This window comes from Streptomyces lydicus, from assembly GCF_000717345.1.
Classification (GTDB): domain Bacteria; phylum Actinomycetota; class Actinomycetes; order Streptomycetales; family Streptomycetaceae; genus Streptomyces; species Streptomyces lydicus.
Window position 1 is genome coordinate 55,574 of the sequence record NZ_JNZA01000023.1, and the last position, 55,331, is coordinate 110,904.

The 55,331-nt window shown below is 72.7% G+C and carries 56 protein-coding genes (2 of these 56 running past the window's edge); 18 read left to right on the forward strand and 38 right to left on the reverse strand.

The window, feature by feature from the left end; all coding sequences use genetic code 11:
• The 3 genes from OO62_RS22145 to OO62_RS41570 all read left to right on the forward strand — a co-directional run.
• Positions 1-91 carry the end of a GNAT family N-acetyltransferase gene (locus tag OO62_RS22145; RefSeq protein ID WP_033269272.1) on the forward strand. Its footprint begins 1,310 nt before the window's first position, so 91 of the gene's 1,401 nt are visible here — the last part of the coding sequence; its start codon lies beyond the left edge, outside the window; it ends in the stop codon at positions 89-91.
• A 174-nt stretch (positions 92-265) separates the two neighbouring features.
• Positions 266-1,960 carry a DUF885 domain-containing protein gene (locus OO62_RS22150; RefSeq protein ID WP_206738445.1) on the forward strand — a complete coding sequence of 565 codons (1,695 nt, stop codon included), beginning with the start codon at positions 266-268 and terminating at the stop codon, positions 1,958-1,960.
• Positions 1,961-2,038: 78 nt separating this feature from the next.
• A complete protein-coding gene (locus OO62_RS41570; protein ID WP_033269273.1) occupies positions 2,039-3,487 on the forward strand; it encodes a GNAT family N-acetyltransferase in 1,449 nt (482 codons plus the stop codon).
• Here OO62_RS41570 and OO62_RS22160 read toward each other — a convergent pair.
• Together OO62_RS22160 and OO62_RS22165 are read right to left on the reverse strand one after the other, a co-directional pair.
• Positions 3,459-4,301, reverse strand: a complete 843-nt coding sequence (locus tag OO62_RS22160) for an SDR family oxidoreductase (RefSeq protein ID WP_033269274.1) — start codon at positions 4,299-4,301, stop codon at positions 3,459-3,461. The genes OO62_RS41570 and OO62_RS22160 overlap by 29 nt on opposite strands.
• A 99-nt stretch (positions 4,302-4,400) precedes the next feature.
• Positions 4,401-4,898 carry a rhodanese-like domain-containing protein gene (locus OO62_RS22165; protein WP_033269275.1) on the reverse strand — a complete coding sequence of 166 codons (498 nt, stop codon included), beginning with the start codon at positions 4,896-4,898 and terminating at the stop codon, positions 4,401-4,403.
• A 94-nt stretch (positions 4,899-4,992) separates the two neighbouring features.
• Between OO62_RS22165 and OO62_RS22170 the strand changes: the two genes are divergently transcribed.
• Positions 4,993-5,439, forward strand: a complete 447-nt coding sequence (locus OO62_RS22170; RefSeq protein WP_033269276.1) for an Lrp/AsnC family transcriptional regulator — start codon at positions 4,993-4,995, stop codon at positions 5,437-5,439.
• 32 nt (positions 5,440-5,471) lie between these two features.
• Here OO62_RS22170 and OO62_RS22175 read toward each other — a convergent pair whose 3' ends face one another.
• The 19 genes from OO62_RS22175 to OO62_RS22265 form a co-directional block, all read right to left on the reverse strand.
• Positions 5,472-8,696 (reverse strand): AAA family ATPase, encoded by a 3,225-nt coding sequence (locus OO62_RS22175; protein WP_033269277.1) that lies wholly within the window; start codon positions 8,694-8,696, stop codon positions 5,472-5,474.
• Entirely contained in the window at positions 8,693-9,859 is a 1,167-nt protein-coding gene (locus OO62_RS22180; protein ID WP_033269278.1) for an exonuclease SbcCD subunit D, read from the reverse strand. Before OO62_RS22180 ends, OO62_RS22175 begins: the two co-directional genes overlap by 4 nt.
• A gap of 260 nt (positions 9,860-10,119) precedes the next feature.
• Positions 10,120-12,288 carry an ABC transporter permease gene (locus OO62_RS22185; RefSeq protein WP_033269279.1) on the reverse strand — a complete coding sequence of 723 codons (2,169 nt, stop codon included), beginning with the start codon at positions 12,286-12,288 and terminating at the stop codon, positions 10,120-10,122.
• Positions 12,285-12,980: an ABC transporter ATP-binding protein gene (locus tag OO62_RS22190; protein WP_033269280.1), complete on the reverse strand. Its 696-nt coding sequence runs from the start codon at positions 12,978-12,980 to the stop codon at positions 12,285-12,287. The genes OO62_RS22185 and OO62_RS22190 overlap by 4 nt, the downstream gene beginning before the upstream one ends.
• A 106-nt stretch (positions 12,981-13,086) precedes the next feature.
• Entirely contained in the window at positions 13,087-13,428 is a 342-nt protein-coding gene (locus tag OO62_RS22195; protein WP_129322900.1) for a hypothetical protein, read from the reverse strand.
• A gap of 277 nt (positions 13,429-13,705) precedes the next feature.
• Positions 13,706-14,104: a gas vesicle protein K gene (locus OO62_RS22200; RefSeq protein WP_033269282.1), complete on the reverse strand. Its 399-nt coding sequence runs from the start codon at positions 14,102-14,104 to the stop codon at positions 13,706-13,708.
• Between the two features lie 61 nt (positions 14,105-14,165).
• Positions 14,166-14,423, reverse strand: coding sequence for a gas vesicle protein (locus OO62_RS22205; protein WP_228332605.1), 258 nt, complete (start codon positions 14,421-14,423; stop codon positions 14,166-14,168).
• A 38-nt stretch (positions 14,424-14,461) separates the two neighbouring features.
• Positions 14,462-15,340 carry a GvpL/GvpF family gas vesicle protein gene (locus tag OO62_RS22210; RefSeq protein WP_228332604.1) on the reverse strand — a complete coding sequence of 293 codons (879 nt, stop codon included), beginning with the start codon at positions 15,338-15,340 and terminating at the stop codon, positions 14,462-14,464.
• Positions 15,337-15,777 carry a gas vesicle protein gene (locus OO62_RS22215; protein WP_381566777.1) on the reverse strand — a complete coding sequence of 147 codons (441 nt, stop codon included), beginning with the start codon at positions 15,775-15,777 and terminating at the stop codon, positions 15,337-15,339. Before OO62_RS22215 ends, OO62_RS22210 begins: the two co-directional genes overlap by 4 nt.
• A gap of 32 nt (positions 15,778-15,809) precedes the next feature.
• A complete protein-coding gene (locus OO62_RS22220) occupies positions 15,810-17,021 on the reverse strand; it encodes an SRPBCC family protein (protein WP_033269335.1) in 1,212 nt (403 codons plus the stop codon).
• On the reverse strand, positions 17,014-17,652 hold the full coding sequence (locus OO62_RS22225; protein WP_206738444.1) for a hypothetical protein: 639 nt from the start codon (positions 17,650-17,652) through the stop codon (positions 17,014-17,016). Before OO62_RS22225 ends, OO62_RS22220 begins: the two co-directional genes overlap by 8 nt.
• 30 nt (positions 17,653-17,682) lie before the next feature.
• A complete protein-coding gene (locus OO62_RS22230; RefSeq protein ID WP_033269284.1) occupies positions 17,683-17,940 on the reverse strand; it encodes a gas vesicle protein GvpG in 258 nt (85 codons plus the stop codon).
• A 35-nt stretch (positions 17,941-17,975) separates the two neighbouring features.
• Positions 17,976-18,689 carry a GvpL/GvpF family gas vesicle protein gene (locus OO62_RS22235; protein WP_033269285.1) on the reverse strand — a complete coding sequence of 238 codons (714 nt, stop codon included), beginning with the start codon at positions 18,687-18,689 and terminating at the stop codon, positions 17,976-17,978.
• Between the two features lie 3 nt (positions 18,690-18,692).
• A complete protein-coding gene (locus tag OO62_RS22240) occupies positions 18,693-19,133 on the reverse strand; it encodes a gas vesicle structural protein GvpA (RefSeq protein ID WP_033269286.1) in 441 nt (146 codons plus the stop codon).
• Positions 19,134-19,199: 66 nt separating this feature from the next.
• Positions 19,200-19,679 (reverse strand): gas vesicle protein GvpO, encoded by a 480-nt coding sequence (locus tag OO62_RS41575; RefSeq protein ID WP_323135820.1) that lies wholly within the window; start codon positions 19,677-19,679, stop codon positions 19,200-19,202.
• 183 nt (positions 19,680-19,862) lie between these two features.
• The gene (locus OO62_RS22250) at positions 19,863-21,320 is read right to left on the reverse strand and encodes an MFS transporter (protein ID WP_051733521.1); all 1,458 of its coding nucleotides are present in this window, start codon (positions 21,318-21,320) and stop codon (positions 19,863-19,865) included.
• Between the two features lie 124 nt (positions 21,321-21,444).
• Positions 21,445-23,907, reverse strand: a complete 2,463-nt coding sequence (locus tag OO62_RS22255; RefSeq protein WP_051733513.1) for a SpoIIE family protein phosphatase — start codon at positions 23,905-23,907, stop codon at positions 21,445-21,447.
• A 269-nt stretch (positions 23,908-24,176) separates the two neighbouring features.
• The gene (locus OO62_RS22260; protein ID WP_033269288.1) at positions 24,177-25,679 is read right to left on the reverse strand and encodes an APC family permease; all 1,503 of its coding nucleotides are present in this window, start codon (positions 25,677-25,679) and stop codon (positions 24,177-24,179) included.
• Positions 25,680-25,816: 137 nt separating this feature from the next.
• Positions 25,817-26,443, reverse strand: coding sequence for a YigZ family protein (locus tag OO62_RS22265; protein ID WP_033269289.1), 627 nt, complete (start codon positions 26,441-26,443; stop codon positions 25,817-25,819).
• Positions 26,444-26,708: 265 nt separating this feature from the next.
• Here OO62_RS22265 and OO62_RS22270 point away from each other — a divergent pair, with 265 nt between their 5' ends.
• From OO62_RS22270 to OO62_RS22280, 3 genes are all read left to right on the forward strand, one after another.
• Complete coding sequence (locus OO62_RS22270) at positions 26,709-27,494, forward strand: type VII secretion system-associated protein (protein ID WP_033269290.1); 786 nt, start codon at positions 26,709-26,711, stop codon at positions 27,492-27,494.
• Positions 27,495-27,668: 174 nt separating this feature from the next.
• The gene (locus tag OO62_RS22275) at positions 27,669-28,076 is read left to right on the forward strand and encodes a CoA-binding protein (protein WP_033269291.1); all 408 of its coding nucleotides are present in this window, start codon (positions 27,669-27,671) and stop codon (positions 28,074-28,076) included.
• 25 nt (positions 28,077-28,101) lie between these two features.
• Positions 28,102-28,593 (forward strand): GNAT family N-acetyltransferase, encoded by a 492-nt coding sequence (locus OO62_RS22280; RefSeq protein WP_033269292.1) that lies wholly within the window; start codon positions 28,102-28,104, stop codon positions 28,591-28,593.
• A gap of 54 nt (positions 28,594-28,647) precedes the next feature.
• On the opposite strand, the gene OO62_RS22285 is transcribed toward OO62_RS22280, so the two are convergent.
• Positions 28,648-29,205 carry a YbaK/EbsC family protein gene (locus OO62_RS22285; protein WP_033269293.1) on the reverse strand — a complete coding sequence of 186 codons (558 nt, stop codon included), beginning with the start codon at positions 29,203-29,205 and terminating at the stop codon, positions 28,648-28,650.
• Positions 29,206-29,248: 43 nt separating this feature from the next.
• Positions 29,249-29,821 (reverse strand): helix-turn-helix domain-containing protein, encoded by a 573-nt coding sequence (locus tag OO62_RS22290; protein WP_033269294.1) that lies wholly within the window; start codon positions 29,819-29,821, stop codon positions 29,249-29,251.
• Positions 29,822-29,926: 105 nt separating this feature from the next.
• On the opposite strand from OO62_RS22290, the gene OO62_RS22295 reads away from it, so the two are divergent.
• The gene (locus OO62_RS22295) at positions 29,927-30,796 is read left to right on the forward strand and encodes a DMT family transporter (RefSeq protein ID WP_033269338.1); all 870 of its coding nucleotides are present in this window, start codon (positions 29,927-29,929) and stop codon (positions 30,794-30,796) included.
• 87 nt (positions 30,797-30,883) lie between these two features.
• On the opposite strand, the gene OO62_RS22300 is transcribed toward OO62_RS22295, so the two are convergent.
• A complete protein-coding gene (locus OO62_RS22300; protein WP_078617313.1) occupies positions 30,884-31,654 on the reverse strand; it encodes an acyltransferase in 771 nt (256 codons plus the stop codon).
• 138 nt (positions 31,655-31,792) lie between these two features.
• Here OO62_RS22300 and OO62_RS22305 point away from each other — a divergent pair, with 138 nt between their 5' ends.
• A complete protein-coding gene (locus OO62_RS22305; RefSeq protein WP_033269295.1) occupies positions 31,793-32,332 on the forward strand; it encodes a gamma carbonic anhydrase family protein in 540 nt (179 codons plus the stop codon).
• A gap of 77 nt (positions 32,333-32,409) precedes the next feature.
• Here the strand turns inward: OO62_RS22305 and OO62_RS22310 are convergent, their stop codons facing one another.
• Together OO62_RS22310 and OO62_RS22315 are read right to left on the reverse strand one after the other, a co-directional pair.
• Positions 32,410-32,766, reverse strand: coding sequence for a DUF4333 domain-containing protein (locus tag OO62_RS22310; RefSeq protein ID WP_033269296.1), 357 nt, complete (start codon positions 32,764-32,766; stop codon positions 32,410-32,412).
• A gap of 133 nt (positions 32,767-32,899) precedes the next feature.
• Positions 32,900-33,892 carry an alpha/beta hydrolase gene (locus OO62_RS22315; RefSeq protein WP_033269297.1) on the reverse strand — a complete coding sequence of 331 codons (993 nt, stop codon included), beginning with the start codon at positions 33,890-33,892 and terminating at the stop codon, positions 32,900-32,902.
• Positions 33,893-34,196: 304 nt separating this feature from the next.
• Between OO62_RS22315 and OO62_RS22320 the strand changes: the two genes are divergently transcribed.
• Both OO62_RS22320 and OO62_RS22325 read left to right on the forward strand, forming a co-directional pair.
• On the forward strand, positions 34,197-36,266 hold the full coding sequence (locus OO62_RS22320) for an ATP-binding protein (RefSeq protein ID WP_037685345.1): 2,070 nt from the start codon (positions 34,197-34,199) through the stop codon (positions 36,264-36,266).
• A gap of 189 nt (positions 36,267-36,455) precedes the next feature.
• Entirely contained in the window at positions 36,456-36,665 is a 210-nt protein-coding gene (locus OO62_RS22325) for a hypothetical protein (protein WP_033269299.1), read from the forward strand.
• A gap of 154 nt (positions 36,666-36,819) precedes the next feature.
• Here the strand turns inward: OO62_RS22325 and OO62_RS22330 are convergent, their stop codons facing one another.
• Both OO62_RS22330 and OO62_RS22335 read right to left on the reverse strand, forming a co-directional pair.
• Positions 36,820-37,470 (reverse strand): DedA family protein, encoded by a 651-nt coding sequence (locus tag OO62_RS22330; protein WP_033269300.1) that lies wholly within the window; start codon positions 37,468-37,470, stop codon positions 36,820-36,822.
• 245 nt (positions 37,471-37,715) lie between these two features.
• Positions 37,716-38,171: a DUF4442 domain-containing protein gene (locus OO62_RS22335; RefSeq protein WP_033269301.1), complete on the reverse strand. Its 456-nt coding sequence runs from the start codon at positions 38,169-38,171 to the stop codon at positions 37,716-37,718.
• A gap of 94 nt (positions 38,172-38,265) precedes the next feature.
• On the opposite strand from OO62_RS22335, the gene OO62_RS22340 reads away from it, so the two are divergent.
• Positions 38,266-39,591: an MFS transporter gene (locus tag OO62_RS22340; RefSeq protein WP_051733514.1), complete on the forward strand. Its 1,326-nt coding sequence runs from the start codon at positions 38,266-38,268 to the stop codon at positions 39,589-39,591.
• A 74-nt stretch (positions 39,592-39,665) separates the two neighbouring features.
• Positions 39,666-39,842, forward strand: a complete 177-nt coding sequence (locus OO62_RS39675; RefSeq protein WP_157850162.1) for a hypothetical protein — start codon at positions 39,666-39,668, stop codon at positions 39,840-39,842.
• On the opposite strand, the gene OO62_RS22345 is transcribed toward OO62_RS39675, so the two are convergent.
• The 3 genes from OO62_RS22345 to tuf form a co-directional block, all read right to left on the reverse strand.
• Complete coding sequence (locus tag OO62_RS22345) at positions 39,829-40,683, reverse strand: spermidine synthase (RefSeq protein ID WP_033269302.1); 855 nt, start codon at positions 40,681-40,683, stop codon at positions 39,829-39,831. The genes OO62_RS39675 and OO62_RS22345 overlap by 14 nt on opposite strands.
• Positions 40,684-40,846: 163 nt before the next feature.
• Entirely contained in the window at positions 40,847-41,701 is an 855-nt protein-coding gene (locus OO62_RS22350; RefSeq protein WP_033269303.1) for a patatin-like phospholipase family protein, read from the reverse strand.
• 257 nt (positions 41,702-41,958) lie between these two features.
• Positions 41,959-43,131: an elongation factor Tu gene (tuf, locus tag OO62_RS22355; protein WP_033269304.1), complete on the reverse strand. Its 1,173-nt coding sequence runs from the start codon at positions 43,129-43,131 to the stop codon at positions 41,959-41,961.
• A gap of 348 nt (positions 43,132-43,479) precedes the next feature.
• On the opposite strand from tuf, the gene OO62_RS22360 reads away from it, so the two are divergent.
• Together OO62_RS22360 and OO62_RS22365 are read left to right on the forward strand one after the other, a co-directional pair.
• Entirely contained in the window at positions 43,480-44,178 is a 699-nt protein-coding gene (locus tag OO62_RS22360) for a TVP38/TMEM64 family protein (RefSeq protein ID WP_033269341.1), read from the forward strand.
• 219 nt (positions 44,179-44,397) lie between these two features.
• A complete protein-coding gene (locus OO62_RS22365) occupies positions 44,398-45,270 on the forward strand; it encodes an undecaprenyl-diphosphate phosphatase (protein ID WP_033269305.1) in 873 nt (290 codons plus the stop codon).
• Between the two features lie 34 nt (positions 45,271-45,304).
• Here OO62_RS22365 and OO62_RS22370 read toward each other — a convergent pair whose 3' ends face one another.
• The 6 genes from OO62_RS22370 to OO62_RS22395 form a co-directional block, all read right to left on the reverse strand.
• Positions 45,305-46,153 (reverse strand): hypothetical protein, encoded by an 849-nt coding sequence (locus tag OO62_RS22370; RefSeq protein WP_033269306.1) that lies wholly within the window; start codon positions 46,151-46,153, stop codon positions 45,305-45,307.
• A gap of 300 nt (positions 46,154-46,453) precedes the next feature.
• Entirely contained in the window at positions 46,454-47,368 is a 915-nt protein-coding gene (locus OO62_RS22375; RefSeq protein WP_051733516.1) for an SCO6745 family protein, read from the reverse strand.
• 86 nt (positions 47,369-47,454) lie between these two features.
• Positions 47,455-47,685 (reverse strand): hypothetical protein, encoded by a 231-nt coding sequence (locus tag OO62_RS22380; protein ID WP_033269307.1) that lies wholly within the window; start codon positions 47,683-47,685, stop codon positions 47,455-47,457.
• A gap of 2 nt (positions 47,686-47,687) precedes the next feature.
• Positions 47,688-47,924 (reverse strand): DUF6400 family protein, encoded by a 237-nt coding sequence (locus tag OO62_RS22385; protein WP_051733517.1) that lies wholly within the window; start codon positions 47,922-47,924, stop codon positions 47,688-47,690.
• A gap of 271 nt (positions 47,925-48,195) precedes the next feature.
• Positions 48,196-49,524, reverse strand: coding sequence for a PP2C family protein-serine/threonine phosphatase (locus OO62_RS22390; protein WP_228332603.1), 1,329 nt, complete (start codon positions 49,522-49,524; stop codon positions 48,196-48,198).
• Between the two features lie 37 nt (positions 49,525-49,561).
• Positions 49,562-50,257, reverse strand: coding sequence for a TetR/AcrR family transcriptional regulator (locus OO62_RS22395; RefSeq protein WP_033269309.1), 696 nt, complete (start codon positions 50,255-50,257; stop codon positions 49,562-49,564).
• A gap of 172 nt (positions 50,258-50,429) precedes the next feature.
• On the opposite strand from OO62_RS22395, the gene OO62_RS22400 reads away from it, so the two are divergent.
• Positions 50,430-51,968 carry an APC family permease gene (locus OO62_RS22400; RefSeq protein WP_051733518.1) on the forward strand — a complete coding sequence of 513 codons (1,539 nt, stop codon included), beginning with the start codon at positions 50,430-50,432 and terminating at the stop codon, positions 51,966-51,968.
• 79 nt (positions 51,969-52,047) lie between these two features.
• The gene (locus OO62_RS22405) at positions 52,048-53,760 is read left to right on the forward strand and encodes an amidohydrolase (protein WP_033269310.1); all 1,713 of its coding nucleotides are present in this window, start codon (positions 52,048-52,050) and stop codon (positions 53,758-53,760) included.
• A gap of 96 nt (positions 53,761-53,856) precedes the next feature.
• Here OO62_RS22405 and OO62_RS22410 read toward each other — a convergent pair whose 3' ends face one another.
• On the reverse strand, positions 53,857-54,315 hold the full coding sequence (locus tag OO62_RS22410) for an SRPBCC family protein (protein ID WP_033269311.1): 459 nt from the start codon (positions 54,313-54,315) through the stop codon (positions 53,857-53,859).
• A gap of 202 nt (positions 54,316-54,517) precedes the next feature.
• Here OO62_RS22410 and OO62_RS39680 point away from each other — a divergent pair, with 202 nt between their 5' ends.
• Positions 54,518-55,331 carry the 5' portion of an MFS transporter gene (locus tag OO62_RS39680; protein WP_063739044.1) on the forward strand. 452 nt of this gene lie beyond the right edge of the window, so the window shows 814 of its 1,266 coding nt (coding positions 1-814); it begins with the start codon at positions 54,518-54,520; its stop codon lies off the right edge, out of view.

The following is a 55,331-nucleotide window of genomic DNA, read 5'->3' on the forward strand; positions in this document are numbered from 1 at the left end:
CGTGATCACGGCCCGCCCGGCGGGTGTGCCCGCCGCCCGGCCGGAGTCCCGTGAGAGCGTCCGCGTCCAGGACGGCACCGGCCGCCGCTGACGGCCGGGGCGCGGGCCACCCGCGCAGTACGGGGACCGCCACCGTGACCACGGCCGGCCGGGCGCGGCACCGCGGCCCGGCCGGCCGCGCCGCGGGCAACGGACCGTAAAGCGACAGGAACGTACGGGCTGTTGATGGTGACGCGGCGGGGTGATCCGTACGAGGATGGCCGGCATGTCCAACACCACTACTCCCGCCGGCGGCCCGCTGCCCCGCCAGGTCGCCGACGCCTATGTCGACGCCCTCGTCGACCTGGACCCGATCACCGGAACCTTCCTCGGCATCCCCGAGAGTTCCGACAAGCTCCCCGACTTCTCGCCGACGGGCCAGGAGGCGGTGGCCCAGCTCGCCCGTACGACGCTGGACCGGCTCGCCGAGGCCGAGGCCCGGCCGGGCGCGGACAGCCCCGCCGAGCAGGTCTGCGCCCGGCTGCTGCGCGAACGGCTGACCGCCGAGCTGGCGGTGCACGAGGCCGGCGAGCGCCTGCGCACGGTCAGCAACCTCAGCTCCCCGCTGCACCACGTCCGTGAGGTCTTCACGGTCACCCCGGCGGAGACCGAGGAGGACTGGGCGGCCATCGCCCGGCGGCTGCGGGCCGTACCGGCCGCGCTGGAGGGCTACCGCGCCGCGCTCGACGCCGGCCTCAAGCGCGATCTGCCCGCCGGACCGCTCCAAGTTCGCACCGTCATCGGCCAGTTGGACGAGTGGATCGGCACCGACCGCAGCTGGTTCACGGAGTTCACCGCGGCCGGCCCCGACGCGCTGCGCGCCGAGCTGACCGAGGCCGCCGAGGTGGCGACCGGCGCCCTGGTGGAGCTGCGCGACTGGTTCCGGGACAGCTACGCCCCGGCCGTCGAGGGCGCGCCGGACGTGGTGGGCCGGGAGCGCTACGCCCGCCTCGCCCGCTACTACAACGGTGCCGACGTCGACGCCGACGAGGCGTACGCGTACGGCTGGTCGGAGTTCCACCGGCTGCTGGCCGAGATGGAGACCGAGGCGGAGAAGGTCCTGCCCGGCGCGAAGACCCCGTGGGAGGCGCTGGCCTGGTGCGATGAGCACGGTGAGGCGGTCGAGGGCGTCGAGGAGACCCGGCAGTGGCTGCAGTCGCTCATGGACGAGGCCATCGAGTCGCTGGACGGCACCCACTTCGAGCTGGCCGAGCGGGTCCGCCGGGTCGAGTCGCGGATCGCCCCGGCCGGCAGCGCCGCCGCCCCGTACTACACCCCGCCGACGCTGGACTTCTCCCGGCCCGGCCGCACCTGGCTGCCGACCATGGGCGAGACCCGCTTCCCGGCGTACGACCTGGTCTCCACCTGGTACCACGAGGGCGTGCCCGGCCATCACCTCCAGCTCGCGCAGTGGGTCCACGTCGCCGACCGGCTCTCGCGCTACCAGACCACGGTGGGCATCGTCAGCGCCAACGCCGAGGGCTGGGCGCTGTACGCCGAGCGCCTCATGGACGAGCTGGGCTTCCTGACGAGCGCCGAGCGGCGGCTCGGCTATCTGGACGCGCAGATGATGCGCGCGGTGCGGGTCATCATCGACATCGGGATGCACCTGGAGCTGGAGATCCCCGCGGACTCGCCCTTCCACCCGGGTGAGCGCTGGACGCCGCAGCTGGCGCACGAGTTCTTCGCGCAGCACAGCAGCCGCCCGGCCGACTTCGTCGAGAGCGAGATCATCCGCTACCAGGGCATGGCCGGGCAGGCCATCGGCTACAAGCTCGGTGAGCGGGTCTGGCTCAAGGGCCGGGAGGCGGCCCGCGCCCGGCACGGCGCGGACTTCGACCTCAAGGCGTGGCACATGGCCGCGCTGTCGCAGGGCTCGCTGGGCCTGGACGCTCTGCTGAGCGAGCTGTCGGCGCTCTGAGCGGGGCTCACGGGGCGGCGGCCGGCCACGGCGAAAGGGTGTTGTGGCCGGCCGCCGCCGTCCGTAGGGTCCATTGGCATGACCGTGGACCCCGCGCCGGACCGGCCGCTCTTCCTCTTCTCCGGAGATCCGCTGCACCCCCGGCGTACCGATCCACAGTTCGCCCCGGAGGCCGCCGCGGCGCGGTCGGCCGGTGCGGCGACCGCGGTGCTCGACCACGAGGCGCTGCTTGCCGGGCACGCCGCGGACGCGGTGTCGCGGGTGCCGCGCGGCGCCGGTCCGCTCTGGTACCGCGGCTGGATGCTGCCCGCCGACCGCTACGCCGCCCTCGCCGAAGCGCTCGCCGCGCGCGGCGGCCGGCTGCTGACCTCCCCCGCCGCCTACCGCACCGCGCACGAACTCCCCGGCTGGTACGAGGCGTTCCGCCCGCTGACGCCGCAGAGCGTCTGGCTGCCCTGCGCGCCCGGTGTGGCGCCCGCGCCCGCGGCGCTGGCCCGGCTCGCCGGTCCGCTCACCGTGCCGGGCCGGCGCTGCCCGCTGGTCGTCAAGGACTGGGTGAAGTCGCGTAAGCACGAGTGGGAGGAGGCGGCGTACGTCCCGGACGCCGCCGACACCGAGCGCCTCGCCGCGGTCGTCGGCCGGTTCGTCGCCCTCCAGGAGGAGTCCCTGACCGGCGGGGTGGTGCTGCGCGCCTTCGAGGAGTACGACCGGGCGGTGGGCGAGGCGCGGGTGTGGTGGGTGGACGGCGAGCCGGTGCTGACCGGCCCGCACCCCGACACCCCCGGACTGTGCCCCGACCCCGACCTGACCCATGTGGCGTCGCTGGTACGGCAGTTGGGGCTGCGTTTCTGCACCACGGATCTGGCGTTGCGCGCCGACGGCGTCTGGCGGGTGGTGGAGGTCGGTGACGGGCAGGTCAGCGGACTGCCGGCGGGTGCCGACCCCCACCCGCTGTTCGAGGCACTGGTCACCGCGGGCGCCGGCTACCCGCTGACGCTCACCTCCGGGCGGGTGGCGCTGCGCGCCCTGCTGCCGGCCGTGGCGGCCCGGGTCGCGGACGGGGACCCGGCCGGGTTCGACTGGGTCGACGGGGTGCCGCCGGAGACCACCTCGGGTGGTGCCGGGATCGCCGTGCGCGCCGCGGCGGCCGGCAGTTACCGTCCCGGCTGGGGCGTCTTCGTGCTGACCGACGCGGCCGCCGGCACGGCGCTGGGCAGCATCGGCTTCCACGGCCCGCCGGACGACGCCGGCTTCGTGGAGATGGGCTACGACCTCTCGCCGTCCGCCCGCGGCGCCGGCTGGGCGACCGAGGCGGCACGGCTGCTGGCCGGCTGGGCGGCCGCCCAGCCCGGTGTGCGGACGGTGGGCGCGCTCACCGAGCCGGAGAACGTCCCCTCGCAGCGGGTCCTGGAACGGGCCGGTTTCCGGTTCGCCGGGGAACGCGACGGGCTGCGCGCCTACGAGATCGACGGCACCGCCGGAGCCCCCGCCGCCGGGGTCAATGCCGGAATCCCCCTTCGGAGTTGATGACCTCACCGGTGATCCAGGCGGCCTCGTCGGTCGCGAGCCAGGCGATCAGCCGGGCCGGGTCGTCGGGCGTGCCCCACCGTCCGCCGGGGAAGCGGCCGGCGACCCGCGCGCGCAGCGCACCGACCGCGTAACCGGTGTCCACGGGGCCGGGGTTGACGGTGTTCACGGTCACGCCGAGGCCGGCCAGGGCGGTGGCGAGGGTGCGGGTCGCCGAGGCCAGCGCGCCCTCGGCGAGGCCGTAGGCGACCTCGTCGGGCATGCCGCCGCCCTGGTCCTGGCCCGAGGTCATCAGCACGATCCGCCCGCCCGGCAGTCCCGGGGCGCGGCGGCGGGCGTACGCCTGGGCGAGGAGGATCACCGAGCGGGTGTCGGTCGCCCAGTGGGCGTCGAGCATCGCCGCGTCGACGGCGTCGAGGGGGCCGTCGCGGCCGCTGAGCGCGTGGTTGGCGACGAGGATGTCGAGCGGGCCGCCGAGCGCCTCGGCGGCGGTGTCGATGAGGCGGGCGGGTGTGTCGGGCCGGGCCAGGTCGGCCGGCCCGTGGGCCACCACCGCTCCGGGTGCGGCGAGTTCGCGCACCCCGTCGGCGACCGCCTCCGGGCCGCCCGGGTCGGCTCCCCAGGGCTGACCGGCGTCGTGCGGCACGTGGTGGTGCAGATAGACGCTCGCGCCGTACGCGGCCAGCCGCCGCGCGACGGCGTATCCGATGCCGCGACGCCGGCTGGCACCGGTGACCAGGGCGGTACGCCCGCGCAGCGGCAGCGGGTCGCGCCGCAGGGCGTCGGCGGGCGGGGTGCCGTCGTCGTGTGTCATGACACCTCAGCATGGCGGCCGCGGGACCGGGCGGCACCCGGTTTTCGGGCTGTGCGCGCGGGGCCGCCGGGTGGCGCGTAGGCCGGGCCGCGGGCTGCCTCAGCAGCCGCAGTCCTCGGCTCCCACGGGTGCCGTCAGCGGGTCGGCGGGCCGGCGCCGGGGGCCCTGCCAGGTCTCGACCTCGTATCCCTCGCGGATCCAGTACTCGATGCCGCCGAGCATCTCCTTGACGCGGTAGCCGAGCCGGGCGAGCGCGAGGGCGGCGCGGGTGGCGCCGTCGCAGCCGGGGCCCCAGCAGTACACGACGACCGGGACCGCCCGGTCCAGCAGGCCCGCCGCGTCCGCTGCGATCCGGGCGGTGGGCAGATGCCGGGCGCCCGGGACGTGTCCCTGGTCCCAGGCCGCGGTGCTGCGGGAGTCGACGACGACGAAGTCGGTGGCACCGGCCGCCAGCGCGGTGTGCACATCGGCGACATCGGTGTGGAAGGCGAGGCGGGCGGCGAAGTACGCGGCGGCGTCGGCGGGCGCGGCGGGCGGAGTGGCGAGGACGGCGCTGGGGGCGGCGTCGGCTGCGGTCTGCGGCGTCGGTGTGATCATGGCCGATAATTTACGGTCCGCCCGCACGGCCCAGAAGTGAAGATCACCGGCAAAACCCTTGATCTGCCGGTGATTCCACTGCTAGACAGCGCAGATGACCGGTTATTCCCCCGACGCCACCGACTGGCGCATCCTCGACGTCCTTCAGCACAACGGCCGGGCCGGCTACGCCGAGCTGGCCCGCGCGGTGAACATGTCCGCCAGCGCGGTCACCGAACGCGTCCGGCGGCTGGAGGAGGCGGGGGTGATCTCGGGCTACGCCGCGGTCGTCGACCCCGAGCGGGTCGGCCTGCCGGTCCTGGCCTTCGTCCGGCTGCGGTACCCCAACGGCAACTACAAGCCGTTCCACGATCTGCTGGAGACCACCCCGGAGATCCTGGAGGCGCACCACGTCACCGGCGACGACTGCTTCGTGATCAAGGTCGCCGCCCGCTCGATGCGGCATCTGGAGGAGGTGTCCGGCCGGATCGGCGCCCTCGGCTCGGTGACGACCAGCGTCGTCTACTCCTCACCGCTCCCCCGCCGCCCCGTCGGCCGGTGAGCTGCGGCCCGCCGCCCCGCTGACGGCCCGGCTCAGCCGCGTACGCGATGCCGGACCGTCGAGCCCGACCGGTCCTTGACGACCTCCAGCTGGGCGGGGATCCGCGCCTTGAGGTCGGCGACGTGGCTGACGATCCCGACGCTGCGGTCGCGTTCGCGCAGCGAGTCCAGGACGTCCAGCACCTCGTCCAGGGTCTGCTCGTCCAGGCTGCCGAACCCCTCGTCGATGAAGAGGGTGTCCAGCCGGGTGCCGCCGGCCTCGTCCGTGACGACGTCGGCGAGGCCGAGCGCCAGCGCCAGCGAGGCGAAGAAGGTCTCGCCGCCGGAGAGGCTGGCGGTGTCCCGCTCGTGGCCGGTCCAGGCGTCGATGACGTGCAGCCCGAGGCCCGAGCGCCGGGCGCCGCCGGCCCGCTCGTCGGAGTGCACGAGGGTGTAGCGGCCGGCCGACATCCGCTGCAGCCGGGCCCCGGCGGCGGCCGCGACCTGCTCCAGCCGGGCCGCGAGGACGTAGGACTCCAGCCGCATCCGGCGCTCGTTCTCGCTGGAGGTGCCGGCGGCCAGCGCGGCGAGCCCGGCGATCCGGTCGTGGTCGGCGCGCAGCGGGGCCAGCCGGCGGACGTCGTCCTCGGCCCGGGCGGAGAGCCGGTCGAGGGCGGCGCAGCGCTCCTCGGCCGCCGCCTGGACCGCCGCGGCGGTCCGCAGCCGCTCGGCAGCGGCCTGGTCGGCGGCGTACGCGGCGTCCGGGTCGGCGGGCGGCAGCTGGGCCGCGGCGAGCGCCTCGGGGTCGGCGAGCTCCGCCTCCACCGCGGCCGACTCGCTCTGCCAGTCGTCGAGCCGCTGCTGCAGCGCACGCCACTCGTCGTCCTTCAGCAGCGCCTCGGCGGCGGCCCGTGGCGTGTCGAAGCCGGCCCCGTAGGCGGCGTCGGACGCCCGGGCGTCGGCCTCCTTGAGCCGCTGGGCGCAGGAGGCCGCCGTACGGGACGCCTCGGCCGCCGCGGCGAGCAGCGCCACCTGCCGCTCCAGCCGGGCGGCCCGCTCCGCGACGCTCGCACTGTCGCCCCGCGCACGGGTCAACTCCTCGTCCAGCGCAGCCTGTTCGCGGTCCAGGGCCTCGCGGTGCGAGGTCCGGGCGGCGGACCGGCGTTCGGCCTGCTGCTGCTCGGCGCGGCGCCGTTCGTACTCCCGCTCGGCGCGGTCCAGCGCCTCGCGCGCCGCGTGCAGATCCGCGCCGAGCGCACGGCTGCGGGTCAGCGCGGCGCCCAACTCCTCGACCTCTGCGGCGAGTTCGCCGGTGGCCGCGTCACCGGCCGCCGCCGTCGCCGCGGCGAGTGCCTCGCCGAGGGTCCGGCAGTGGACCTCCGCCTGCTGCCGGGCCTCCTCGGCTCGGTGGTGCGCGGCGAGCGCGTCCTCCTCGGTGGCCCGGTCGACGTGCCCGGCGCCGGCCCGGGCCGGGTCGGGGTGCGCGGTGGCACCGCACACCGCGCACGCCTCCCCGTCGCGCAGTCCGTCGGCGAGTTCGGCGGCGATGCCCCGCAGCCGCCGCTCCTTGAGGTCGAGCCAGTGTTCGTGGGCGGCCGCGGCCCGCTCCCTGGCGGCGAGCAGTGCGCCTTCCGCGGAGCGCGCTTCGTCGTCGAGCCGGTCGCGTCGGCGGGCCGCGGCGAGCCGGTCCTCGGCCGGTCCGATCCGCGCGCCGAGCTGCTCGGCCCGGACCGCGGCTTCCTGCGCGGCTTCGATGCGCTGCTGGTGGGCGCGGCGGACACCGTCCCAGGCGGCGAGCCAGTCCGCGGCGTCCACCAGCGTCTGCTCGTCGGCGCGCGCCTCGCGGTCGAGGGCGGCGCGCTCCAGGCCGAGGTCCGCGGCCCGCCGTTCGGCCCGCCGGGCGGCCGCGAGGGACCCCAGGTCCTCCCGCGCCTTCCGCTCTTCCGCCGCCAGTCGGTCGCCGTCGGCGTCCGCGAGCGCGGGCGGCAGCGGGCCACGGTGCGTGCGCTCGGCGCGCTGTGCTGCGTCCAGCTCGCGCCAGGCGGCGTCGCGCAGGGCGAGCGCGGGCGCGACCTCGGCGGCCGCGCGGGCCCGCGCCAGCCGGTCGCGGGTACGGGCCCGCTCCTCGGCGTCCGTGTCGAGCAGGTCGGCGCGGCGCCGGGCGTCCGCGTACCGCTGCTGGAGCCGGTGCCGCTCACGGGCCTCGGCCAGCTCCCCGGCCGCGGTCCGCTCGGCCTCCTCGGCGGCGCGCACCGCGGCGCGGGCGACCGCCAGCCGCTCGCGTGCGCTCACCCGGGCGACGGCGGCCCTGGCCAGCACCGCGTCGGCGAATCCCGGCTCGCCCACCGCGGGTGCGGCGGGGGCGTCGGCACCGGCCGGTCCCACGGAGGGGACCGCCGCGCCCCGCCGGGCGGCTCCCGCCTGGCCCGGCACGGTCGCGGTCACCGTCGCGATACCCGACCCGCCGGCCTCCGCACGGCCGCGCCGGCCGGTCGCGGCGCGCCCGGCCGCGCCCTGCGCCGCCCGCCCGGCCCGGCCCGCCGCGGGGGCCGACGTACCGGTGAAGTCGTCGAGGCCGTCGAAGTCGGCGCTCTCCCCGGCCGCCTGCGCCATCCGGTGCGCGAGCGCCAGCAGCCGCTCGTCGCCGGCCGCGACCTGGTCGGCGGCCGCCCGACGCCGGGTGTTGAGCCGCTCTTCGAGCGCGGCGAACCGGCGGGTGTCGAAGAGCCTGCCCAGCAGCCGGGCACGGGCCTCCGCGTCGGCCCGCAGGAAGCGCGCGAAGTCGCCCTGCGGCAGCAGCACGACCTGGCAGAACTGCTCCTTGCTCATGCCGAGCAGCTGCCCGATCTCCTCACCGATCTCCTGGTGCGACCGGCTCAGCGCCTTCCAGCTGCCGTCCGCCCCGGCCTCGCCCGGTACGAACTCCCGCAGCCTGCTCTGCGCCTTCTCCCTCGTCGTACCGCTGCCGCGCTTCTTGGGGCGCGGCTGCTCGGGCAGCCTGGTGATCTCCAACCGCCGCCCGGCCACGGTCAGTTCGAGGACGATCTCGGTGAGGGTCTGCGGATCGGCCAGGTCGCTGCGCAGCGCCTGGCCGCTGTGCCGCGCCCCGGGTACCGACCCGTACAGCGCGAAGCACACCGCGTCCAGCACCGAGGTCTTGCCCGCACCCGTCGGCCCGTGCAGCAGGAACAGCCCGTCGCGGGCGAGCCGGTCGAAGTCGACGGTCTGGGTGCCGCGGAACGGGCCGAAGGCGGTCAGGGTGAGCCGGTGCAGCCTCATCGCGCCACCTCCGCCGTCATGTCCTCGGCGCGCACCTCGTCGATCGCCGAGCGCAGTTCGGCCCGCTCCCGCTCATCGGCGGCCCGGCCGGACCGTACGTGTTCCACGAAGTCCTCGGCGATCTCCTGGTCGCTGCGCCCGCGCAGCCGCTGGGCGTACGAGGCCAGCGAGCGGGCCGGCCCCTCGTCGGGGTCGAAGACCAGGCTGAGGATGTGCGGGTAGCGCTTGACGAGCCGGGCCATCGGTTCGTGCGGGCGGGCCGCGTCGGTGAGCGTGGCCTCCACCCAGGATTCCTCGTGCCGGGCCAGTGCCGGATCGTCGAGCAGCCGTTCCAGCGGCCCCCGGATGCGGGCCAGCGCCCGCGGCACCGGCGCGTCCACCCGCTCCGCGTGCACCGCTCCGGTCCCGTCCAGCTCCACCAGCCACGACGTCTTGCGGTGGTCGGCCTCGGAGAAGGAGTAGGCGAGCGGCGATCCGGAGTAGCGGACCCGCTCGGTGAGGGTCTGGCAGCCGTGCAGGTGGCCGAGGGCGGCGTAGTCCACCCCGTCGAAGACGCCCGCGGGGACCGAGGCGACCCCGCCGACGGTGATGTCGCGCTCGCTGTCGCTGGCCGTGCCGCCGGTGACGAAGGCGTGCGCGAGCACCACCGAGCGCGTCCCGGCGGGCCGCTCCGCCAGGTCGGCCCGTACCCGGTCCATCGCCGCGCCGAGCACCGCCGCATGATCGGCCCGCTGCGCGCCGAGGGTGTCGCGCACCATGGCGGGCTCCAGGTACGGCAGCCCGTAGAGCGCGACCGGCCCGTGCGCGTCACTGAGCAGCACGGGGGTGCCGCAGCCGGCCGGGTCGGTCCGCAGGTGGATGCCGGCCCGCTCCATCAGCCCGGCGCCGACGCCGAGGCGGCGGGCGGAGTCGTGGTTGCCGGAGATCATGACGGTGGGAACACCGAGCTCCGCGAGCCGGTGCAGCGCCTCGTCGAAGAGCTCGACGGCGGCGAGCGGGGGGACGGCCCGGTCGTAGACGTCGCCGGCGACCAGCACCGCGTCGACCTCCCGGGCCCGCACCGTCTCGACCAGGTGATCGAGGAAAGTCCGCTGGGCGGTGAGCAGGTTCACGCGGTGGAACGACCGCCCGAGATGCCAGTCGGAGGTGTGCAGAAATCTCAACTGTCCGCTCCGACCTGCACTGCTTCCCCTCCAGAACACCCCGGCCCGGCCCCGGGCCGCCACCTGACCGCCCCCAGGCTAGCTGCCGCCGGCCCTCCACCGGGCACGCCCCTCATCCTCGCGGCCGTGTCGGGCTCCCACTGATCGTAGAGGTCGGCCGTGATCAAAACCGTGCGGTGACCCAGCCCACGAGAGAACGGTGATCCAGCCCACGAGAGAAGAAGAAAACTGAGCATTCTGGAAGAAATTAGGCAGATGGGTCAGTCGCCGGTGGGGCGCCAGCGGGCGGCGATCCGGGCGGCGCTTGTCCCTCCGCACCCCCACAGCACAAGGCCCAGGACGCCACTCACCCCGAGGCCGGCGAGCATCAGGGTCGGCGAAGTGTTTGCGGCTCCGTCCGCGACCAGGGGCCGGGCAAGCCAGGAATAGACGAAAACTCCTGCCACTCCCGCGGCGAGGATCGGAGCCAGCAAGCTCCACGCGCTGAGCCCGTAGAAGACCGTTCGGCGACCGCAGAGCACCGCCACCGGCGCGGCGGCACGTCCTTGACGCAGGAACTCCGCCTGGGTGTTGAGCGCGAATCCCACGGCGAGAACGCAGGTTCCCAGCAGACCGAAGAACAGCAGCCAGCCCGCCTGGTCGCTGAGGACCTTTCCGCCGCTGATCCAGCCGACGCCGAGTGTGCTGACGCTGCTTCCGGGGGCGAGGCTGCGGTTCGCGGTGCGCTTGATCCGGGCGACGTCGAGAGCGGATCCATGACGAGAGAGCAGCAGGGCCGCATCGCTCGTACCGGCGGGCGCATGGGTGGTGACGGTGGTAGCGAGGTCGGAGCCGTTCCCCAGGGCGTAGCGCAGGCGCTCATCAGCCTGCGTCACCGGAGTGACCGTGCCCGCACGGCACGGAAGGTGAAGGGCCGTAAGGTCTTGGCACCTGCCGGTGAGACGTGTGCCTCCCTTGACGTGGTCAACCGCGACAAGCATCGCTTGCGGAGGCAGCGACCTCGCGAACTCCGCGGTGAGGCCCTTGGGGCTGGTCACCGTCAGCACGCTGTCCCCGACCGCCTCGTGCACGGCTGTCGCTTGCCGCACCGGCTCGGCCATGCGGGACATCCACAGCTGCGCCTCTCCGGTCAGGCCGATCGCGATCACGACCGAACACACCAGCCGTGCGGTAGTGGCGGCGGAAGCCGCCATCCACCGTCCCGAGATCAGGGCGGAAGGGCCGGCCCACCGGCGGGAGAGTTCCGCCAGGGCGGAGCCGAATGCTCTGCATGCTGCCGCAATGAGCGACGGCAGGGTGGCAAAGCCTCCGAGCGTGCCCAAGACCTGTAGCAGGACGCGCAGTGTGGGAGAGGGGGCGAGTCCGGGCCCGTAGGAGGCGGCCAGCAGGAACAACGGGCAAGCCCAGCAGGCGAATCCGGTGAGGGCGGCACGGCCCGCACGGGGGCGGGTGGCTGCGGCCGCGGGCCGGTGGCGGTGCATCACCGTGACTACGGCGAGCGTCAGCACCAGCGACAGCACTGCCGCAGCGACCAGCCACGGGGCATGGGCGCGCAGGTCCGGGGCGTAGAGAGTGAACTGCGCAAAGGGCACCGGCACATTGATCAGACAGCCCACCACGGCGGGTACCACTCCGACCAGCGCTCCCAGAGCCGCAGGCAGGATCGCTTCGCCGATGACGATGAGCCGGCGGTGAGCCGGCAGGGCGCCCAGGGCGGCGACGAGGGCGGTACGCCGGTCTCGTTCGTCAGCGCCCATGCGGGCGGCCAGCACCAGGCAGGCGCCCGCGGGGAGGAGCAGAAATCCGCAGACGGTGAGCAGGAACTCCCAGATGGGACGCTGGTTGGTGAAGTCCCCGCTGCCCCACTCCGGCACGGTACCGAATCCGTGGATGGGGCGTGCCTCCGCCATCCCGCGCATGCTGTGCACGGGCCGGACGTAGGCGAAGCGCTCACCGGGTGAAGCCAGTCCCTCCGGGGCGATCGTCCCTGCGGGTCTGCCATAGCGCTCGCTGATGTGCTCGTGCGCCCCCGCCTGGAGCAAGGCGGGTGAGAGCACCGCCTCGCCGGGCGAAGGCCATGAGGTCAGGCCGGGCGGCGGGGCCGCGGCAGAGCTCACCGGTTCCACATAGACAACGGTGTACCCGCGTGCGTCACTCAGCGTGTCCTGTTTGAGCAAATAGCGGGCGAGCGTGGTGCCGTGACCGGCTGCCACCCGCTGCGGGCTGCGGGCCGCCGTACGCTCCTCGGTCCCGGCGTAGCCGGCGCAGACCGCCACCAGGGAGGTGAGGGCCAGGCACAGTGCCGCGGTGGCGAACGACAGCGCGACGAAGCGAGTGCCACTCCCCGCGCGGCCCTGCCGGGCGGCCCGGCCGATCCGCAGCATCTGCCACCGCGTCCCGAACCCGATGTCACGCAGCACTCTGGTCATGTCGCCACCCGTTCGGTGTGCAGGAGCCCGTCGTGCAGGCTCAGGTGCCGGTGGGCACGAGCCGCCACGCTCGGATCGTGCGTGGCCACCAGCAGCCCGCACCCCCATCGCTCCGGCAGCGAGAACAGCAGATCGGCCACCACGCTGCGCGCGGCGGGATCCAGCGAACCGGTCGGCTCATCGGCCAGGATCAACGAGGGCTTGTTCATCAACGCGCGGGCCACAGCTGTCCGTTGGCGCTCACCGCCGGACAGTTCACCCGTGGTGGCCGAGGTTCCGGTAACGCCCACCTCGCGCAGGAGGCCGGCCGCCCGCTCGTAAGCATCCTGCCGGGACTCACCGGCCAGCAGGGCCGGGAGTGCCACATTCTCCACGGGGGTCAGTTCCGGGAGGAGCTCCCCGAACTGAAACACCATGCTGAGGTGCCGCGCCCGATGCCGAGCCAGACGCTTGCCCCGCAGCTCTGACATGTCGCGGCCGGCCACCGAAACCTGCCCCTTGCCTGCGGTCACAAGACCCAGGACCAGCGACAGCAAGGTGCTCTTCCCGCTGCCGCTCGGTCCGGTCACCGCCACGGACTCGCCAGGCGCGAGATCCAAGGTGAGCCCTCTGAGCAGCTGACGCTCGCCGATGCGGTATCTCAGGTCTTTGAGACCAAGTATCGGGTGAGCGGCGGGGATCGGATCAACCATGCTGATATGCCTCGCTAGATGCTGCTGTGGCCCGGCAGCTTTGCTGGGCTGCCGGGCCGTCAGGAAAGGGAGCCCTCACCGGTGGATCAGGCGGTACATCGGGAAGTTAGTCCGACCAGGCGCAGGTGTCGGGTTCCCAGTCCAGCGAGACGCAGCTTCGCAGCGTGTAGATATACGCTCCCGCGCCGCTCGTCGCGGTGGTGCCGTTGCCACTCTTGTTGTGCAGAGTGTACGTTTCGCCGGCTCCGACTTCCCGGCCGTAACGGCTGTAGACGGGATCACCGTCCGCCTTCTTGTCCTTTGCGTAGGCATAAGCATGCTGCGGGCTCACCCAGCCGGAAGAACCATAGGTGGCAGCGTAGAGCTCGGTCGCCTCTGCAGGAGCTACCCCCAGCACGAAAGCTCCGCCAATGGCTATGACAGCGAGACGCCGCACATTATTTCGCATTCCCCGAATCCCCCATTCATATCGGCGCAGAGACCTTTTACCTCTGCGTCACGCCACGAAGGGGCGAGAATGCAACAGCTCCAACTGCCAACCTTGCACGTCAGCCCCCGTAGCTGCCCGGAGCACAGTATGGACAAAATCCATGTCGTGCAAATCGGAGACGACGTCCACTTGCCACATCGAGCGTGTCTCGCACGGGAACTGGCGCGCTGTCAGGTCGGTTATTGCGTGAATCGAGGCGGTGGAATGTGACGCACGACGCCTGATTTCCGAGCCGTCACCCGGCTTCGTTGCGGGGCAGCAGTGAGCCCAAGGGGCCGAGGTCCAGGTTCAGGTCGTCCAGGGTGAGTCCGTACCGGTCGCAGAGTTCGGACATCCGGTCCTGCAGGATCATCAGGGTCATCCCGATGCGCTCTTCCTGCGCCTCACTCAGGTCGCCCTGATCGACGCGGTGGAGTGCGGTGCGTTCCATGAGCTGCCGCAGGAGCTCGACGATGGTCAGCACCAATTTGATGAGATCGCGTTCGACGGTCTCCGGGTCGGTCTTGAGGCGCTGGGCCAGCTCGCTTCCGGACCGCTGCTCCTCGGGTCCGGCCGGCACGAGTCCGAACGCCCGCGCCGCCGCCTGCGCGGCCTCCCCGAAGGCGCGGTCCGGCGCTGCCTGGTGGTCCTGCATGAGGTCGCTCCTCAACGTTGCGGCGCATTACGGTCGTCGGCAGCGGCGTACGGTCCGCTCCTCACCACGGTGCGGGGTCGTCGGGGGTGATCGAGTGGATCACGGCCCGCAGATTGATCCGCACCAGGTCCACGTCGGCCACCGACAGCACGAGGTCACCGGTGAGGACGGCCCCGCCGTTCAGAAGGCGGTCGAGGAGGTCGATCAGGGCGACCTGCCGCCCCGCGAGCGACTCCTCCTCGGTGAGATCGGTGATACGGGAGACGTCGGCGGTATCGGAGACGTGGGCGATATCGGGGACCCCGGAGGTCCCGGGCACCCCGGGGGCGCCTGGGACCTCCGGAGCCCGGTCCTCCCTCATGCGCGACCGCCCGCCGCCGGCACCGTGGCGAACGAGTAGGGGGCCCACGGGCCGGTGATCTCGACACGGACGCCGGGGAGCCCGTCGGCCAGCCCCGTCAGGGCCCGGTGGAAGTCCTCCACGCCCTCGACGGGCACCAGATATGCCTCGTTGGCGATGTTCTCGCCGGCGGCCGACGCCAGTTCCCCCTGCTGCGGCCGGTGCGCGACCCTGGCCCGGACGAGCCCGGCCACCCGGTCCGGTACGGCGCCGGCGACGGCCCCCGCGGCGCGGTACGCGTCGCGGTGGTGGCGCCGCTCCTGCCGGCGCTGCCGCAGATACGCCCGGCCGGGGCTGAGCGTTTCCGGTGCGGGAGCGGACCCCTCGGCGGCGGGCGGGTCCGCGGCCGGAGGCGGGGCGGCGGCCGCTTCCCGCGGATCCGCGTACACCTTCACCCCCAGCTCGACATGTCCCTCCAGCCACCCGAGCGCGTCCGCGAAGTCCGTGCCGCGCTCTTCGAGCATCGCCCGGACCCGGGCGTCGTCCAGGTACACCGTGGCCAGCCGCATGGGCAGCACCGTCGTGCCGGCGTACGCGGCTTCGACCACCGCGTGGTGCGTACGGGCCAGGGCCGCCAGCTCGGTCAGGTCCTCCAGCCGCGCCCTGATGCCCGCTTCCCCGTACGCACCGGCCGGCACGGACGAGACCAGCGCCGCCAGGCCCTTGGCGGTGACCGTGCGCAGCGGGCCGTCCTCCAGCCCGGCGAGCCGGGACGCCGCCGTGTCGAGCGCGGTGCCCGCACGGCTGACGGCGTACACGTAGGACATCGTGGCGGCGGGGTCCGGCCGGTCGTCCGGCGCGACGGCCGCTTCCGGCGCCTCTGCCTCGGTGTTCACCGCTCCTCCTCACGTGCCGTCTTCGACGCGTCCCCGTCGGCCCGCGCGGAGCCCTTCGGCAGGCCCACGGCGGCCCGCAGTTCGGCGAGTTCCGCCCGCAACTGTGCGTTCTCGGCGGCCAGTTGCTCGCCGTCCGCCGTGGGGGCGGGCGCGGCGGAGACCTGCTGGGGCGGGCGGGCCCGGGAGGAGAGCGACGGGTCGTGTTCCCACCAGTCGATGCCCATCTCCTTGGCCTTGTCGACGGACGCGACGAGCAGCCGGAGCTTGATCGTGAGCAGCTCGATGTCGAGCAGGTTGATCTGGATGTCGCCCGCGATGACGACACCCTTGTCGAGCACGCGTTCCAGGATGTCGGCCAGGTTGGCGGAGGAACCCTGCCCGCCGTACGGGGACGCCGTGGCGGCGGGCCCCATCCGGCCGGCCAGTGAATCGGACACGAGATCAGCCCTGTCTGTACGGTCGGAAAGGGTCAGCTACGGGCGACGGCCGGACGGCGCCGGGAGCGACGGCCCGTGCCGGCGTCCTCGTCGGGCTCGTCGTCCTCGTCCTCGTCCTCGTCTTCGTAGCGCTCGTCGCGCTCGTCGCGCTCGTCGTCGAATTCCTCAGCGCCGGCCTCACCGTCGCCCTCGTCCGCCACGTCGTCGCCGTCGTCCGCGAGTTCGGCGTCGGGGTCCCGGCTCTCGTCCTCGTCGTCGCCCTCGTCGTCGCCCTCGTCCTCGTACGCGTCGTCGTCCTCGTACGTGGCCTCGTCGTCCTCGTCCTCGTAGCCGTCCTCGGCAGGGTCGCTCTCGGCGTCGTCCGCGGGCTCCCGCTCGTCGTCCGCCTCGTCCGCGGCCTCCCGCTCGTCCTCGACGGCGTCCGCGTGCTCGACGACGACCTTGCCGTCCTGGATCTCACCGCGCCACCCGTCGGTGGCCTCGCCGCGCATCATGATGAATTTGCGGTACTGCTTGAGGTCGAGGCGGGCGCGGCGGCCCTGGGCGCGCCAGATGTTGCCCGTCTTCTCGAAGAGGCCCTTGGGGAAGTACTCGAGCACCAGCAGCACCCGCGTCAGGTTGTCGGTGAGGCGGTGGAAGGTCACCACCCCCTTGACCGTGCCCTTCGCGCCCTCGGTGGTCCAGGTGATGCGCTCGTCGGGCACCTGCTCGGTGACGTTCGCCCGCCAACTGCGCGTGGACTTGGCGACCTTCACCTTCCAGTTGCTGGTCGTGTCGTCGGCCTTTTCGACGCTGACGACGCCCTTGGCGAAGGTGCTGAACTCCTGGAACTGGGTCCACTGGTCGTACGCCTCGCGCACGGGCACGCCGACGTCGATGTCCTCGACGATCGTCACACTCTTGGACTTGCCGCCACCGCTCTTGCGGCCCTTGCCGAACAGGCTCTTGACCTTGTCCTTGACGGCGTCCTTGACGTGCGAGGTTCCGGCGGTCAGCGCGGCCTGGGCCGGTGAGCTGCCCTCGGCGAGGGCCTTGCCGCCCTTCGCCAGGCTGCCGGCCAGCCCGCTCCCGCCCTGGCCCGGCTGGCCCAGCTTGGTGACGCTCTGGCCCAGCTTGTGCCCGAGGTTGGTGACGGCGTGCTGCGCACGGGCCTGGAGGTACCGCTGGAACTCCTCCTTGAGGTCTTCGGCGGCGGGGCTCTTCGTCACCTCGTCCTTCACCTTGCTGAACGTGGACTCACTCATCGCTGCCCCCACGGTCGGAGGTCTTGCGCGAGGCGGGCTTCCTGCGCGCCGTCCCGGACGCGGTCTTCCGGGCGCCCGAGGCGGTCTTACGCGCCGACGAGGCGGTCTTGCGTGCCCCGGAAGACGCCTTGCCCGCGGCGGACTTGGCGGACCTGGACGACGGGGACGTCTTGGCGGACGCCGACGCCTTGGCGGACGCCGACGCCTTGGCGGACTTGGCCGGCCTCTTGCTGCGCGTCGCCGACGCGGACTCCTTGGCCCGGCCGGCGTCGTCCGCCTTCTCGGGCCCGTCCGACGCGTCCGGCGCGTCCGGCTCTTCCGCCTCCGCGTCGCCGCCCGCGTCCCGGAGGTCCAGGGTCCGCTCGTGCAGGGAGTCGGCGAGTCCGGACATGCGCTGGGTGAGCGCGCTGGTGGCCGCGGACTTCGTGGCGTCCACCAGCTCCCTGCGCACCTGGTCGTTGAGCGGCCCGAGGACCGGTGAATTGGCGACCAGCTTCCCCAGCTGCTTCGGATCCAGGTTCAGTTTCTTGCCGGCGAGGTACATGCCCAGGCCGATGGCCAGCTTGGCCTTCTTCGTGCGTCCCAGCACGTAGCCCCCTGCGAGGGCCACGCCTATCTTGGCGTTGGTCATCATCTTGCGTACACCTCGTTCTCCTCGTGCTCAGGAGTCGGTACGGAGCCGCTGCTGGTTGGCCTCCAGCCATTCGAGGCGGTCCAGCAGTTCGTCCTCACGCCGGTCGAATTCCTCGTCCTCGATGCGCCCTTCCACCAACTCCCGTTCCAGTTGCGCCAGTTCCGCGCGTACCGGCTCCGGGTCGTAGTACTCGCGCTCCGCGGTGAGCAGCACCTGGTCGAGCACCCAGACCGTGCCCCGCACGGGGGCCAGCGGAAAGGTCAGCAGGTCGGTGATGAGGCCCATGGGGCAGTCCTCCGCTCGGCGGGGTTCGGGCGGATTCAGACGAAGCTGTACGGCGGCAGCGGGCCGTGCAGGCTGAACGCGTAGGCGTCACCGCGCCGAGCCGCCTCCTCGTGGACGGCCTGGGAGAGGGCCGCGGCCCGCTCCCGGGTGACGAGGAACGACACGTTCAGGAAGTGGGTCTTGGTCGGCTCGGCGACCGCGGTGCGCTCCGCCTCCGCGGCGAGCCGGGCGACCAGCTCGGAGCCCGTGCGCTCCTGGCGGGCCTGGACCTCGCGGGCGACCCGCTCACCGAGCGCCATCCGGTCCTGGTGCGCCCCGGGATTCTGGCGGGTGCGCTCGTTGAGCCGCCGTATCTCGTCGGAGTCGGTCATGATCTCCCGCAGCAGGTCATCCTCGTCGCGGGCGACCTTGAGGTTGTACTCCAGGCGGCCACCGATCTCCTTGAGGCGCTCGGTGTAGGCGTCGCGCTGCTCCTCCATCACCGCCGCGACCTGGTCGTCGTCCCGGCCGACGAGTCCGAAGCGCATCGGCAGTACGGCGCCGTCGGCCATCAGCCGGTCCTGCACGCCCTGGTGGGCGACCAGATCCCGGCGCTTGGCCCGCAGGTTCGGCGGCGCGTCGCTGACCACCGCGCTCAGGTCCTTGGTCCGGACGGTGCGCAGCTCGGCTGCCGGGTCACCGATGCCGTGGACGCCGTCGAGGTTCAGCGGGTGGCCGGCCTCGGTGATGGCGTAGACGTAGGTCCCCATGGGTCACTCCTCTCGGCGGCGGGCGGTACGGCGGCTGCTGGACGAGGAGGACTTGCGCGCCGGCCGCTCCTCCTCTTCCTCGGATTCGTCGCGCCCCTTCTGGAAGGACTCGCTGAATGCCTCGACCGCGCCGGTCAGTGCGCCTTTCGACTTTCCTTTGGCGCCGCTCTCGGTCGCCTCCCCGACCAGATCGGTGAGCTGGCTCGGCGCCTTTCGGCCCGATTCCAGATCGAGCCGGTTGCACGCCTCGGCGAAACGCAGATAGGTGTCCACGCTCGCGACGACGACACGTACGTCGATCTTGAGGATTTCGATACCGACGAGGGAGACCCGGACGAAGGCGTCGATGACGAGCCCCCTGTCGAGTATCAGCTCAAGGACGTCGTAGAGATTTCCCGAGCCGCTCCCGCTGTTCGGTGCGTTGGATTGCTGAACGACACTCATGTTCTTCCCTTCCTGTCGGCTGGGCGAGCTCATGGTCGGTACGGAGGGTGGCGGGCGTTCGCCGGCTCAGCGGTCGATCTGGCCCCTCGCATAGCGGCGGATACGCTCGTATCCGAGGAGCTCGCCCTGTGCGTCGAGCTGCACGCGGTACGAGGCCATCACGCTCGCGGTGTCCGGAATGCGTTCGATCTCGACGACTTCCACGTCCGCGGACCAGCCCTCGTCGGTGGCCTTGAGCGCGGATACCGCGCCGAGTTCGCATCCGAGCAGCTGAGCAAGTTGCCCGGCCGCGTGGCGCATTGCCGCCGGGGCGCCGATGCGCTGCGGTCCTCTCTTGCCTTCCGTGCTCTCGGTTGTCGCCATGATCCCGTCCATTGGGCGTCGTAGTGATGCCGGTACGCCGGTTCGGTGTACCGGGTCCGGTTGTCCGTTCCGGCGATAGAACACCGCGTGCCCCAGGAGTTCGAACGTATGCATGGCGCGCAGCGCAGCGATTTTCCGCGTCTTTCCGCCGCACGGAAGGCAATCGCCGTTGACGACGCGCACAAAGGCATGGTCGACTCCCGGCCATTGCCCGGCATTTCTGACCGCGGGCCAGCGTGAACGCTATTCGCGGCAGGCGGCATTCCCCGGTCGGATTTCCCGGCCGGCCGGGCCTCTTGAGACTCATGCGCGACGCGGCAGCACCGGCCGCGCGGCGGCGCCGTCCGCGTCCCGTCCCTCCGCGGGTCAGGCGTGCTGCGACTCCACGAGGTCGATCGCCTCGTCCTTCGTCGCGACCGACGGCGGGGATCCCTTGAGCGGCTTGCGCGCGCTCTCCTTCATGGCCGCGGTGGCCACCACTCCGACGACCGCGGCGGCCATCGTGTAGTAGGCCGGCACCAGGTCGTCGTGGAAGCCGCCGATCAGCGCCTCGATGACGAGCGGGGTGGTACCGCCGAAGAGCGAGACCGAGATGTTGAAGGCGATCGACAGGGAGCCGTAGCGCACCTGGGTCGGGAAGAGCGCCGGCAGGGACGCCGACATGACGCTCACATAGGGCAGCAGGCACAGCCCGAGCAGCAGCAGGCCGGCGAAGACGGTGGCCGTGGTGCCGTGCCGGATGAGCAGGAAGCTCGGCACGGCCAGCACCAGGAAGCCGAGCGAGCCGGCCATGAGGACCGGCTTGCGCCCGATCCGGTCGGAGAACCGGCCCACGAAGGTGATGGCCGCCATGAGCACCAGCATCACGACGATGATGGAGACGAGTGCGCTGGTGGTGCCGTAGCCCAGGGTGTTCGACAAATAGGTGGGCATGTAGGACAGCAGCATGTAGTCGGTGATATTGAAGGCGGCGACGAGTGCGACGCACAGCACCATGGCGCGCCACTGACCCCGCATCCGTTGCAGGAAACCGGCGTGCGACGCGGTATCGGCCGCGGATCCGTCGTCGTCGGCGAGCTTCTGGAATGCGGGCGTCTCGTCCAGCTTGAGCCGCAGATAGAGGCCGATCAGCCCGATGGGCGCGGCGACCAGGAACGGTACCCGCCATCCCCAGGACTGCATGGCGGAATGCGGCAGTGCGACGGTCAGTACGGTCACCAGACCGGCCGCGGTGGTGTAACCGATGAGCGTGCCGAATTCCAGGAAGCTGCCGAAGAATCCGCGCCGTTTGTCGGGCGAGTATTCGGCGATGAAGGTGGAGGCGCCGCCGTATTCGCCACCGGTGGAGAAGCCCTGGAGCATGCGGGAGGCGATGAGCAGCACCGGCGCCCAGAAGCCGATGGACGCGTAACCCGGTACCAGGCCGATGGCGAGGGTGCTCGACGCCATCATGATCATGGTGAGCGAGAGCACTTTCTTACGGCCGATGCGGTCGCCCAGTGGTCCGAAGAACATGCCGCCCAGCGGACGGACCAGGAACGCGGCGGCGAACGTGGCGAAGGAGGAGAGAATCTGCGCGTTGTCGTTGCCCGGCGGGAAGAAAACCTTGCCGATGGTGACCGCGAGATAGCTGTAGATCCCGAAGTCGAACCATTCCATGGCGTTGCCCAACGCGGCTGCTTTCACCGCTCTCTTGACGGACTTCTCATCCGTCACCGTGATGTCGGTGCGCCGCAGCGGGGGATGCTTCCGCCGGCGTATCGCGCGCAGCAGAAACGGGTGCCGCGTCCGAACGGGGCTGTCGTGCACGGGCTGGAGGGGCATGAGCACCTCTTTTCAGTGGAGCTGGTCGCCTTTGCCCGTACCCTGAAGAACTTCTTCAATCCCTCAACATCTCTTCCCCGCCCCGGACCGGCGCGCGGCTCCGCGCTCCCCTGGCACGCCGAGGTCAGGACGCGTCCTGGCCGGGGAGGGCCTGTTCGGTCCAGATGACCTTCCCCGTGGTGGTGTAGCGGGTCCCCCAGCGGTCGGCGAACTGCGAGATGATGAAGAGACCGCGGCCGCTCTCGTCGGTGGTACGGGGATGGCGCAGGTACGGCGAGGTGCTGCTGCCGTCGGCCACCTCGCAGATGAGGGTCCGCCCCAGGATGAGCCGCAGCTGGATCGGTTCGGTGGCGTGCCGGAGGGCGTTGGTGACCAGCTCGCTGACCACCAGTTCGGTGGTGAAGACCAGCTCGTGCAGATCCCAGCGCTCCAGCTGCCCGGTGGCGGCGGCGCGGGCCTCGGCGACGATCGCCGGGTCGGCGGGCAGGTCCCAGAGGGCGCGGCGCTCCGGGTCCAGGACGCGGGTCCGGGCCAGCAGGAGGGCCACGTCGTCCTGCGGCCGGACGGACACCAGCTCGTCGATGACGTGGGAGCAGAGCGCGTCGAGGGTCGGGGCCGGCGCCGCGAGGGTCTGCCGCAGCCGTTCCTTGCCGGGGGGCTCGCCGCGCCCGGTGGGGGCCCCGGACAGCAGGCCGTCGGTGTACAGCGCGAGCACGCTGCCCTCGGGCACCTCGAACTCGTGGGATTCGAAGGGCAGACCGCCGACGCCCAGCCGCGGCCCCACCGGCAGGTCGACGAAGGTGACCGTGTGGTCGGGGGCGATCACGGCGGGGACGGGGTGGCCCGCGCTGGCCATGGTGCACCGCCGGTCGATGGGGTCGTAGACCGCGTACAGGCAGCTGCTGCCGAGCGCGCCCGGCCTCGCCCGGCGGCTCTTCTCCTCGCGCACCACCCGCCCGACCACGTCGTCGAGGTGCCCGAGCAGCTCCTCGGGGCGCAGATCGAGGGCGGCGAGGGTCTGTACGGCGGTCCGCAGGCGGCCCATGGTGGCCACGGCGTCGAGGCCGTGCCCGGTCACATCGCCGACCACCAGGGCGACCCGGGCGCCGGACAGCGCGAGCACGTCGAACCAGTCGCCCCCGACGTCGCCCAGCTCGTTCGCCGGCCGGTAGGCGGAGGCCACGCACACCGCGTCCTGCGCGGGCACCGCCTGGGGCAGCAGACTGCGCTGGAGGGCGAGCGCCGACTCGCGCTCCCGGGTGTAGCGGCGGGCGTTGTCCATGCACACCGCCGCCCGGGCGACGAACTCCTCCGCCAGCCGCAGATCGTCGTCGGTGAACGCCTGGTCGCCCTGGCTGCGGAAGAACGAGGCCACGCCCATCGTGGTGCCGCGGGCACGGATCGGGACCACCATCACGGTGTGCAGTCCCAGCTCCTCGAACTGCACATGGCGTCCGTCCGGGGCCTCGCCCCACGCGGCGGAGCCCGGATCCAGCCGTCCGGCCCGCCAGGACCCGCCGCCGGCCAGCGCGCGGATCGGCGGCGCCCAGGCGTGGTAGCTGGCCAGGCCGCCGATCTCGATCACGGCCTCCGGTACGCCCGGCCGCAGCGACTGCTGGCCGGCCCGCCGCAGCAGCACCGTATCGGCGTCACTGAGCGGCCCGGGCTGCGGTTCCTCGCCCCTGACCACCGAGTCCAGCAGGTCGACGGTGACGAAGTCGGCGAGTTCCGGGACCGCCACGTCCGCGAGGTCCTGGGCGGTCTGCATCACGTCCAGGGTGCGTCCGATGTACTCGCCGGCCCGGTCCAGCAGGGCCATCTGGCGGCGGGAGCGGTAGTGCTCGGTGACGTCGACGACCGTGTAGCACAGCCCCATGGGCCGGCCCTCGGGGTCGTCGAGGCGGACGAAGGACATCGTCTGGGCACGGTCGTGGTACGGGTCGGCCGCCACCCGGCCGGTGTGCTCGTAGCCGGTCACGGGCTCGCCGGTCTGCAGCACCCGGCGCATCTGGGCCTCCAGCGCCGCGGTGTCCAGGCGCGGCTGGAGCTCGCCCAGGCGCCGCCCGATGCGCTGGGCGGCGGGCCCGCCGCCGTACTGCTCCAGGGCGGGGTTGGCCCAGACGCACCGCAGGTCGGTGTCCACGATGGCCATGCCGACGGGGGACGCGGTCACGATGCGCTCCAGCACCTCCCGGCCCATCTCCCACCCGTGCGCGGGCGGCGCCTCCGTGGCCAGGACCAGCCAGTGCAGTCGACCCTCGCCGTCCGTCACCCGGGCCACCTGCACCAGGATGCCGGTCACGCCGCCGTCGTCGCGCAGCGCGGACAGCAGCCCGGACCAGCCGCCCCGCTCGCGGCACTCCGCGGCGAGCACCGGCACCCGGGCCGCGTCGTCGGGGGCCAGCAGCTCGGCGGCGGGGCGGCCGACGGCCGTGGAGGCGGAGTGCCCGAGCAGCCGGCCGGCCGCGGTGGGCCAGCTCTCGACCCGCCCGCGGGCGTCGAGAAGGAACACGGTGGCGTCCGCGACGTCGAACGACGCCTTCCGCCCGGTAAGGCCGTCCGACGGGATTCCCCTGTCCGCTGCCATGTCCGCGCTTCCGTCCCTGTCGACTGTCTGCGTACCGTATCCCCTGAATTCATACCTTTCTGTCATTATTCGCCCGGCTCCACCCGCCGGATGCGGCATCGCGGTACCCACGCCGGACGCCGCACATCCGCCGTACGGACAATCAGCCGCCGCACCCGCCCCCTCTTCGCCCAGCCAACTCCCCTTGCCCTTGGCCGAGTTCGGCGACCGTATGCCGCACGGGCAGGCGGACTTCGCCCCGACACCGGTGGGCGCCCGTCGGGCAGCCGTCAGCCGGCCGCTCCGACGGCCCCCTCGGCGCCGGCCGGTCCGGCCTCGTCCCCGGCCGGCCGCTCGGCATCCGGATCGGCCCCGTGCAGATACCGCTCGTCGATCCGCTTGGGTCCGAACGGCCACTCCTTTTCGTGGCGGGCCCACAGCAGGAAGGCCACCACCCCGGCCGCGACCCAGGCCAGCGACCATTCGACGGGGTGCCGTCCGGGCGAGTTCTCGTCCGCGTAGGCGTAGATCACCAGCCAGCCGGCCAGCGCCACCACGCTCGGCAGCGGGTAGAGCCACATCCGGTACGGGCGCCGCAGCCCCGGCTGCCGGCGGCGCAGCACGGTCACCGCGGCGACCTGGGCCAGCGCCTGCACGATCACCATGACCGTGGTCAGCAGCTGGATGATGGTGGCCAGGTCGGTGTGGCGTCCGATGAGGAAACCCGTCGCCATCACGGCGCCCATGGTGAGCAGGCCCAGGACGGGGAAGCGGTGGCGCGGGTGGAGCTTGCCGTACGGGCGGAAGAAGACCCGGTCTCGGGCGGCGTCGTAGGGCACCCGTGAGCCGCCGAGGAGCCCGGTGAAGACGGACGCGACGGCGGTGATCAGGATGAGCACCGTGACGGTGTCGGCGGCGGCCTTGCCCCAGGCCCGCTCCAGTACGGCGGAGGCGACGGAGGTGGACGCCGTGGAGTGCGGGTCGAGCATCTCCTGCCAGCGCACGACGCCCAGCGTGCCGATCTGCAGCAGCAGGTAGATCGCCATGATGCCGAGGATCGAGGAGAGCACGGCGCGCGGGATGGTCCGCCCCGGCCGTCGGATCTCGGCCCCCATGTACGCGATGGTGTTGTAGCCCAGGTAGTCGTAGATGCCGATGGTCAGGCCGGCCGCGAAACCGATCCAGAAGTGACTTGCCGTCAGCTCGAAGGCGCGCGCCGGGTAGCTGAAGGCGCGCTCGGGGCTGAAGTGGGTGAAGGCGGCGACGATGACCAGGGCGACGGAGGCGATCATCACCGTCCACAGGACGACGGTGAGCCTGGCGATGTTCTCCACCCGCCGCCACAGCAGGACGACGATGCCGACGGTGACCGCGATGCCGACGAGGTCGCCCTGCCCCTGGCTCATGTCCGGCCACAGGTAGCCGAGGTACTGGACGAAGCCGATCACGCCGGTGGACATCCCGAGCGGGATGAACAGCATGGCCGTCCAGACGAACAGAAACGGCATCAGTTTGCCGGTGCGGTACTGGAACGCCTGCCGCAGATAGACGTAACTGCCGCCCGCGCCGGGCAGCGAGGCGCCCAGCTCGGCCCAGATCAGCCCGTCCGCGAGTGCCAGCACCGCGCCCGCGAGAAACCCGATGACGGCCTGCGGCCCGCCGAACGCGGCGACCATCAGGGGGATGGTCACGAAGGGGCCGATGCCGCACATCTGGCTCATGTTGATGGCGGTGGCCTGGAACAACCCGATCCTGCGGACGAAGCCCACGCGCTCGTCGAGGAGTTCAGGCATCGGTCAGCCCCTCTCGTGCCGGTACGCACACCGGGTTCCGCGGCCCGTCACCGCCGCGCCACAGGCTGACACGATCGGCGGCCGGACGCACCGGTCCGGGCGGAACTTTCCGCGGCCGCCACCGCCCCCGGGGTCGCTCAGAGCTCCCCGTACGCCTCCCCGCCCAGCTCCAGCTCCGCCGTGCCGGCAGTGGCGTCCGCGAGCCAGGCACGGAAGGCGTCCAGCTCCGCTTCCGGAAGCCCGACCTCGATGTGCACCTGCGCCCCGTACGTCACCTCGCGCACCGCCCGTCCCGTCGTCCGCAGGTCGTTCTCGACCCGCCCCGCCCGCTGGTGGTCGACGGTGACCGTGACCAGCCGGAACCGCTGCCGGGTGACCGTCCCCAGCACGTCCAGCGCCTCCCCGACGACGCCTCCGTAGGCGCGGATGAGACCGCCGGCGCCTAGCTTGACGCCGCCGAAGTAGCGGGTGACGACGGCGACGACATAACGCATCTCGCGCCGCAGCAGCATCTGGAGCATCGGCACGCCCGCGGTGCCGCCCGGTTCCCCGTCGTCGCTCGCCTTCTGCACGCCGCCGTCGGCCCCGAGGACGTACGCCCAGCAGTGGTGGCGCGCGGTCGGATGCTCCTTGCGGACGCGCGCGAGGAAGTCCTGGGCCTCGCTCTCGGTCGCGACGGGCGCGAGCGCGCAGAGGAAGCGGGACTTGTTGATCTCGATCTCGTGGACACCCTCGTGGGCGAGCGTCCGGTACTGCTCCTGCATCGGACCAGCCTATGCGGCCGCTGTGACAATCGGGCCGCCGGTGCCGGCGGCCCGCGCCGCGCTGAGCTGTCCGCCGTACGGGCGCGGGTGTCCGCCGTACGGGCGCACCCCGCACGGCCGAGCGGCGTACCCACCCCGTCCGCACGGTGCGTCGGGGAGACGTCCGCGCCCCCCGTAGGCACTGTGAGGCAAGCGCGAGAGCCTCGTGGATCCGGGGCCCCGCTCGTACAGGCAGGAACGGAACGGCGGGTTGGCGGAGGGCTGCATGGAAGAGAGCACACAGTCGGCGATGACGGCGGGCGTTCCCGTGACGGGCGAGGAGATGCCCGAGCCCCCGCCGGAGGTCATCGAGGCGGCACGCAACGCACCCGACCACTGGCTGGCCATGGTGGACCTGACCTGGCAGGGCGAGGGGCCACCCCCGCACTGGGCGCTGATCGGTCAGTGGCGCTCGGGCCCGACCGGCGAGATCGAGGAGTGGCGGGACAACCCGGAGTACCGGCCGTCGCCGCAGATGCTGGACTGGTCGGACCCGACCGATCCGGTGGACCGCGCCCTCCAGCTCGCGGCGACCGGCTACGGGCCCGGGGAGGACGTCACCGCGGAACTGGCGCGCGCGGAGGTCTCCGTCCTGGTCACCGCGACCGGTTCGCCGCTGGCCGCCGCGTCGCCCGAGGGCACCCCGGTGATCCCGGTCTACACCTCGGAGCGCTACCTGGAGTCCGTTGGCCGGCTGCTCTACGACCGGCGTCCGGTGGCCGACCTCGTCGAACAGCTGCCGCCGGGACACGCGCTGTACCTCAACCCGACCGGCCCGATCAGCATGCTGGTGGACACCGAGGAGCTGCGTACGGCGCTCGCCGGGACCGGTGAGGCGGACGCGAAGCGGGAGGCGGGCACGGCCAAGGCACTCCGCCCGGGAACCGGCGCCGGCGGTGCCGAGCCGGTGAGCGGCGGCCGGGCCATCGGCAAGCCCGCCCGCGCCGCCAACGGCAACACCGTCGTCGGGGCCGGCCTGGCCGGCAGCGGCATCTCCCGCACCGCCCGCTGACCCGCCGGCACACCGAACCCGCCCCGCCCGCCTTCCCCTTCGGGCGGGGCGTCTGCCGCCCGCTCCCGGCCCAGCCCGCCACCGCCCCGCTCCGCCGGTCTCCCGCGGCCGGGAATCTTCCGGCCGCGCCCGCCGTTGACCGCACAGGACCCTTCCCTGTGCAGGAGGCAGTGCATGTACGGCGACCCGCAGACGATCCGCAGGATCCTCACCGAGCTCGGCGACACCTGGGCCGTCGTAGGGCTGTCCAACAACGAACAGCGCGCGGCCCACGGCGTCGCCGAGGTGCTGCAGCGCTACGGCAAGCGGATCGTGCCGGTGCACCCGAAGGCCGAGACGGTGCACGGCGAGCAGGGCTACCCGTCGCTCGACGCGATCCCCTTCCCCGTCGACGTGGTCGACGTCTTCGTCAACAGCGAGCTGGCGGGCGGTGTCGCCGACGAGGCCGTCTCGGTCGGGGCGAAGGCCGTGTGGTTCCAGCTCGGCGTGGTCGACGAGACGGCCTGGGACCGGGTGCGCGACGCGGGGCTGGAGATGGTGATGGACCGTTGTCCGGCGATTGAGATACCCCGTTTGGGCTGAGCGCCCGGTGCGTTACCGTCCGGGCATGATCACGATGCGGGCGGCTGTTCCCGATGATGCCGGCGAGCTGGTCCGGCTGCGCCGGCTGATGTTCCTGTCGATGAACGGGCAGGATGCGCCCGGGAGTTGGGAGCGGGACGCGGAGGCGATGGCGCGCCGGCTGCTGGCCGGTCCGGACCCGCGGCTGGGCGGGTTCGTGGTGCCGGGGGACGCGTCGGGTGCGCCGCATCTGGCGGCCTGTGCGATCGGGACGGTCGAGGAGCGGCTGCCGGCGCCGGGCCATCCGTCGGGGCGCTTCGGCTTCGTCTTCAACGTCTGTACGGATCCTCGCTATCGCGGCCGCGGCTATGCGCGGGCCACGACGGAGGCGCTGCTCGGCTGGTTCGCGGAGCGGGGTGTGACCCGCGTCGATCTGCACGCCACGGACGGGGCGGAGCCGCTGTACCGCAGCCTGGGCTTCACCGAGCACTCCACGCCGCTGTCGCTGGACCTGCGGCGCCGCGCGACCGCCACCTGATCCCACCCGGCGACCGGGGAGGGTGCTCGCCGGCCGTCCGGCCGTCCGGCGGCGCTATGCGACGCCGAGGCCGTCCAGGACCGTGGCGCCGGGCAGCTCGGCGAGTGCCTTGCCGGGAACGATGAGCTTGCCGCGGCGGCCGCCGCTGCCGATCAGCGCATAGGGAACATCGGCGACCGCGGCGTCCACGAACAGCGGCCAGCCGGCCGGCAGGCCGATCGGGGTGATGCCTCCGTACTCCATCCCGCTCTCGCCGACCGCCGTGTCCATCGGCGCGAACGACGCCTTGCGGGCGCCCAGTTGGCGGCGCACGACGCCGTTGACGTCCACGCGGGTGTGCGAGAGGACGACGCAGGCGGCCAGCGTGGTCTCGCCACCGCGCTTGCCGGCCACCACGACGCAGTTCGCCGACTGCTGAAGCAGCCAGGGGCCGTGGTGTTCGACGAGGACGGCGGTGTCCGCGATGGCCGGGTCCGTGTCGACGTAGCGCAGCTCCTGGACCGGTACGGATCCGCTCCAGGTGCGGATCGCGGCGGCGACCGGGCCGGTCAGCAGCTCCAGGCACTCGGCGGCGGGCCGGACATCGTCGAAAGCATCCATCGGCACGGGCATGCACGCCAAGCTAACAGGCGCCCTCCCGCCCCGGCGGACCGTCTCAGCGGACGGGCGGGATGATCACGGACATGGTCATCTCGACCGGCTCGCTGCCGTCGTTGCGGTAGCCGTGCGGGGCCTTGGCCTCGAACGTCGCCGAGGCACCGGGCGGCACCTCGTGCTCGGCGTCGTCCACGAGGAGGGTCAGCGTGCCGGAGCGGACGTGGATCAGCTCGACGGTGCCGGGCGGGTGCGGGTCGGAGGTGCTGCTGTCGCCGGGCATCAGCCGCCAGTCCCACAGTTCGAACGGTCCCGGCGCCTCGGCCCCCACCAGGAGCACGGTGCGGCTGCCGGCCTCGGTGGACCACAGCCGGACCGCCTCGCTCTGCGGGACGATCCGCACCTGAGGGCCCTGTTCGTAGTCGAGGAGCGTGGTGATGCTGACGCCGAGCGCGTCGGCGATCTTGACGGTGGTCCCCACGCTCGGGTTCGTACGGGCCTGCTCAATCTGGATGATCATGCCGCGGCTGACCCCGGCGCGGGCCGCCAGCGCATCGAGGGTGAAGCCGCGCTCGGCACGCCAGTGCTTGAGATTGCGCGCGAGCGACTGCGTGAGCTGGTCGAGATCCGTCACGGTCCATCCAAGTCGAGGACAATAAATTAGATGCCGCAGTTCATTTTGTTGGACTACGGTGTGGTGTACTTCAGCGTCCGGTTCACTGTACTGCGAGGTTTCACCATGACAGCGGTCTTCGCCCTGGCCACCAGCCTTCTGTGGGGGCTCGCCGACTTCGGCGGCGGACTGCTCACCCGACGGCTGCAGGCGCTGACCGTGGTGGTCGTCTCGCAGACACTGGCCGCCGTGGTGCTCGGCGCCGGCGTGGTGGCCACCGGCGGCTGGCGGGAGGCCGGACCGCAGCTGTGGTTCGCGGTCGGCGCCGGCGTCGTGGGGCCCGCCGCGATGCTCTGCTTCTACCGTGCCCTGGCCCTCGGCCCGATGGGCGTGGTCTCCCCGCTCGCCTCGCTCGGCACCGTCCTCGTCCCGCTCGGGGTGGGCATCGTGGCGGGCGAGCGGCCGGGGCTGCTCCAGGCCACCGGCATGGTCGTGGCCGTGATCGGCGTCCTGATGGCCGGCGGCCCTCGCGTCAGCGGCGCCTCCATCGCCCGCCAGACGGTCGTACTGACGCTGATCTCGGCGCTCGGCTTCGGCGCCGTGATGGCGCTGATCTCGGAAGCCTCCACGACCCTGACGGGGCTCTTCCTCGCACTGTTCGTCCAGCGGGTGTGCAACGTCGCCGTCGGCGGCGCCGCGCTCTACGCGTCGGTGCGGCGCGGCACCCCGGCGCTGCCCGAAGGCGGCCTGCCCGCCCTGCGCGGCGCGCTGCCCATGCTCGCCTTCGTCGGGATCGCCGATGTCGCCGCCAACGGCACGTACTCCCTCGCCGCCCAGCACGGCCCGGTCACCATGGCGGCGGTGCTCGCCTCGCTCTACCCCGTCGTCACCTCGCTCGCGGCGCTCGGCGTCCTCAAGGAGCGGATGCAGGCGATCCAGACGGCGGGCGCCTCGCTCGCCGTGGTCGGCTCGGTCCTGCTCGCCTCCGGCGGCTGACGCACCGGACGGCCGGGCGGCGCCCCGTACGACGACCGAGCCGCGCCCCCCGGGGGAAGCGACGGCCCGGCGGTGGCTGACGATCGCTCAGGAGGCCCCGTGCGGCTCGCCGGCCGCCGCCTCCTGCCACTCCCCCAGCGCCACCAGCTGCTCCGGCGTGACGCCCTCGGGGATCGGCACTGGTGCGGGCGTCCGCAGCGGCGGCTGCCAGCCCTGCTGCGGGTCCCAGCTGCGGACGACCTTGGCGGGCGCCCCGGCGACCACCGCATGGTCGGGGACCTCCCCCCGCACCACGGCACCGGCGGCGACCACCACGTTGCGGCCCAGCCGCGCCCCGGGCAGGATCACCGCCCCGGTGCCGATCCAGCTGCCGGGGCCGATGGCGACGGGGGCGGAGCGCGGCCACTGCTTGCCGACCGGCACCTCGGGATCGTCGTAACTGTGGTTGGTGGTGGTCACATAGACACCGGGGCCGAAGAAGCAGTCGTCACCGATCGTCAGCCGGACATCGGCGATCACGTGACTGCCCCGGCCGAGCACCACACCGTTCCCCAGCGTCAGGATCGGCTCCGCGCCCAGATCGAGGTCCGGCATCATCCCCGCCGTCAGAGTGACGTCCCGGGCGATGATGCAGTGGTCACCGATCTCGATCCACGGATCGCCGAAGACCGTGCCCTGGGGGAACGCCAGCCGGGTGTGGGGGCCGATCCGCCGGAAGCGGTACGGGCCCGGGCGCTCGGCGGTCACGGCCGCGACCTCCCGCACCCAGCGCGCACCGCGGTGGACGGCGCGCGACACGACCCGGCGCCGCCAGGCCGCCACAGACGAGAACACGTTCTGGTTTATCGGCACCCGCACACGGTAATCGGCCTCCCCGCCGGCCGCCCTTTCGGTGTGCTGTGATCTTCGCCCCACCGGCCGCCGCCCCGGCCCGGCGGCCCGCAGGTCGTCTACGGTTCTCTTGGCGCGGCGCAGGAGCGGCAAGGAGAACCAGAGATGACTGAACGGGCAGTGGTTTCCCAGGTGGGCGGCAAGCACCCGAGGATCGATCAGCAGGCGTTCACCGCCCCGACCTCCGTCGTGCTCGGCGAGGTCACGCTGGCCGCCGGCGCGAGCATCTGGTACCACGCGGTGCTGCGGGCCGACTGCGGCCCCATCGTGCTCGGCGCGGACAGCAACATCCAGGACAACTGCACGGTCCACGTCGACCCCGGCTTCCCGGTGACCGTCGGCGAACGGGTCTCCGTCGGGCACAACGCGGTCCTGCACGGCTGCACCGTCGAGGACGACGTCCTGATCGGCATGGGCGCGACGGTCCTGAACGGCGCCCGCATCGGCGCGGGTTCGCTGATCGCCGCGCAGGCACTGGTCCCGCAGGGCATGGAGGTGCCGCCCGGCTCCCTGGTCGCCGGGGTGCCGGCGAAGGTCAAGCGGGCACTCACCGACGAGGAGCGCGAACTCATCAAGGTCAACGCCGCGATGTACCTGGAGCTGGCGGCACGCCACCGGGAGGCGTTCGCCGACCCCGAGGAGTGAGCCGGGCCGGCCGCGGAGTACGGCGCCCCCGGGCACGGCCGGAAACGGCGCCGGCACCGGCCCGCGGGCCGGGCCCGTCAGCGGTGCGGCGCGTCATGCACGTACGTGATCTCGTCACCTCGGACCCGGACGACGCGTACGGTCATCCCGCGGTCGGTCCCCCGCAGGTAGTGGGCCGTGCAGCGGATCCATGCGCCCCTGACCGCGCGCAGGTCCTGGGCGCAGTCGACCGAGCGCGGCCCGCGGAGGATCACCGGCAGCGACAGATGGTCCGAGAGGGAACGGGCGACCTCCTCGCGCGGAACGGCGTCGGTCCGGCCGTTCACCTCGCTGGTCGCGTCCCGCTCCGCCAGCCACCGGTTGCCCGCCGTGAGGCCGCCGGCCAGCAGAGCGGCGCCCGCCAGCACCAGACCGGCCGCTCGCAGATACCGCACGGCACTCCCTCCAACGGGCTCGGCACACCTCGTTCCCGGCCGCGCCCACCGGCCGGTCACCGACCATTCTCACGGCCGTGTCCGCGTCGTCAACCGCAGGCCCCTGCCCTTCGGCCACCCAGGCGACGGGCCGTCAGGCCGACGGCACCGGCCCCTGCATCTGCTCGCTGATCCAGTGCAGGGAATCGGCCATGCGCTGGATGTAGGTGTGGGCGCTGTGCACCCCGTCCGGTATCTCGAAGAGCGTGGAGTGGATCGGCCCGCCCGTGTAGTCCCGGACGAAGCCCTTCACATCGGGTACCGCGGTTTCCAGGCTGCCGAGTTCGAAGGCCAGATAGACCTGCGGCCCCCGTCGCGCCGCCAACTGGCGGGCCAGGTACCGCGGGTCGTTGGCGCGCATCTCCTCCGGGTGCCCCTGCCACATCGGCGAATCCGGCGCCGTGTCAGGGCCGTTGACGATGGCGGCCTTGAACCGCTCCGGCTGTTTGAGCACGGCCTTCAGCGCGGCGAACCCACCGGACGAGGACCCCATGAACGCCCAGCCGTCGCGGCTCCCGTACGTACGGAAGTTGGCCCGCGCGAAGTCCGGAACGTCCTCCGTCAGCCAGCTGCCCATCTTCGGCTGCCCCGGGATGTCGCTGCCGTCGTAGTACTTCTTGGCGGGGTTGAGCACCGGCATCACCACGATGAACGGCAACGTCTTGCCCTGCTGCGACCACTCCGCGATCCGCTCCTCCAGCGCGAACGGCGCGCCCGCCCAGTAGTTGAACGGATAGCCGTACGCGCCGGGCAGCGCGATCAGCACCGGGAAGCCGCTCCTGGCGTACTGCGGCTGGTGGTACTGCGGCGGCAGCCAGACCCAAATGTCGCCGGTGAAGCCGGATTTGCGGCCGGACCACTTCGTCGTCACCACCTGGGTGCCGTCGTTGCCGGTCGTACGGAACGGGGTGAAGGCGGAGCGCGGGCCACGCGGCATCACCACCCCCGGCTTGCCGTTGGCCGCGTCCGCCGGCTGCGCCCGCAGCCGGGGCACGCCGGACGCGTCGACGACGTCCCCGCCGCCGCAACCGGCCAGCAGCCCCAGAGCCAGCGCACTCATCGCGGCACCGACGCGCAGCCACTTCATCGGAACGTTCTCCTCGGGTTCTCAGGGCCGGCGGCGGGCTCGCGCACCGCGTGCACGCCGCCCTCACATCGCCGGTCGAAAGACACCACTTTAAGATCGGCCGGCACGCCCCCGGTGCCCACCCCGGCCCTTGTGACCTGGTGCTCCTTTCCCCGACCACCGGAGAGACGTCCTCGCGCGTCAAGCGCGCCGCCCGGGTTTCCCCCGTTCGATGCCGCCGCTCCCCGTTTACCGGACGGTCGGTTCTGGCATGGTTGATTCCCAGTTCGGAAGGGCGGCGCTGTGCCGTGGTTGGGGATGACCGATGACCGCGTGGGCCGAGCACGGGCCACTGCCCGGCGTTGTGGGACGGGCCGTTGAGCACGAGCAGATGTCCGGGCTGCTGGGCAGCGCTCCGCTGGTGACGCTCACCGGAGGACCGGGGGTGGGCAAGAGCGTCCTCGCCCGTGCCGTCCTCGACGAGCACACCGCACAGCGCGGCGGTACGGTCATCCGGGTCGCCTGCTGGGACGGTCTGACCGAGGGCGGTCTGCTGGACGCGCTCCTCCGGGCGGCGGGGCTGCCCGACGCCGCCCACCGGGACACCGCCCGCGCACTCGCGCACCGTACGGCGCACCCGTGCGTCAGCAAGCCGGCGCGCGGCCGGACGGGCCGGGCCGACGACCGGGGCCCCGCCTCCCCCACCACCGCTCCCCCGGCGGGCGGAGCGGCCCTCGCCGCGCTCGGGACGTACTGCCGGCAGCAGCGCGCGACGGTGCTGCTGGACGACTGCGACCCGGTGCTCGACGAATGCGCCCAGCTGGTAGGGCGATTGCTGCGAGCCGCGCCGGGGCTGCGAATCGTGGCGACCGCACGGCACGCCCTGGGCCTCGCCGAGGAGCGGGTGGTACGGATCGCGCCGCTGCCGGTGACGCTGGGCGAGGGCATCGCCGGACCGGCCGTCGAGCTGCTGGCCACCCGCACCGGGCCGGCCGCGCCGGAACTGCTGGTCACCGTGTGCCAGGCGCTGGAGGGCTCGCCGCTGGCGATCGCGCTGGCCGCGCACCAGTTGGAGCGGATGTCGCTGCCGCAGCTCGCGGCCCAGGTGGGCGCGGACGGTGCGCTGTTCTACTCGGGACCGGCGGCGACCGTCCGGCACACCTCGCTGTACGCCGCACACGCCGCGGGCTACGCGCTCTGCTCCCCCACCGACCGGCGGGTGTGGGCGAGACTCTCGGTGCTCCCCGGCGATTTCGATCCCTGGCTCGCGAGTTGCGTCTGCACCAGCAGTGACGTTCCTGCAGGTGCGGTCGAGGGCGCGCTGGAGCGGCTGCGCCGAGCCTCGGTCGTCGAATGCGTACGGGACGCGGGCGGCGTCCACGAGGACACCGGTGCCGCGCTGCCACCCCGCTACCGACTCCCCCGCGCGGCCCGCGACTTCGGGCGGACCCAGCTGCGCGAGGCCGGCGAGGAGGCCGCGGCGCTGCGCCGTTTCCGGCAGGCGTGCGCGGCACTCGCGGCCGAGGCCCAGATCGCCTGGCAGGGCCCGAACCAGCAGGTCGCCATGCGGCTCGTGGAGGACGAACAACACAACCTCGATGCCGCGCTGACCCGTCCGCCGCAGGACGCGGAGGACGCCCTGAGCGCGCTGGAGATCGCGGTCTCGCTGTGGTTCCACTGGGCGGCCTGCGGCTTCCGCCACGAGGGCCGGGCCCACCTGGACCGGCTGCTGCTGCTCTCCCGGGAGGACACCGCACTGCGGGCACGGGCACTGTGGCTGGCCGGCTATCTGGCGGCGCAGGAACAGGCGCCCACCACCGCGGAGGAGCTGCTCCGCCAGGCGTGGGCGGCGGCCGTCATGCACGCGGACTCCGACGGGCTGGCCCGTATCGCGCATGTGCACGGCGTGCTGGCGCTGTACCGCTCGGACCCCACGGCGGCCGTCCGCTGTCTGAAGGAAGCCGCCCGGCACCGCTCCCGGGACCCCTGGTTCGGCCCGGGCCCCGCGCACAGCGGGGCGCTGCTCGCCATCGCCCTGGCCCCCCTCGACGCCGAGCGGGCCCGCGCGGCCGCCCGCAGCGCCTGGGAGGCGCGCCACTCCGACGGCGACTTCTGGCTCTACTCGACGATCCTGTACGCGGAGGCGCTGACCGAACGCGCCCACGGTGAGCCGGCCGCGGCCCTGCGCGCCTGCCGCAAGGCGCTGGTGGCCAAGAAGCTCGTCGGTGACCCGCTGTTCATCGCGGGCGCCCGCAACATGCTCGCCGGCCTGCGGCGCGCGGTACGCGACGGCGGCCCGGTGCCGGAGTGCGACGGCGACACCCCGTGGTGGCGGCGCGGTGGCCCCGGCGTACGGCCGCAGTCGTTCTTCTCCCGCCTGCGCGCGGGCTCCTGAGGCGGGAAACGCGGCGGGCGGGGGCTCGGCCGCCTCGCCCCCGGGCCGGTCGTCGGCGGTCGTCGGCTGCGCTCCGCGCGGGCGTCGTCGGAACCCCGGTTCGGCCTCGACCGATCCGGTGGACACGCTGAGTGACACACCGACCGCGTTCGGGATGCGAGGGGACCGGGCCGGCCGCATGCTGGGAGCATGAAGCGTGCCCCCGTGATCGTGCATCCGCCGTCCACCGGCGGCCGCCGTGTGACGCTCCACGGACAGGATCTGGGCCGGGCGCTGCGCCCCGGTGACGTCGCGGCCATCCTGCGCCGGGCCGGTTTCTGCACCACCACGTTCGTCTGGGACGACACCGGCGTCTTCGAATGGCGCGACGGCGGCCCCGATGTCTGGCTGATGCCCTGAGCGAGGTCCCCCCGGAACCGCGCGGCACTCCGCCGATCCACGCCGCCGTGACCGGCGGAGCAAAAAGCACCCCGTCGCCCGGCGATCAGCGGCATTGCCCCGGGGTCAACGACGTTGCCCGGTGGTCAGCGACAGCCGGCCGTCGGCACGGGCGTCAGTCGACCGCCGCGGTGACCGGGGCCTCCGCGGCCTCCCGTGCTTCGGCCGCCTTCTTCGCCCGGCGCTTCATGACGAGGAACGAGCCGATGCCGAAGAGCACGGCGGCGGCCAGCCCCCACGTCGAGAAGCGCTTGAGCCAGGGCTCGGCGACCATGCCCACGGTGTAGATCAGCGCGGTCGTACCACCGGCCCAGACGATGCCGCCGAGGACGTTGGCGATCAGGAACTTCCAGTACGGCATCTTCAGCACGCCGGCGAGCGGTCCGGCGAAGATCCGCAGCAGCGCGATGAATCGGCCGAAGAAGACCGCCCACATACCCCACTTGTCGAACTTGGCCTCGGCCATGGCGACATGGTCGGGGCCGAAGTGCTTGGGGAACTTCCGCCCTGCCCAGTGCAGCAGCGGCTGTCCGCCCTTGCGTCCGATCAGATAGCCGATGGAGTCACCGATGATCGCGCCGGCGGACGCGCAGGCACCCAGCACGTACGGGTTGATGTGGTCCTGGGTCGCGGCGAGGATCGCGGCGCTGACCAGGACGATTTCCCCCGGCAGCGGAATGCCCAGGCTCTCCAGCCCGATGACCACCCCCACCAGGAGATAGACGCTCACGGCCGGTACGGTCTCGAGCCACTCCTGGATGTGCAACGCCGATTCCTCCGCGATCTCGGGCCCCCGTGGGCCGCTGCCCGGCGGTCGCTGGATCCGCGACGCCGGTGCCGGTCGTTCCCCTGACGCGCCGCAGCGCGCCCCAGAAGCGTACGCGATGGCACGGTCCGGGGGCCGAATCCGTGTGCGGTACGCAACATCCGGCGGCAGCGTGAGATCCGGCTCACGGACGCGGGCCGGTCCAGCTCGCGGAGAAGCCGGCCCGGCTCACTTTCCGACCCGGCTCACTTATTGGGGCGCAGCGTCCACACGATGCTCATCTCGCCGGTGACCGCGCCGTCCTCGCGGGTTATGGAGACGTTGACGGGGAACTCCGGGCGCTCGCCGGCGTCGAGCTCGGCGATCACGTCGGCCACCGGGCGGCCGAGTTCCGCGGTGGCGGTGACCGGGCCCATGGCGAGCTTCTTGTAGGCGATCTCGGAGCGCACGGCCAGCGGCACCGCGCGGCCGAGCTGGCTGCCGAAGGCCGTCATCACGATCGCACCGCTCGCGGACTCGGCGAGGGTGAACATCGCGCCGGCGTGCGGTCCGCCGACGTGGTTGTGGAAGTCGGGCTGGTCGGGCATGCGGACCACGGCGCGCTCCGCGGTGGTCTCGGTGAACTCGAGGTTCAGGGTGCGGACCATCGGCACGGATGCCGCCATCATTTCGCCGATCGACGGCAGGGTCTCAGAGGACATGAGATCATGTTACCTAGCAGTAGCTTAGCTGTGAAGGGGCCCGTCGCGACGTCCCGGACCGCCCCTCCCCCGCCCGCCCTTATCGTTGACGCCCATGGGGCGAGGACAGCAGAACAGCGGGGACGAACCGACGCGGGAACCGTTGAGCCGCCCGAGCTGGGCGGGACGCAACTACCTGCTGCTGACCGGCGCCACCGTGATCGCCAACCTCGGCAGCTCCGGCGCGCTCATCGCCACCGCGTTCGCGGTCCTCGCGTCCGGCGGCTCCGCCACCGACGTCGGCCTGGTCGCCGCCGCCCGCACGGTCCCGCTCGTCCTCTTCCTGCTGATCGGCGGCGCGGTCGCCGACCGGCTCCCCCGGCATCACGTCATGGTCGCCGCGAACGCCCTCAGCTGCGTCTCCCAAGGACTCTTCGCCCTGCTCGTCATCGGTGGAGAGCCGCGACTGTGGCAGATGGCCGTACTGGCCGCACTCGGCGGCACCGGGCAGGCGTTCTTCGCGCCCGCCTCCGAGGGCATGGTGCTCGCCAGTGTTTCCGGCGAGCACGCCGGCCGGGCCTTCGCCGTGTTCCGGATGGGTATGAACGGCGCGAACATCGGTGGCGCGGCCCTCGGTGGTGCACTGGTCGCCGCGGTCGGTCCCGGTTGGGTCCTGGCCGTCGACGCCGCCTCCTTCGCCGTCGCGGGAGCCCTGCGCGCCTTCCTCGACGTCACCGGAACCCCGGTGCGCACCCGCCGCGGCGGCATCCTGCGCGATCTGCGCGACGGCTGGCAAGAGGTCGTCTCCCGGCCCTGGCTGTGGGCGATCGTGCTGCAGTTCTCCCTCGTCAACGCGGTGATATCGGCGGCCGAGGCGGTCTACGGACCGCTGGTGGCCGAGGAGCACCTGGGCGGCCCGGGCCCCTGGGGGCTGGCGCTGGCCGCCTTCGGCGCGGGCACCGCGGGGGGCGCCCTGCTGATGACCCGCCTCAAGCCGCGCCGCCTCCTGCTGACCGGCTCCCTGTGCGTCTTCCCGCTCGCCCTCCCCTCCGCGGCCCTCGCCGTACCCCTCCCGGCAGCCGGACTCACCCCCCTGATGTTCGGCACCGGCATCGCCGTCGAGGTCTTCGCGGTGACCTGGATGATGGCGCTGCACCAGGAGATACCCGAGGAGAAGTTCTCCCGCGTCTCCTCCTACGACTGGCTCGGCTCCCTGGCCATGGTCCCGGTGGCCACCGCCCTGGCCGGCCCCGTCCAGGACCTCATCGGCCGCACGACCGCCCTCTGGTGCTGCGCAGCCGTGATCACCCTCCTCACGGCAGCGGTCCTCTGCGTCCCCGAAGTCCGCCATCTGACCCGCCGCACCTCCACCCCCACCATCGCCTCGTCGGAGCCGGCTTCTCCGCGTACCGAGGCGGAGGACACGGACCACTCGCTGTAAGCCTTGCCGGAGTACCGGAGCAAGAGCTCCTACGGGAGGACAACAGAGCGGACCGGTCGCCCGGAAGGACGCCAGTGCTGGTGGCGCAGTGGGAGAACCGCACCGACCATCTCCGCGCCTCCGGCGATGACGGCCTGCATCTCCGGGTCGGCGCGTTCCGCGTCGCTGAGGCGGAGGCGCTCACCGAAGAACTCATCGAGGCCGAGCGCGTGCAACGCGGTCTCGCCCGCGAGCGGCTCAGCCCACGCTGAACGCGCCTTCCGGCGGCACCGGCGAGGCCACGGCGTCGTCGTCCCGCACGGGCACCGCGTCCCCGATCAGCCGGCGCAGCGCCGTCCCGTGTTCGACCCGGGCGGGGAACGCGTCGGCCGCCGTCCGGCGCGCCAGCGCGGCGACCGGGAGTTCGGCGTGCGACGCGAGCAGCACGGCGTTGCCGAAGCGGCGGCCGCGCAGCACCGAGGGCTCGGCGATCAGCGCGAGGTGCGCGAAGACCGTGGCGAAGTTGGCGAGTTGGGAGCGCAGGAAGCCGAAGGGGGCGCTGTCGGCGAGGTTCGCCGCGTAGCAACCGCCGGTGCGCAGCACCCGGGCGGCGGCTCGCGCGTACTCGACCGAGGTGAGCTGGGCCGGCACCCGGGAGCCACCGAAGACGTCGGCCACGATGACATCGGCACTGGCCGCCGGAGCCGCTTCCAGGGCCGTACGGGCGTCCTCGGCATGCACGGTGATGCCGCAGCCGCCGGGGAGGGGCAGCTGCTCCGCGACGAGGGCGAGCAGGCCGCGGTCGGCCTCGACGACATCCTGCCGGGACCGCGGGCGGGTCGCGGCCAGGTAGCGCGGGAGGGTCAGCGCGCCGCCTCCCAGGTGCAGCACGTCGAGCGGCCGGCCCTCGGGCGCCGCCTGGTCCAGGACGTGGGCGAGCCGCCGTACGTATTCGAATTCCAGGTGCGTGGGGGCATCGAGATCGACGTAGGACTGGGGCGCGCCGTCGACGGTGAGCAGCCAGGCGCGGGGGCGGTCGACGTCCGGGAGCAGTTTGGCGGTGCCGCAGTCCACGGTCCGGGTGACAGGTATCGGCTCGGCTGCTTCGTCCACCGTCCCATCGTCCCATTGAGCCGGGTGGCCAGGTGAGCCGGTGTGACTGTGCAGGCTGGTGCGGCTGCGGGGGCCCGTGTGGCCATCCGGGCCGCTGTGGTCCTGTGAGCCCGTGCGGTGTCGGCGCCCGGCCGAGAGGTGTGGTGCCACGGCGCGGTGACGGTCAGGCTGTGGCGGACCAGATGGGGTGGATCTCGGGCGCGTGGGTGGCGGCTTGGCGGCGGCCGGCGCGGGCGGCGTCGGCGCGTTTGGCGGGGTCCAGCACGTTGCGGCCGAAGGCGGCTCGGGCGGCGCGGTCGGGGGTGATGACGCAGACCCGGGCGCCCTCGCGCGCCAGCCGTGCGGCCTGAGCCCGCGGGCCGTCGATGGGGCCGCCGCTGACCGGCATCGGCGCGATCACGACCACGCGGGCGTATCCGGCGGCCAGGTCCGCGTTGGCGCTGGAGTGCACCCCGCCGTCGATCCACCGGGTGCCGTCGATGGTGACCGGCGGATAGATGCCGGGGACCGCGCAGCTCGCACCGACCGCGTCGATCAGCCGCACACCGCTGGTGTCGTCGAACGCCGTCCGCTGTCCCGTCGCCGCGTCCACCGCGGTGATCATCAGCCGGCGGGCGGGCCAGTCGGTCAGGCCGCCGAGCGTTCGCGTGATCGCCTCGCGCTGCTGCTCCTCGGGGGCGGTACGGGCGGCCAGTGCCAGCTTGCCCATGCGCGCCCCGAACGAGACCGCGTCCCGGGAGCGCACGGCGATGGCCGCGAACCTGGCCAGCGCGGCCGGCCCCATACGGGCGGCCGGTCCGTCGGCGGCGGGGGCGGTCAGCTGGTGCTCGTACAGCTCCTCCAGGGAGCGCCGCCGGGAGGCGAGGTGGGCGCCGACGATCGAACCGGCGGAGGTGCCGATGACGACATCGGCGTCGGCGAGGTCGATGCCCGCGTCGGCCAGGCCGGCGAGTACGCCGACCTCCCAGCCGATTCCGGTGAGCCCTCCGCCGCCCAGGACCAGTGCCGTACCCGCCATCGGACGTCCTTCCGTGTGCTGTCCGGCCCCGTTTCCCGGTTCTGCCCCGGGCTCGGGGCGAGCAGTCTCGCACTCCGTGCGCCCGCCGGACAGCATTCGTTCCACCTGTCGGACAGTTGCCGGCCGGCGGTCCAGCTGCTCGTGCGCCAGTGGGGGCGTCGGACGGGCCGCGCCCCGTACCGGGAAGGTACGGGGCGCGGCCCTGCGTCAGGCGAGGAACGCCCCGCGTCACTCGCGGGACGCCCCGCGGCCGTGGCTCACTCCTCGACCGTGCGGACCGTGCCGGCGCCCACCGTCCGGCCGCCCTCCCGGATGGCGAAGCCGAGGCCCGGCTCCAGTGGGACCTCCCGGCCCAGTTCGACCGACGCCGTCAGCGTCTGACCGGGGCGGGCGACGCCGCGGTCACCGAGGTCGAGGTCGCCGACCACGTCCGCGGTACGGATGTAGAACTGCGGGCGGTACCCGCTGGAGATCGGCGTACGGCGACCGCCCTCCTCGGTGGACAGCACGTACACCTCGGCGGTGAAGCGGCGTCGCGGGGTAACGCTGCCGGGCGCGGCGACGACGTGCCCGCGGCGTACCTGGTCGCGGTGGAGACCGCGCAGCAGCAGCGCGACGTTGTCGCCGGCCTCGGCGGACTCCATGGGCTTGCCGAAGGTCTCCAGTCCGGTGACCGTCGTCTCGGTGTCCGCGCCGAGGACCGCCACCCGGTCGCCGACGCGTACCGTGCCGCGCTCGACGGCGCCGGTGACGACGGTGCCACGCCCGGTGATGGTCAGAACGTTCTCCACCGGGAGCAGGAACGGTGCGTCGACGTACCGCTCGGGCATCGGGACGTAGGTGTCCACGGCGTCCAGCAGCGCGCCGATCGCGTCGGTCCAGCGCGGGTCACCCTCCAGGGCGCGCAGTCCGGAGACGCGGACGACGGGTACGTGATCGCCGTCGTAGTCGTGCGCGCTCAGCAGTTCGCGGACCTCCAGCTCGACCAGGTCGGTGAGTTCCGGGTCACCCGCGTCGGCCTTGTTGAGGGCGACGACGATGTGCCGTACGCCGACCTGCTTGGCGAGCAGCACGTGCTCGGCGGTCTGCGGCATGATCCCGTCGAGCGCGGAGACCACGAGGATGGCACCGTCGAGCTGGGCCGCGCCGGTGACCATGTTCTTCACGAAGTCGGCGTGGCCGGGCATGTCGACGTGGGCGTAGTGCCGGGTGTCGGTCTCGTACTCGACGTGCGAGATGTTGATGGTGATGCCGCGGGCGGCCTCCTCGGGCGCGCGGTCGATCCGGTCGAAGGGGACGAAGGTGCCGCTGCCGCGGTCGCTGAGGACCTTGGTGATGGCGGCGGTGAGGGTGGTCTTGCCGTGGTCGACGTGGCCCATGGTGCCGATGTTCAGGTGCGGTTTGGTGCGCACGTATGCCGTCTTGGGCATGGTGTTTTTCCTCGCAACGATGCGGTGAGAACGGCGACTTGACGCCGTGGGGACCCCTGGGCCCGGCCGACCCTCCCCCTGTGGGGTCCGCCGGTCGATCCGGAGAGGGTCAGCTTCGTGCGCCGTCGGTGGCTGCGGCGAGGGCCGCGAGGAAATCGGCGGCAGCCTTCGGCTCGTCCGCGGCTGCGGACAGGAGCGAGGGGAAGGCGTACCGGAACATGCGTCATATGGTGCCGGGCGGCCGTGGCGGCGTCGAACGATTTATTCAGGCTGCGGCCGGCGGTGCGGACGGTTGCCGCGGGGCGCGGGATGCCGGGCGGTGCGCGCTTCGTCGGTTACGCTCCCGGGATGCTCGACCCCGCCGCACCGCCCGACGGCCTCGCCGTGCGCTGTACGCGTGTGCTGTTCTCGCCCTGGGCCCGGTTGGGCCTGCTGCTGGTGCTGCTGGTGTCCGCCGGGGGCGCGATGCTGCTGTGGCATCCGCAGAATCTGCTGTCCGGGGGCTGGCCGGCGTGGCTGTCGGGGCCGACGGCCCTGGTCGTTTTCGCGCTGGCGTACGCCGTGTGCACCACTGCTTTCGTCCCGCGCCCGGTGCTCAATCTGGCTGCCGGCGCGCTCTTCGGTACTGCGGCGGGACTGGGGACGGCGCTGGCCGGGACGGTGCTGGGTGCCGCGTTGGCGTTCGGCCTGGGCCGGCTGCTCGGGCAGGAGGCGCTGCGGCCGTTGCTGCGGGGCCGTTGGCTGGCGGCCGCCGACCGGCAGTTGAGCCAGCACGGGTTCCGCTCGATGCTGGCGATCCGGTTGTTCCCCGGGCTGCCGTTCTGCGCGACGAACTACTGTGCCGCGGTGTCCCGCATGGGCTGGCCGGCCTATCTCCTGGCGACGGCGCTGGGCACCATTCCCAATACGGCGGCGTACGCCGTCGCGGGTGCCCGGGCGTCCACGCCGACGTCACCGGCGTTCGTGCTGTCCATGGCGTTCATCGCGCTGAGCGGTCTGGCGGCGTTGATCGTGGTGTGGCGTAAACGGAAGGCGCTGCGGGGGTAACTGACCGTACGTCGGAGCGGGTCGTACGGGAGCCGGGGTGCGGGGCGCCACCGGGCGGGCGCTCGGTGTCCAGGACCCCTTGGCCGGCCGGACATCTGGGGACGTTACGCTGCCCCGGTCGACTGTGACCCGGTTCCGCCGTCGACATCCCCTTTCTCCCACCGTGTTTCTTCCCGGCCGCGCAGGTAAGCGCTTGATCCCCTTGGACAGCTGCGTTTCATGAATTGGTTTGAATCCTTCGTACTCGGGCTCGTCCAGGGGCTGACCGAGTTCCTGCCGATCTCTTCCAGTGCGCATCTGCGCCTGACCGCGGCGTTCGCCGGCTGGCAGGATCCCGGTGCGGCGTTCACCGCCATTACCCAGATCGGCACCGAAGCGGCGGTCATCATCTACTTCCGCAAGGACATCGGGCGGATCATCTCCATGTGGGCCCGTTCCCTTTTCAACCGGGCGCTGCGGCACGATCATGACGCGCAGATGGGCTGGCTGGTGATCGTCGGCTCGCTTCCGATCGGCGTGCTCGGCATCACGCTCAAGGACGCCATCGAGGGCCCGTTCCGCGATCTGCGACTGATCGCGACGACGCTGATCGTGATGGGTGTGGTGCTGGGCATCGCGGACCGTTTGGCGGCGCGCGACGAAAAGGGCGGCCGGCACCGCGCCGCCAAGCAACGCAAGACGCTCACCGATCTCGGCGTGAAGGACGGTCTGCTGTACGGCGTGTGCCAGGCCATGGCACTGATCCCCGGCGTCTCCCGTTCCGGTGCCACGATCAGCGGCGGCCTTTTCATGGGGTACACCCGTGAATCCGCGGCCCGTTATTCCTTTCTGCTCGCCATTCCTGCCGTCCTGGCCTCCGGTGTCTACGAACTCAAGGACGCCGGCCAGGGGCACGTCGCCTGGGGCCCGACCATCTTCGCCACGATCGTCGCCTTCGTCGTCGGTTACGCGGTGATCGCGTGGTTCATGCGCTTCATCTCCAACAAGTCCTTCATGCCGTTCGTCATCTACCGGATTCTGCTGGGCATCGTCCTGTTCGCGCTGGTCGCGGCGGGGGTGCTGGCGCCGCACGCCGGGGAGACGGCGGGGTAGGCGGGGCGGTCGGGAGGTCCGTCGCGCCTCTGGGTCAGGAACTCAGGTGGTATTGGGTCCAAGGCTGTTGAGAAGGTGCGACGTCCTCGGGTGAGGGGGCGAGGGTGCCCCAGGGGGCGAGGGCGTTGTCCCATTCGGAGGTCAGGGCGGACACATCGGGGACGGATTCCGCCGACGGCATGCTGCCGGTGTGCCAGGCGGACGCCATGTGGTGGGCCGAGGGCGCGGCGTTCCAGGCGGCCGTCTGCTGGGCGGGAATGGTGTATTCGGATTCGTGTACATCGCCCGGGCCGCGCCGGTGGCGTCCGGCATGGGTTTCCACCGGGCCCGGGTAGAACCGCCCCTGGGCGGACAGTTGTTGGGCACGGGTAATGAGGCGCGTGAGGTCGAGGCCGAATTCGCTGGCGAGTTCCCGCAAATCCACACCGGTCTGCCAGCTGCCGATGAGTACGGCGTCCATCGCCGGGGACCAGTTCTGGTCGGCTGCCGTGGTTCCGCCGCCGGCGCTTTCGCGGGACGGGGCGGTGGGGCGGGTCTGGGTGGAAGTGGTCTGGTGGGAATATTCGGCAGTGGGGTCGGGCGCCGGTGGCGGCTCTTCGGGCTCCCGCTCCCGGGGCTGTACGGACGGGCCGGCGGCGGCCAGCAATTCCTCGGCGACGGCGCGGGCGTCGTCCTTGCCCACGGTGCGCCGGGCGATCCGCACTTCGCGCTCGTTCAATCCGAACAGTCCGGCCACCGCGCCGGTGCTGCCCACGGTCACCGCGAATGCCGCCAAGACCCGTGACCGGTCGGCCTGTGCCTCGTCGAGTCTGGCCTGTGCCTCGCGGACACGCTCGTCACCCAAACAAAACGCTTCCGCCAGAACGGCGTTGCGGTCCCACAACTCTCTAGGATCCATACTCAGTCAACGCCTCTTGCGCGGAGGTGTCCCGATCTGACATGGCAAAGCACCCCAAAGCACCCATCGAACCACCAGATGAAAATCACCTTGTGCGGCCGGTCACGGACCGTAGTCCTGACCGTCGGGGGACGATATCCACTGGTCAGGCCGGTCGCGCGGATAATCGGCGCGGATTGTCAGGGGCGTGGGTCGCTGCGTCGATCAGTCACATATTCAGAGTTCCGGGTGGGCATGGGAGGCCATGCTCATCGTTCGCGTATCTCTGTTTCCCGGATGTTCGTGTCACGAATCCCCGAACGCGCCGGGAAAAGGCTGGGCGGGCCCGCGGCCGTCGTGGGCGACGGGCTCGTCGAGGTGGGGCAGGCCGATCGGGTTGGGGAAGGGCAGCAGGCTGGTGGCCATGATGCGCCGGACCACGGGTTCCAGGCCGTGCAGCAGCGCCTCGGTGTCCGCTTCGGGGAGCGCGTGCAGCATCCGGGCGGCCAGCCGGTCGGTGGCCTGCTCGATGCGCTCGCGTTCCCGCCGGCCGTGCTCGGTCGCCTCACCCTGGGCGTCGACGAGCTCCCGTGAGCGGAGGCGGTCGGTCGCGGCTGCCCACTCCTCCTCGGTCCAGCCTCGGTCCTCACGGATGGTGTCGCGGGGTACCCGGCCGGACGCGGCGGCCAGCACCAGCGCCTCGCAGCCGTCGAGTGCCTCGTCGGCGAGTACGGACAGATGCGCGTCGCCGCGGAACTCCCGCAGGGCGGTGACCAGTTGCCACAGGCGCTCGACCGGGTCCGCGTGGTCGCACAGGGCGCGGTTGGCGGCGAAGAGGGGCCGTGCGGTGGGCGGCGCGGCGTCGACGATCGCCTGGAGCGGGGGGAGCAGGTCGGTCGCGGTGCGGTCGAGCTCGGGGTCGATCCGGCGCAGGGCGCGGGCCGCGCGGCTGCCGCGCTCGTCGAGGACGTGCGCGGGGCCGGCGATGCTCCAGGCTGCGGGCAGCGCGCGGGCCACCATCCGCGGGGCGAAGACCCCGAGTACGGCCGTGGCCGCCGCGGGCTCCACGGCGCCCAACGGAGCGGTGCGGGAGGCGAAATACCCCATCCAGAAGCCCTTGAGGCCCAGGGCTTTGCCCAGGCCGCGGCACTTCTCGTCGAAGTAGCAGACCGCGTGCAGCGGCTCGGTCACCAGCCAGAGCGATCGTGCGTGCAGCTCCATGCACCGCAGGCTACCGCCGCCGGGCGCCCCCCGCACCGCACGGTGGTGCGCCGGAGCGCAGCCGCCGCCCCGACAGCCCGCGGCGGTCAGTCGGCGGTGCGGCCGCCCGCTCCGAAGCCGGACTGCCAGGCCCACAGGTGGGTGCAGTTCGGGCACTGCAGATGCAGCACGCTGCCCTTGTTGGACAGCAGGTAGCGCCAGTGGTCGTGGCAGGTGCGGCCGTCGAGGCAGGTTCCACAGCCCTCGTGATCCCGGCAGCCGGGGCACGGGACCCAGGCGCGGCGACCGATGTCGGCGGTGGGGTCGAGCGGCAGCATGCTCAGCCCTGCCCGGAGGGCGGGAGCACACCGGCGGCGACCAACCGGTCGTAGGTGGCCTGCTGGTCCGCGTCCAGATCCGAGTAGAGGAGCTGGTGCGCTTCGAGCTCGGCGTTCATCACCGCGACGGGGTCCCAGGCGTCGCCCAGCGCCGCGAGTACTTCGGTCCGCCGCCGGGCTTCGTGCTCGGTGAGGTCGAACGCGAATATGTGGTGGTCCGAGGTGTTGCCGTCGTTCATGGTGCGCGTCCCATACCACTTGCGGATGATTCGGACGTGTCTATCAAGGGCGGTGGGGATGAGGAAGCGTCAGGTGCGCGGGGCCATGACCGCGCGGGTGGTACCGGGGGCGCGGTGATCGCGAGGGGCTCGGCGGCAAATACGGGCGATATCGCGGAAATCGGCGCCGGAGGGAGGGCGCCCCGGGCAGGGACCGTGTCGCGTCAGCCCGCGCGTGGTGTGACGCATTTCATCCGAGGTGTCTCCTCGGGCGTATGCCCTCTGATGTGCGTCATCCGCCGGTGCCCGGTGGCGGGGCCGGGAGGCGGCGTACGGCTACCGCTGCCGCGTCGTCGCCCAGCCGGCCCCGGGTGTGCGCCAGCAGGTCGGCGCGCAGCTGCCGCAGCAGCTGTTCCGGGCCGCAGTCGCTCCAGGCGCCGGCGCGCTCGGCGAGGGGATAGAAGGTGCCCTTGTCGTCGCGGGCCTCGGTCACCCCGTCCGTGTAGAGAAGGAGCAGGTCACCGGGCTCGAAGGGGAAGGTTTCGACCTCGTAGGCGGGGGCGCCGGGCAGGCCGCCGAGCCCGATGGGGAGCGCCGGCCGCCGGGGCTGGAGGAGGTGGGCCCGGCCGGCGCGGAGCAGCAGGGCGGGCGGGTGGCCGCAGCTGATGCTGCTGAGGACGCATTCGTGGTCGGTGATCTCCAGCAGGGAGGCGGTCGCGAAGTTCTCGCCGGCGTCGACGGCGGGATCCGGGGCGTCGGCGGCGGAGCCGGGACCGCGCGGCACCGCGGGGATCGGGCCGACGGCGGTGTCCGGTTCCTCGTGCACCGTTCCGGGGCCCGGTGGGCGAAGTTCCGCGCCGTCGCCGGCGTAGCCCGCCGTCGGGGGGTCCATCCCGTCGCCGGTGCCCGGCTCCGCCTCCGTCCCGTCGTAGGTGCCCGCGGCGGTGTGCCACTGGGTGCTGTCCCAGCGGACGGCGCCGTCGAGGTGGCGGGCCAGCCGGGGCAGGGTCGCCTGGCGGTGCGCGGCCGCCCGGAAAGCGCCGAGGAGGAGGGCGGCATGGCTGTAGGCGGGCAGGCCCTTGCCCCGGACGTCGCCGATGATCAGTCGGGTGCTGTCGAGGGTGCGTGCCGCCGCGAAGAAGTCGCCGCCCATTTCGGCTTCCCCCTCGGCCGCCAGGTACAGGGAGGCGATTTCGAGGGGGCCGCTGCGGGCGGGGAGCGGGCGGAGGAGGACCTTCTGGGCCACCGCGGCCACCGAGCGGCTCTGGACGAGCCGGCGCTCGTTGCGATCCCGGACGAGGCTGAAGAGCACCACGAGCCCGGAGACGAGGACCAGTGCGGCGATCTGCGCCTGGAGGTTCTCGGTGGCCAGGACGCCCCGGGCGGAGCCGATGAAGATCTGCGCGGCGACCGCGAGCGCGCCGATCGCGGCCGTCAGCAGGGGGCCGGCGAACGCCGCGGTGATCGCGGGGGCGGCGACGAGCAGGGGGCCGAGGTGGATGTCGGGCGGGGCGAGGGTGTCGATCACGCAGACCGCCACGATGAGCCCGATCGGGATCAGCACCAGGACGAGGCCCAGCTCGCGGCGTTCCCGCAGATGCGTCAGCCGTTGAAGGGGCATGTTTCATGTTTGCACCCTGCTGAGGGAAATGCCCGGATCACCCCGGCGCTTCGCTCCGCAGTGCCGCGATCAGCAGGTCGAGCGCGGATTCGACGGCGGACCCGGCCATGACCGGGAGGTGGTCGCGTACGCGGTGCAGGACGGGGTACTCCTCCGCGGGCAGGCTGCCGTACTCGGCCTGCCAGGCCCGCTCGTCCGCCGCGCGCTGGGCGGGCGCCAGCCGCAGCACCCCCGCGTCGAGGGCGGCATGCCCGAGGGCGGTGTCCACCAGGGCGTGGTAGTGACGGACGGCGGCGGCATCGTCGTAGCCGGCCTGGAGCAGCAGGCCGATGCCCGTTTCGACGGCGCGCTGCTCGTGCGGCCGGCCGGTGACCCGGACGGTGCTGAACACCGCGATCTGCGGATGCCGCAGCGCGGACCGGTAGGCGCGCAGGGCGAAGTCGCGCAGGTCGGCGGCCCAGTCGCCGCTCGGCGCGAAGCCGGCCATGGATTCGCCGATCAGCCGGTCGGCGAGCGCGAGCAGCAGTTCCTCGGTGTTGCGGAAGTAGCGGTAGACGGCGGAGGGGTCGGCGCCGAGGGCGGCGCCCAGTTTTCGCACGGTGAAGGCTTGCGCCCCTTGGGTGTCGATCAGCTCGCGGGCGGTGTCGACGATGAGGTCCGCCGACAGGACCACGCCTGAGCTGGTCGGCCGGCGCCGTTTGCGCTCGCCCGGGACGCGCTCGTTCTCCGCCACACCGAACCCCTCCGCCGCACTCCGCCCCGGCTGCCTGGGGGCCAGTTAATCACCAGGTTACGTCAACACCGTTGACACAAGACCCGCCCGACTGTTTCATCGGCGGTCACACGGCCCGCCGCGTCCGCCCGGCCCCGTGCCCGGCCCTCCGCCCTTCCAAGGAGTCAGTGCCATGCCATCCGCAGAGCAGCAGGACCCCGGCCCGGCGCGCATGCGCCGCTCCCTGGGGGTGAAGGACGGGGTGGCGATCGCCGCGTCGAGTACCGCAGCGACCACCAGCATCGGCATCGGAATGGGCAGCCTGGCCGCGTACGCCGGCCGGCAGACCCCCGCCCTGTTGCTGCTGGCGTTCCTGCCGATCCTCGGCATCGCGCTGTCGTACGCCCGGCTGAACCGCACCGAACCCAACTGCGGCAGCGGCTACACCTGGGTGGGGCGGTCGATCGGCCCCTGGCCGGGCTTCCTGACCGGGTGGGTGGTCCTCGTCGGCAACGTGATCTTCATGGCGTACACGGGCGCGGTCACCGGGTCGGTGGTGCTGCAGTTCCTCAACAAGCTGGGCCTGTACAGCGTGTGGGGGCTCCGGCTGGACCCGTCCTCGACCGGGGTCAGCACCGCCGTCGGCCTGGTCGCGCTGGTAGCCGTCACGGTCACCGCGGTCACCGGCGTACGGGCCGCGACCAGGCTTCAGATGTGGCTGCTGATCTTCGAGTACGCCGTCCTGCTGATCTTCTGCGGCTACGCGCTGGTCATCGGCGACCAGCCGTTCTCGCTGTCCTGGCTCAACCCCTTCGACATCGGCTCACCGCAGGCGCTGGCCCAGGGCATGGTGATCGCGGTCTTCATCTACTGGGGCTGGGACGCCGCGTTCAGCGTCAACGAGGAGACCCGCAGCGCCACCGACGCGGCCCGGGGCGGGCTGATCGCGCTGGTCGCGATGCTCGGCCTGTTCCTGGTCGGCGCGCTCGCCTTCCAGCGGGTGATGAGCACCGGCGAACTCATCCGCAACGGCCCGCAGGCGCTCACCTTCCTCGGCGGCCGGCTGGCTCCGGAGCCCTGGGCCTCGCTGCCGCTGGCGGCGCTGATGTGCTCGGCCTTTGCCTCGCTCCAGTCGAGCGTCATCCCCACCGCCCGCGGTGCGCTGGCGATGGCCCGCGACCGGACGCTCGGGCCGGTGTGGCAGCGGGTGCACCCGCGGTACGGCTCCCCCGCCGCGGGCACCCTCGTGGTCATGGCGCTGGCCGCGCTGCTCGCCGTGCTCGCCGTGGGCATCCCCAAGCTCAACGAGATGATCCTCACCGCGGTCAACTCGATCGGTCTGACCGTGGCGCTCTACTACGGACTGACCGCGCTGGCCTGCGCGGTGCGCTTCCGCGACAGCCTCCGGAAGGGGCCGGTCCGGGCGCTGCGGGACGTGGTCGTCCCGGCCGTGAGCGCACTGGTCCTGTTCGGGCTCGGCTGCTACCTGGTGCGGTACTACGCCACCCTGAGCGACCACTTCGAGGCGAGCCCCGACAACGGGTGGTTCATGCTGCTGCTGCCGGCGCTCTTCATCCTGCTGGGCCTGGCGACCGCCGCCTGGGCCAAGTGGGTGCGCCGCTCCCCGTACTTCACGACCGGACGAGGGACGGACGCCGACGCGATCGCCCTGCCCATGGACGAGGATGGACCGCCGCTGCCGACCCCCACGCCTACGCCTACGGAGGGCTGAAGCGGGCGCCCCCCGGCCGCCTCGGTTCCGTATCTCTGACCCACACCTGTCCGACCAACTCACCTGGAGCAGAAACCAGATGGACCTCAGCACCACCGTCGCAACCGATCCGGCACCGGACTCCGCCACCGCCTCCGGAGACGACCGTCCCTCCGATCTCGTGTTCCTCTCCGGTCCCGTCCACACCGTCGATCCGGCGCGGAGCCGGGCGAGCGCGGTGGCGGTGCGCGGGGACCGTATCGTCGCCGTCGGGCATGACGCGGAGGTCCGTGACCTGGTCGGGCCGGCCACCGAGGTCGTCGACCTGCGGGGGAAGTTGCTGATCCCCGGGTTCCAGGACGCGCACGTCCACCCGGTCGGTGCGGGGCTGGAGTTGGCGCAGTGTGATCTGAGTGCGGCGGACACGGCGACGGAGTACCGCGAGCTGATCGGCGCGTACGCGGCCGCGCATCCGCGGGCGCCCTGGATCACCGGCGGCGGCTGGTCCCTGGAGGCGTTTCCCGGCGGCATGCCGACCCGCGAGTTCCTGGACGCGCTGGTGCCCGACCGCCCGGTGTTCCTGGTCAACCGCGATCACCACGGCGGCTGGGCCAACTCCCGTGCCCTGGAGCTGGCCGGGCTCTCGGCCCGTACGCCGGACCCCGCTGACGGACGCATCGAGCGGGACGCCGACGGCCGGCCCTCCGGCATGCTCCAGGAGGGCGCCATGGGGCTGGTCGCCGAGCTGATTCCGGAGCCGACGCTCGCGGAGCGGACCGCCGGTCTCCTGAGGGCGCAGCGGGTGCTGCACTCGTACGGGGTGACAGCCTGGCAGGACGCGATGCTGGGACATGGGCCGGGGTTGGTGGACGCCTCCCCCGCCTACGCGGCCGCGGTGGATGCGGGGACGCTGACCGCGCGGGTGACCGGGGCGCTGTGGTGGGACCGGTCCCGGGGCGCCGAGCAGATGCCCGAACTCCTGGCGAAGCGGGAGGAGTTGACGGGCGGGCGGTTGCGGGCGACCAGCGTGAAGATCATGCAGGACGGGATCGCCGAGAACCACACGGCGGCGATGCTCAGCCCCTATCTGACCGCCTGCGGCTGTGCGTCCGACAACAGCGGGATCTCCTTCATCGAACCCGAGGAGCTGTGCAGGTATGTGACCCTGCTGGACGCGGAGGGCTTCCAGGTGCACTTCCACGCCCTGGGTGACCGGGCGGTGCGCGAGGCGCTGGACGCGGTGGAGGCGGCCCGGCGGGCGCACGGCCTGCGCGACACCCGTCCGCATCTGGCGCATCTGCAGGTGGTGCACCCCGAGGACGTGCCGCGTTTTCGCCGGCTCGGGGCGACCGCGAACATCCAGGCGCTGTGGGCGGCGCACGAGCCGCAGATGGACGAGCTGACCATCCCGTTCCTGGGAGCCGAACGGGCCGGGTGGCAGTACCCGTTCGGCGATCTGCTGCGTGCGGGCGCCACGATGGCGGCGGGCAGTGACTGGCCGGTCAGCTCGCCCGATCCGCTTGCCGCCCTGCACGTCGCGGTCAACCGCCGGACGCCGGACGGTCCGTCATCGGCGCCGGTCTTCCTGCCCGAGCAGCGCATCGACCTGGGCTCGGCGCTCGCCGCGTACACGGCGGGCAGCGCCTACGTCAATCACCTCGATGACACGGGTTCCGTCCAACGGGGCAAGCTGGCCGACCTGGTGGTCCTGGACCGCGACCCGTTCGACGGGCCCAGTGAGGAGATCGCGGCGACCCGGGTGCTCCAGACGTTCGTCGGGGGGCGCCGGGTGTACGCGGCCGACGACGCCTGAGGGGCGGCGCCGGGCCCGACCCGGTCGACGCCGGGGGCCGTCCCGTAGCGCCCCGGGCCGCCCGGTCCACGCCCCGTCCGGGCGGGCCCGGGCGGCTCACCCCGTCCGCTCCAGGTGTGCCTTCGCCAGTGCGACCTCCTCTGCCACTTCGGCAGTGAGGCGCCGGCGCAGCAGGGGTTCGGCGAGTCGGCTCAGCCAGGGCGCGAAGTGGAAGGTCAGGGTGCGGACGAGGCGGGTGCCGTCGCCGGTGGGGGTGCAGACGAAGCTCGCTTCGAAGTCGCACAGCCGGCGCGACAGCCGGTTGGCGGGGGGCGGGGCGAGTCGGATGTCGACACGTGCGCCGGGGGTGAGTCTCATCTGCGCGACGGTCTCCGGGCCGGGCAGGCCGGCCAGGCGGGGGCGGAAGGCGAATTCGGTGCCCCAGTCCTGGCGGCGGACCCGGCGGACCGGGCGGATCTTGCGGTCCACCTGGGCATAGCGCTCCGGGTCCAGTACGAACGCGAGCAGCTCTTCGGGGGTGCAGCGGATCGTCTCGATGACCTCGACGGTGAGCATCCCTTCAGCGTAGTGACGGCCCGGTCGCCGGCTTCGGGGGCCCGCCGGCGGCGGTCACGCTTGGGCTTTCCTCCACATCCAACTCGCACTGGGGGGCGCGGTTTCGGAGGACGTGCGGATGGCCGGGACGGCGTGCCGCGGGTCTACTGGGGCGAGTCGTTCGTCGGGGGGTGCGGTGCCGGTGTGGGCGGGTGTGCGTGCGGTGTTCTCCGTTGCCGGGGCCTGGCTGCCGGTGGTCTCGTTCCTGGCGCGGCTGCCGGCGGCGCTGTGTCCGATCGGCACACTGCTGATGCTCACCGAGCTGGCGGGGATCGGGCGGGCCGGGGTGGTCGCCGGGATGCTGTGGCTGGGGCAGGCGGTGGGCGGGGCGCCGATCGGGCGGCTGGCGGACCAGCGGGGGCACCGGCCGGTGATTCTGGTGGCTTCGCTGGCGAACGCGGTGGCGATCGTGGCGTTGGTGGGGTCGGTGGTCGGAGGGCTGCCGGTGGGGGTGCAGGCGCTGTCGGCGGGGCTGGCCGGGGTGACGATGCCGCAGGTGGGGCCGTTGTCGCGGACGCGGTGGAGCGTGCTGACGGCTTCCCGGCCGGAGGGGAAGGAGTTGACGGGGCGTGCGCTGTCGCTGGACACCACGATCGATGAGATCAGCTTCATGGCGGGGCCGGCGCTGGCGGCCACCGTGGTGGTCGTGTTCCACCCCGCGGCGGGACTGCTGCTCGCCGCCGCGCTCGGTGCCGTCTTCGGCGTGCTGTTCGCGGTGCATCCGACGGCTCCCGGGCCGGTGCGGGCCGAGCGCGCCGCGGGGGCTGCCCGGGTGCCACTGAGGTCGTCGGCGCTGGTGGTGCTGTGGGTGATGGCGCTGGCGCAGGGGATCATGTGGGGCGCTGCCAACGCCGGGGTGAGCGCGCTGGCGCGGGAGTTGGGCGATGCCGGGACGGCCGGCTTCGTCTGGGGTGCGATGGCGGTGACCAGTGCGCTGGCGGGGCTGGTCAGCACGGGCCGGCCGGGGAAGCGGGATC

Excerpts from the sequence above, each read along its gene's own strand:
- OO62_RS22150 (WP_206738445.1), top strand. The coding sequence starts at position 266 with ATGTCCAACACCACTACTCCCGCCGGCGGCCCGCTGCCCCGCCAGGTC.
- OO62_RS41570 (WP_033269273.1), top strand. The coding sequence starts at position 2,039 with ATGACCGTGGACCCCGCGCCGGACCGGCCGCTCTTCCTCTTCTCCGGA.
- OO62_RS22160 (WP_033269274.1), bottom strand. The coding sequence starts at position 4,301 with ATGACACACGACGACGGCACCCCGCCCGCCGACGCCCTGCGGCGCGAC.
- OO62_RS22165 (WP_033269275.1), bottom strand. The coding sequence starts at position 4,898 with ATGATCACACCGACGCCGCAGACCGCAGCCGACGCCGCCCCCAGCGCC.
- OO62_RS22170 (WP_033269276.1), top strand. The coding sequence starts at position 4,993 with ATGACCGGTTATTCCCCCGACGCCACCGACTGGCGCATCCTCGACGTC.
- OO62_RS22175 (WP_033269277.1), bottom strand. The coding sequence starts at position 8,696 with ATGAGGCTGCACCGGCTCACCCTGACCGCCTTCGGCCCGTTCCGCGGC.
- OO62_RS22185 (WP_033269279.1), bottom strand. The coding sequence starts at position 12,288 with ATGACCAGAGTGCTGCGTGACATCGGGTTCGGGACGCGGTGGCAGATG.
- OO62_RS22190 (WP_033269280.1), bottom strand. The coding sequence starts at position 12,980 with ATGGTTGATCCGATCCCCGCCGCTCACCCGATACTTGGTCTCAAAGAC.
- OO62_RS22195 (WP_129322900.1), bottom strand. The coding sequence starts at position 13,428 with ATGCGAAATAATGTGCGGCGTCTCGCTGTCATAGCCATTGGCGGAGCT.
- OO62_RS22200 (WP_033269282.1), bottom strand. The coding sequence starts at position 14,104 with ATGCAGGACCACCAGGCAGCGCCGGACCGCGCCTTCGGGGAGGCCGCG.
- OO62_RS22220 (WP_033269335.1), bottom strand. The coding sequence starts at position 17,021 with ATGAGTGAGTCCACGTTCAGCAAGGTGAAGGACGAGGTGACGAAGAGC.
- OO62_RS22225 (WP_206738444.1), bottom strand. The coding sequence starts at position 17,652 with ATGACCAACGCCAAGATAGGCGTGGCCCTCGCAGGGGGCTACGTGCTG.
- OO62_RS22230 (WP_033269284.1), bottom strand. The coding sequence starts at position 17,940 with ATGGGCCTCATCACCGACCTGCTGACCTTTCCGCTGGCCCCCGTGCGG.
- OO62_RS22235 (WP_033269285.1), bottom strand. The coding sequence starts at position 18,689 with ATGGGGACCTACGTCTACGCCATCACCGAGGCCGGCCACCCGCTGAAC.
- OO62_RS22240 (WP_033269286.1), bottom strand. The coding sequence starts at position 19,133 with ATGAGTGTCGTTCAGCAATCCAACGCACCGAACAGCGGGAGCGGCTCG.
- OO62_RS22250 (WP_051733521.1), bottom strand. The coding sequence starts at position 21,320 with ATGCCCCTCCAGCCCGTGCACGACAGCCCCGTTCGGACGCGGCACCCG.
- OO62_RS22255 (WP_051733513.1), bottom strand. The coding sequence starts at position 23,907 with ATGGCAGCGGACAGGGGAATCCCGTCGGACGGCCTTACCGGGCGGAAG.
- OO62_RS22260 (WP_033269288.1), bottom strand. The coding sequence starts at position 25,679 with ATGCCTGAACTCCTCGACGAGCGCGTGGGCTTCGTCCGCAGGATCGGG.
- OO62_RS22265 (WP_033269289.1), bottom strand. The coding sequence starts at position 26,443 with ATGCAGGAGCAGTACCGGACGCTCGCCCACGAGGGTGTCCACGAGATC.
- OO62_RS22270 (WP_033269290.1), top strand. The coding sequence starts at position 26,709 with ATGGAAGAGAGCACACAGTCGGCGATGACGGCGGGCGTTCCCGTGACG.
- OO62_RS22275 (WP_033269291.1), top strand. The coding sequence starts at position 27,669 with ATGTACGGCGACCCGCAGACGATCCGCAGGATCCTCACCGAGCTCGGC.
- OO62_RS22280 (WP_033269292.1), top strand. The coding sequence starts at position 28,102 with ATGATCACGATGCGGGCGGCTGTTCCCGATGATGCCGGCGAGCTGGTC.
- OO62_RS22285 (WP_033269293.1), bottom strand. The coding sequence starts at position 29,205 with ATGCCCGTGCCGATGGATGCTTTCGACGATGTCCGGCCCGCCGCCGAG.
- OO62_RS22295 (WP_033269338.1), top strand. The coding sequence starts at position 29,927 with ATGACAGCGGTCTTCGCCCTGGCCACCAGCCTTCTGTGGGGGCTCGCC.
- OO62_RS22305 (WP_033269295.1), top strand. The coding sequence starts at position 31,793 with ATGACTGAACGGGCAGTGGTTTCCCAGGTGGGCGGCAAGCACCCGAGG.
- OO62_RS22315 (WP_033269297.1), bottom strand. The coding sequence starts at position 33,892 with ATGAAGTGGCTGCGCGTCGGTGCCGCGATGAGTGCGCTGGCTCTGGGG.
- OO62_RS22320 (WP_037685345.1), top strand. The coding sequence starts at position 34,197 with ATGACCGCGTGGGCCGAGCACGGGCCACTGCCCGGCGTTGTGGGACGG.
- OO62_RS22325 (WP_033269299.1), top strand. The coding sequence starts at position 36,456 with ATGAAGCGTGCCCCCGTGATCGTGCATCCGCCGTCCACCGGCGGCCGC.
- OO62_RS22335 (WP_033269301.1), bottom strand. The coding sequence starts at position 38,171 with ATGTCCTCTGAGACCCTGCCGTCGATCGGCGAAATGATGGCGGCATCC.
- OO62_RS22340 (WP_051733514.1), top strand. The coding sequence starts at position 38,266 with ATGGGGCGAGGACAGCAGAACAGCGGGGACGAACCGACGCGGGAACCG.
- OO62_RS22350 (WP_033269303.1), bottom strand. The coding sequence starts at position 41,701 with ATGGCGGGTACGGCACTGGTCCTGGGCGGCGGAGGGCTCACCGGAATC.
- tuf (WP_033269304.1), bottom strand. The coding sequence starts at position 43,131 with ATGCCCAAGACGGCATACGTGCGCACCAAACCGCACCTGAACATCGGC.
- OO62_RS22360 (WP_033269341.1), top strand. The coding sequence starts at position 43,480 with ATGCTCGACCCCGCCGCACCGCCCGACGGCCTCGCCGTGCGCTGTACG.
- OO62_RS22365 (WP_033269305.1), top strand. The coding sequence starts at position 44,398 with ATGAATTGGTTTGAATCCTTCGTACTCGGGCTCGTCCAGGGGCTGACC.
- OO62_RS22375 (WP_051733516.1), bottom strand. The coding sequence starts at position 47,368 with ATGGAGCTGCACGCACGATCGCTCTGGCTGGTGACCGAGCCGCTGCAC.
- OO62_RS22380 (WP_033269307.1), bottom strand. The coding sequence starts at position 47,685 with ATGCTGCCGCTCGACCCCACCGCCGACATCGGTCGCCGCGCCTGGGTC.
- OO62_RS22385 (WP_051733517.1), bottom strand. The coding sequence starts at position 47,924 with ATGAACGACGGCAACACCTCGGACCACCACATATTCGCGTTCGACCTC.
- OO62_RS22390 (WP_228332603.1), bottom strand. The coding sequence starts at position 49,524 with ATGCCCCTTCAACGGCTGACGCATCTGCGGGAACGCCGCGAGCTGGGC.
- OO62_RS22400 (WP_051733518.1), top strand. The coding sequence starts at position 50,430 with ATGCCATCCGCAGAGCAGCAGGACCCCGGCCCGGCGCGCATGCGCCGC.
- OO62_RS22405 (WP_033269310.1), top strand. The coding sequence starts at position 52,048 with ATGGACCTCAGCACCACCGTCGCAACCGATCCGGCACCGGACTCCGCC.
- OO62_RS22410 (WP_033269311.1), bottom strand. The coding sequence starts at position 54,315 with ATGCTCACCGTCGAGGTCATCGAGACGATCCGCTGCACCCCCGAAGAG.